Source organism: Streptomyces sp. SP17BM10 (genome assembly GCF_036322405.1).
Lineage (GTDB): Bacteria > Actinomycetota > Actinomycetes > Streptomycetales > Streptomycetaceae > Kitasatospora.
Genome location: NZ_JAQYXB010000674.1, coordinates 1 through 57,425 on the forward strand (window position 1 = coordinate 1; position 57,425 = coordinate 57,425).

Annotated in this window: 49 protein-coding genes and 1 tRNA gene (1 of these 50 running past the window's edge); 24 read left to right on the forward strand and 26 right to left on the reverse strand. The window is 73.1% G+C overall.

From position 1 onward, the window contains the following. The coding region (locus tag PUR71_RS34775) for an ice-binding family protein (RefSeq protein ID WP_329931226.1) at positions 1–1,338 on the reverse strand (1,338 nt) is incomplete at its 3' end. Positions 1,339–1,711: 373 nt separating this feature from the next. Between PUR71_RS34775 and PUR71_RS34780 the strand changes: the two genes are divergently transcribed. Then, a complete protein-coding gene (locus tag PUR71_RS34780) occupies positions 1,712–2,143 on the forward strand; it encodes a hypothetical protein (RefSeq protein ID WP_329931227.1) in 432 nt (143 codons plus the stop codon). A gap of 206 nt (positions 2,144–2,349) precedes the next feature. Here PUR71_RS34780 and PUR71_RS34785 read toward each other — a convergent pair whose 3' ends face one another. Both PUR71_RS34785 and thiC read right to left on the reverse strand, forming a co-directional pair. After that, positions 2,350–3,135, reverse strand: a complete 786-nt coding sequence (locus tag PUR71_RS34785; protein WP_329931228.1) for a hypothetical protein — start codon at positions 3,133–3,135, stop codon at positions 2,350–2,352. Positions 3,136–3,293: 158 nt separating this feature from the next. Beyond that, on the reverse strand, positions 3,294–5,108 hold the full coding sequence (thiC, locus tag PUR71_RS34790; RefSeq protein ID WP_329931229.1) for a phosphomethylpyrimidine synthase ThiC: 1,815 nt from the start codon (positions 5,106–5,108) through the stop codon (positions 3,294–3,296). 225 nt (positions 5,109–5,333) lie between these two features. Between thiC and PUR71_RS34795 the strand changes: the two genes are divergently transcribed. Further along, a complete protein-coding gene (locus tag PUR71_RS34795; protein WP_329931230.1) occupies positions 5,334–5,534 on the forward strand; it encodes a hypothetical protein in 201 nt (66 codons plus the stop codon). Between the two features lie 186 nt (positions 5,535–5,720). Continuing rightward, a complete protein-coding gene (locus tag PUR71_RS34800; protein WP_329931231.1) occupies positions 5,721–7,163 on the forward strand; it encodes an SPFH domain-containing protein in 1,443 nt (480 codons plus the stop codon). 85 nt (positions 7,164–7,248) lie between these two features. Here the strand turns inward: PUR71_RS34800 and PUR71_RS34805 are convergent, their stop codons facing one another. The 3 genes from PUR71_RS34805 to PUR71_RS34815 form a co-directional block, all read right to left on the reverse strand. Next, on the reverse strand, positions 7,249–7,449 hold the full coding sequence (locus PUR71_RS34805) for a DUF5326 family protein (RefSeq protein WP_329931232.1): 201 nt from the start codon (positions 7,447–7,449) through the stop codon (positions 7,249–7,251). 204 nt (positions 7,450–7,653) lie between these two features. Further along, on the reverse strand, positions 7,654–8,316 hold the full coding sequence (gene tenA, locus PUR71_RS34810; protein ID WP_329931233.1) for a thiaminase II: 663 nt from the start codon (positions 8,314–8,316) through the stop codon (positions 7,654–7,656). A 24-nt stretch (positions 8,317–8,340) separates the two neighbouring features. After that, positions 8,341–8,658: a cupin domain-containing protein gene (locus tag PUR71_RS34815; protein WP_329931234.1), complete on the reverse strand. Its 318-nt coding sequence runs from the start codon at positions 8,656–8,658 to the stop codon at positions 8,341–8,343. A 108-nt stretch (positions 8,659–8,766) separates the two neighbouring features. On the opposite strand from PUR71_RS34815, the gene PUR71_RS34820 reads away from it, so the two are divergent. Next, a complete protein-coding gene (locus tag PUR71_RS34820; protein ID WP_329931235.1) occupies positions 8,767–9,147 on the forward strand; it encodes a phage holin family protein in 381 nt (126 codons plus the stop codon). Between the two features lie 241 nt (positions 9,148–9,388). After that, positions 9,389–9,931, forward strand: coding sequence for an NUDIX domain-containing protein (locus PUR71_RS34825; RefSeq protein ID WP_329931236.1), 543 nt, complete (start codon positions 9,389–9,391; stop codon positions 9,929–9,931). Here the strand turns inward: PUR71_RS34825 and PUR71_RS34830 are convergent. The 4 genes from PUR71_RS34830 to PUR71_RS34845 form a co-directional block, all read right to left on the reverse strand. Further along, positions 9,928–11,577 carry a globin domain-containing protein gene (locus PUR71_RS34830; RefSeq protein WP_329931237.1) on the reverse strand — a complete coding sequence of 550 codons (1,650 nt, stop codon included), beginning with the start codon at positions 11,575–11,577 and terminating at the stop codon, positions 9,928–9,930. The two genes, PUR71_RS34825 and PUR71_RS34830, sit on opposite strands and share 4 nt — an antisense overlap. A 232-nt stretch (positions 11,578–11,809) precedes the next feature. Then, positions 11,810–13,108 carry a dihydrolipoamide acetyltransferase family protein gene (locus PUR71_RS34835; RefSeq protein ID WP_329931367.1) on the reverse strand — a complete coding sequence of 433 codons (1,299 nt, stop codon included), beginning with the start codon at positions 13,106–13,108 and terminating at the stop codon, positions 11,810–11,812. Positions 13,109–13,113: 5 nt separating this feature from the next. Next, a complete protein-coding gene (locus PUR71_RS34840) occupies positions 13,114–14,076 on the reverse strand; it encodes an alpha-ketoacid dehydrogenase subunit beta (RefSeq protein ID WP_329931368.1) in 963 nt (320 codons plus the stop codon). 77 nt (positions 14,077–14,153) lie between these two features. Then, positions 14,154–15,293 carry a thiamine pyrophosphate-dependent dehydrogenase E1 component subunit alpha gene (locus PUR71_RS34845; protein ID WP_443077678.1) on the reverse strand — a complete coding sequence of 380 codons (1,140 nt, stop codon included), beginning with the start codon at positions 15,291–15,293 and terminating at the stop codon, positions 14,154–14,156. Positions 15,294–15,457: 164 nt separating this feature from the next. Here PUR71_RS34845 and PUR71_RS34850 point away from each other — a divergent pair, with 164 nt between their 5' ends. Then, a complete protein-coding gene (locus tag PUR71_RS34850) occupies positions 15,458–15,904 on the forward strand; it encodes an Lrp/AsnC family transcriptional regulator (RefSeq protein ID WP_078859968.1) in 447 nt (148 codons plus the stop codon). Between the two features lie 15 nt (positions 15,905–15,919). Here the strand turns inward: PUR71_RS34850 and PUR71_RS34855 are convergent, their stop codons facing one another. Further along, the gene (locus PUR71_RS34855; protein ID WP_329931238.1) at positions 15,920–16,504 is read right to left on the reverse strand and encodes a TetR/AcrR family transcriptional regulator; all 585 of its coding nucleotides are present in this window, start codon (positions 16,502–16,504) and stop codon (positions 15,920–15,922) included. Between the two features lie 147 nt (positions 16,505–16,651). On the opposite strand from PUR71_RS34855, the gene PUR71_RS34860 reads away from it, so the two are divergent. The 3 genes from PUR71_RS34860 to PUR71_RS34870 all read left to right on the forward strand — a co-directional run bounded on the left by PUR71_RS34860 (position 16,652) and on the right by PUR71_RS34870 (position 21,420). Beyond that, positions 16,652–17,914, forward strand: coding sequence for a glycosyltransferase family 39 protein (locus PUR71_RS34860; RefSeq protein WP_329931239.1), 1,263 nt, complete (start codon positions 16,652–16,654; stop codon positions 17,912–17,914). Positions 17,915–18,076: 162 nt separating this feature from the next. After that, positions 18,077–19,774, forward strand: a complete 1,698-nt coding sequence (gene paaN / locus PUR71_RS34865; protein ID WP_329931240.1) for a phenylacetic acid degradation protein PaaN — start codon at positions 18,077–18,079, stop codon at positions 19,772–19,774. Between the two features lie 152 nt (positions 19,775–19,926). Continuing rightward, on the forward strand, positions 19,927–21,420 hold the full coding sequence (locus PUR71_RS34870) for an FAD-dependent monooxygenase (protein WP_329931241.1): 1,494 nt from the start codon (positions 19,927–19,929) through the stop codon (positions 21,418–21,420). A 150-nt stretch (positions 21,421–21,570) separates the two neighbouring features. On the opposite strand, the gene PUR71_RS34875 is transcribed toward PUR71_RS34870, so the two are convergent. Beyond that, positions 21,571–22,137, reverse strand: a complete 567-nt coding sequence (locus PUR71_RS34875; RefSeq protein WP_329931242.1) for a CGNR zinc finger domain-containing protein — start codon at positions 22,135–22,137, stop codon at positions 21,571–21,573. A gap of 255 nt (positions 22,138–22,392) precedes the next feature. Here PUR71_RS34875 and PUR71_RS34880 point away from each other — a divergent pair, with 255 nt between their 5' ends. From PUR71_RS34880 to PUR71_RS34900, 5 genes are all read left to right on the forward strand, one after another. Next, positions 22,393–24,558: a protease pro-enzyme activation domain-containing protein gene (locus PUR71_RS34880; RefSeq protein ID WP_329931243.1), complete on the forward strand. Its 2,166-nt coding sequence runs from the start codon at positions 22,393–22,395 to the stop codon at positions 24,556–24,558. Positions 24,559–24,833: 275 nt separating this feature from the next. Next, positions 24,834–25,871 carry a hypothetical protein gene (locus PUR71_RS34885; RefSeq protein WP_329931244.1) on the forward strand — a complete coding sequence of 346 codons (1,038 nt, stop codon included), beginning with the start codon at positions 24,834–24,836 and terminating at the stop codon, positions 25,869–25,871. A gap of 245 nt (positions 25,872–26,116) precedes the next feature. After that, positions 26,117–26,587: a VOC family protein gene (locus PUR71_RS34890; RefSeq protein ID WP_329931245.1), complete on the forward strand. Its 471-nt coding sequence runs from the start codon at positions 26,117–26,119 to the stop codon at positions 26,585–26,587. A 13-nt stretch (positions 26,588–26,600) separates the two neighbouring features. Continuing rightward, the gene (locus PUR71_RS34895; protein WP_329931246.1) at positions 26,601–27,521 is read left to right on the forward strand and encodes a pyridoxamine 5'-phosphate oxidase family protein; all 921 of its coding nucleotides are present in this window, start codon (positions 26,601–26,603) and stop codon (positions 27,519–27,521) included. 206 nt (positions 27,522–27,727) lie between these two features. Further along, positions 27,728–29,056, forward strand: coding sequence for a peptidoglycan-binding protein (locus tag PUR71_RS34900; RefSeq protein ID WP_329931247.1), 1,329 nt, complete (start codon positions 27,728–27,730; stop codon positions 29,054–29,056). 8 nt (positions 29,057–29,064) lie between these two features. Here PUR71_RS34900 and PUR71_RS34905 read toward each other — a convergent pair whose 3' ends face one another. From PUR71_RS34905 to PUR71_RS34925, 5 genes are all read right to left on the reverse strand, one after another. Continuing rightward, positions 29,065–29,841, reverse strand: a complete 777-nt coding sequence (locus PUR71_RS34905; RefSeq protein WP_329931248.1) for a TrmH family RNA methyltransferase — start codon at positions 29,839–29,841, stop codon at positions 29,065–29,067. Between the two features lie 5 nt (positions 29,842–29,846). After that, positions 29,847–32,033 (reverse strand): FUSC family protein, encoded by a 2,187-nt coding sequence (locus PUR71_RS34910; RefSeq protein ID WP_329931249.1) that lies wholly within the window; start codon positions 32,031–32,033, stop codon positions 29,847–29,849. A gap of 9 nt (positions 32,034–32,042) precedes the next feature. Next, a complete protein-coding gene (locus PUR71_RS34915; RefSeq protein ID WP_443077692.1) occupies positions 32,043–33,278 on the reverse strand; it encodes an HTTM domain-containing protein in 1,236 nt (411 codons plus the stop codon). A 101-nt stretch (positions 33,279–33,379) separates the two neighbouring features. After that, positions 33,380–34,039 (reverse strand): DUF5819 family protein, encoded by a 660-nt coding sequence (locus tag PUR71_RS34920; protein WP_329931251.1) that lies wholly within the window; start codon positions 34,037–34,039, stop codon positions 33,380–33,382. Between the two features lie 104 nt (positions 34,040–34,143). Beyond that, the gene (locus PUR71_RS34925) at positions 34,144–35,337 is read right to left on the reverse strand and encodes a rhodanese-like domain-containing protein (RefSeq protein ID WP_329931252.1); all 1,194 of its coding nucleotides are present in this window, start codon (positions 35,335–35,337) and stop codon (positions 34,144–34,146) included. 291 nt (positions 35,338–35,628) lie between these two features. Here PUR71_RS34925 and PUR71_RS34930 point away from each other — a divergent pair, with 291 nt between their 5' ends. Further along, positions 35,629–38,388: a SpoIIE family protein phosphatase gene (locus PUR71_RS34930; RefSeq protein ID WP_329931253.1), complete on the forward strand. Its 2,760-nt coding sequence runs from the start codon at positions 35,629–35,631 to the stop codon at positions 38,386–38,388. Positions 38,389–38,454: 66 nt separating this feature from the next. Here the strand turns inward: PUR71_RS34930 and PUR71_RS34935 are convergent, their stop codons facing one another. Both PUR71_RS34935 and PUR71_RS34940 read right to left on the reverse strand, forming a co-directional pair. Continuing rightward, a complete protein-coding gene (locus PUR71_RS34935) occupies positions 38,455–39,213 on the reverse strand; it encodes a hypothetical protein (protein ID WP_329931254.1) in 759 nt (252 codons plus the stop codon). 236 nt (positions 39,214–39,449) lie between these two features. After that, positions 39,450–41,279, reverse strand: coding sequence for a phosphatidylglycerol lysyltransferase domain-containing protein (locus PUR71_RS34940; RefSeq protein WP_443077679.1), 1,830 nt, complete (start codon positions 41,277–41,279; stop codon positions 39,450–39,452). Positions 41,280–41,618: 339 nt separating this feature from the next. Here PUR71_RS34940 and PUR71_RS34945 point away from each other — a divergent pair, with 339 nt between their 5' ends. Together PUR71_RS34945 and PUR71_RS34950 are read left to right on the forward strand one after the other, a co-directional pair. Beyond that, positions 41,619–42,272, forward strand: a complete 654-nt coding sequence (locus PUR71_RS34945; RefSeq protein WP_329931371.1) for a response regulator transcription factor — start codon at positions 41,619–41,621, stop codon at positions 42,270–42,272. Next, on the forward strand, positions 42,269–43,426 hold the full coding sequence (locus PUR71_RS34950) for a sensor histidine kinase (protein ID WP_329931255.1): 1,158 nt from the start codon (positions 42,269–42,271) through the stop codon (positions 43,424–43,426). The genes PUR71_RS34945 and PUR71_RS34950 overlap by 4 nt, the downstream gene beginning before the upstream one ends. 86 nt (positions 43,427–43,512) lie before the next feature. Here the strand turns inward: PUR71_RS34950 and PUR71_RS34955 are convergent. Continuing rightward, positions 43,513–43,596, reverse strand: a tRNA-Leu gene (locus PUR71_RS34955). A 438-nt stretch (positions 43,597–44,034) separates the two neighbouring features. Here PUR71_RS34955 and PUR71_RS34960 point away from each other — a divergent pair. The 6 genes from PUR71_RS34960 (at position 44,035) to pknB (ending at position 52,591) form a co-directional block, all read left to right on the forward strand. Continuing rightward, positions 44,035–44,889 carry a DUF3662 and FHA domain-containing protein gene (locus tag PUR71_RS34960; RefSeq protein WP_329931256.1) on the forward strand — a complete coding sequence of 285 codons (855 nt, stop codon included), beginning with the start codon at positions 44,035–44,037 and terminating at the stop codon, positions 44,887–44,889. 46 nt (positions 44,890–44,935) lie between these two features. Then, positions 44,936–45,493 carry an FHA domain-containing protein FhaB/FipA gene (locus PUR71_RS34965; protein WP_329931257.1) on the forward strand — a complete coding sequence of 186 codons (558 nt, stop codon included), beginning with the start codon at positions 44,936–44,938 and terminating at the stop codon, positions 45,491–45,493. 53 nt (positions 45,494–45,546) lie between these two features. Beyond that, the gene (locus PUR71_RS34970) at positions 45,547–47,229 is read left to right on the forward strand and encodes a PP2C family protein-serine/threonine phosphatase (RefSeq protein WP_329931258.1); all 1,683 of its coding nucleotides are present in this window, start codon (positions 45,547–45,549) and stop codon (positions 47,227–47,229) included. A gap of 160 nt (positions 47,230–47,389) precedes the next feature. Then, entirely contained in the window at positions 47,390–48,766 is a 1,377-nt protein-coding gene (locus tag PUR71_RS34975; RefSeq protein WP_329931372.1) for an FtsW/RodA/SpoVE family cell cycle protein, read from the forward strand. Continuing rightward, entirely contained in the window at positions 48,763–50,220 is a 1,458-nt protein-coding gene (locus PUR71_RS34980) for a peptidoglycan D,D-transpeptidase FtsI family protein (RefSeq protein WP_329931259.1), read from the forward strand. Before PUR71_RS34975 ends, PUR71_RS34980 begins: the two co-directional genes overlap by 4 nt. A 259-nt stretch (positions 50,221–50,479) precedes the next feature. After that, positions 50,480–52,591, forward strand: a complete 2,112-nt coding sequence (pknB, locus tag PUR71_RS34985; RefSeq protein ID WP_329931260.1) for a Stk1 family PASTA domain-containing Ser/Thr kinase — start codon at positions 50,480–50,482, stop codon at positions 52,589–52,591. A 108-nt stretch (positions 52,592–52,699) separates the two neighbouring features. Here the strand turns inward: pknB and PUR71_RS34990 are convergent, their stop codons facing one another. The 5 genes from PUR71_RS34990 to PUR71_RS35010 form a co-directional block, all read right to left on the reverse strand. Next, on the reverse strand, positions 52,700–53,497 hold the full coding sequence (locus tag PUR71_RS34990) for a class E sortase (RefSeq protein ID WP_443077680.1): 798 nt from the start codon (positions 53,495–53,497) through the stop codon (positions 52,700–52,702). A 34-nt stretch (positions 53,498–53,531) separates the two neighbouring features. Then, entirely contained in the window at positions 53,532–54,731 is a 1,200-nt protein-coding gene (locus PUR71_RS34995) for a class E sortase (protein WP_329931261.1), read from the reverse strand. Between the two features lie 5 nt (positions 54,732–54,736). After that, positions 54,737–55,399: an aminodeoxychorismate/anthranilate synthase component II gene (locus tag PUR71_RS35000; RefSeq protein ID WP_329931262.1), complete on the reverse strand. Its 663-nt coding sequence runs from the start codon at positions 55,397–55,399 to the stop codon at positions 54,737–54,739. Between the two features lie 57 nt (positions 55,400–55,456). Continuing rightward, positions 55,457–55,636 carry a hypothetical protein gene (locus tag PUR71_RS35005; RefSeq protein WP_329931263.1) on the reverse strand — a complete coding sequence of 60 codons (180 nt, stop codon included), beginning with the start codon at positions 55,634–55,636 and terminating at the stop codon, positions 55,457–55,459. A 68-nt stretch (positions 55,637–55,704) separates the two neighbouring features. Next, positions 55,705–56,469, reverse strand: coding sequence for a DUF881 domain-containing protein (locus tag PUR71_RS35010; RefSeq protein ID WP_443077681.1), 765 nt, complete (start codon positions 56,467–56,469; stop codon positions 55,705–55,707). Positions 56,470–56,637: 168 nt separating this feature from the next. Here PUR71_RS35010 and crgA point away from each other — a divergent pair, with 168 nt between their 5' ends. Further along, positions 56,638–56,886, forward strand: a complete 249-nt coding sequence (crgA, locus tag PUR71_RS35015) for a cell division protein CrgA (RefSeq protein ID WP_196951174.1) — start codon at positions 56,638–56,640, stop codon at positions 56,884–56,886. 368 nt (positions 56,887–57,254) lie between these two features. On the opposite strand, the gene PUR71_RS35020 is transcribed toward crgA, so the two are convergent. Further along, a protein-coding gene (locus tag PUR71_RS35020) for a rhomboid family intramembrane serine protease (RefSeq protein ID WP_329931264.1) crosses the window boundary here: on the reverse strand, positions 57,255–57,425 show its 3' end. The gene runs 735 nt beyond the window's last position; the window shows 171 of its 906 coding nt (coding positions 736–906); the start codon falls outside the window, past its right edge; it ends in the stop codon at positions 57,255–57,257.

A 57,425-nucleotide genomic window follows, 5' to 3' on the forward strand; every position in this document is an offset into this window, starting at 1 on the left:
ACCGGGCGAACCATTGGCACCCGGCGAACCGTTAGCACCGGGCGAACCATTGGCACCCGGCGAACCGTTAGCACCGGGCGAACCATTGGCACCCGGCGAACCGTTAGCACCGGGCGAACCATTGGCACCCGGCGAACCGTTGGGGCCGGGGGCGCCAGGAGCACCGTTGGGGCCAGGCGCACCCGGAGCGCCCGGGGAGCCCGCCACGCCCGGAGCGCCATTGGGGCCGGGGGCGCCGGGAGCACCGGGGGCGCCAGGAGCACCGTTGGGGCCGGGGGCACCAGGAGCACCGGGCGAACCGTTGGCACCGGGGGCGCCAGGAGCACCGTTGGGGCCAGGCGCACCCGGAGCGCCCGGGGAGCCCGCCACGCCCGGAGCACCGTTAGGTCCAGGTGCACCCGGGGAACCGGCAGCGCCGGGAGCACCGGCGGGCCCACTCGGACCGGCGGGCCCACTCGGACCGGCGGGCCCACTCGGACCGGCGGGCCCACTCGGACCGGGGGGGCCACTCGGACCGGGGGGGCCGACCGTGCAGGCCGCCCTCGTGATGGTGTTGTCGTCCAGAGTGACGGCGCCGTTGCGCGCCAGGGCGCGGCCTTCGATCACCGAGGCGTGGTTCACGCTGATGGACGTGAGGGCCAGGATGTTGCCCTTGAAGAAGGAGTCGACGTCGATGGTGGCGGAGCTACCGACCTGCCAGAACACATTGCAGGGCTGTGCTCCGTTGACCAGGCTGACGACGCTCGACGGAGCCGTGATGAGGGTGGAGCCGATCTGGAAGATGAAGACGGCGTTCGGGTCACCCATCGCGTCGAGGGTGACGGTCCCGGTGAGGTTCAGCGACGAACTCGCCTTGTAGACGCCGGGCGTCAGCGTCAGACCTCCGATGTCGCCGGGCGAGGTCAGGATGGCCGTGGGGGCCCGACCGGCGGCATCGTTGTAGGCGATGACGAGGTCGGACTGGGCCTGCGCCGCCTGCGCGTCGTTGACATGCTGCACCCCGTTCACGACTCCGGGGGGGAAGCCCGTCACGCTGGTGCCCGGGAAGAGCCCCAGGTCGCCGTTGATGACGCTGGGGCCGGTGTTGGTGACGGTTGAGCCGGCCAGGATCGCATAGCTGGTGTCAGTCCCCAGCCCCACCGGCGCCGTTGCGGCGTGCGCGGGGCTGGGGACCAGGCCGGCCGTCGCGAGCAACGTCAGTCCGGACAGCAGGACGGACGCCCCCGCGAGTCGAGCGCGTCTACGCCCTCGTCCCGGTGGAGCGGACAACATGGCATCGACTGCCATAGGACAGGACCTTTCTTGTCGCCGTTGAACTCCGTCACCCGAAGAGGGCATTCGGAGTGCTGTTGGTGGCTTCCGGTCAGGCCTGACGCCTCGCACTCGCGCCGGAGGGCCTTCGACGAGCGGAAGCCGACCAGGACAGGTGAGGGAGAGTCACCAACTAACTACACAGTGCAACAACAACATAAAAAGAACGGACCGATAAAGATGCAACGGAGTGACATGCCACCGCCGATCGGGGAACGACCCCCATCCCGCAGCACCGTTCGCGTGCGCACCAAAGGGCGGGTTCACCCTCCCCTGCCCAGCTGTCCACTGTCGGCCGCCCAGGTCGGTGCCAGCGCCACAGCAGTACCGTTTTTTCTCTTGGCCGCACCCGAGCCGGTGAATCACGTATCGCCCTGTGATCCCAATCGTTGGCCCGATCATGAACGACCTGACGAATCCGCAGGAAGAGGCGCTCACCGCCGCCGCTGGTGACGCCACCACGGTGGCCGAGCGCTGTCGCGCCGCTGGTGGCCTGCTCAGGGTCACCCTCGGCGAACTGCGCGCAGAAGTCGGCTACCGAAGACTCGGCAAGTACGTCCTGGAAGAACTCGCCGAGCGTCTCACCGACGAGGGGCTCGGCTGGTTCCCGACGTGGCGGCTCTCCCCGAGAGAGAACGGCGAGCCGCGGAAGGAACAGGACGTATGGGTGTTCATCCGGGACGGCGGCCTGCGGTGCCAAGTCATCGATGCCATCCAGGCCCCCGACGGTTCCGACGTCCCCACGGTCCTGAACGGCCTGCTCACCGGCCGTCCCCAGGATCTCTCCCCGGAGCGCAAGCTCGGCCTCATTCGCGAGATCCTCGGGCTCTGACCCACACCCGAGCATCCGCCGACCGGATTCCACCTGCGCGCCCGAACCTTCGCGGCGCTGCGCCGGACACCGCTTTCGGGATCGCAGCGCAGCGCCTCGGCACCTGCCGTCAGTCGGCGAGGGGCGGGTAGCCCCGGTTGCCGTGGGGCCGCGAGCTCGGACGCTTCCCGTCAGTCGAAGGTCAGCCGGCTTCCCCAGGCCGTGCCTCAGCCACTGCGCCAGACGGCCAGACCCGTATACGTGAAGACGCAACCGAGCCCCACTCCCCATTCATCGCCGTCGTCGTGGCGGAGGGAGCGGTCCGTGAAGGCGCTTCGGAGACCATCGAGCGGGATCACGGTGAAGGCGTCGTCGGATTCCACGGCGAAGTGGCGGACCTCGATCCAGCCCTCACCCACGAACGGGAGCAGCGGAGCGAGCTGGCGGTCGACCCACGCGGAGAGCTCGGCGCCGGTCAGCTCGGTCGGCGGATCCCCCAAGATGCCGAACGGCCCCGTGAGCATGCCGCCGGCCTCGGAAGCGCAGACCAGGACCTCCTGTTGCTCGGGGGTGAGCTCGTCCCAGCCGGGCAGGCCGTCACCGGCCACAGCCGGAAGCGCGCTCGCGTGCCACCACTCGCGCGCGGACTCGGTGGCGTGCAGGCCGAACGTCACTTCCGCCCTCGGACTCCAGAGCCAGTTGGCCGGCTCAGTCAGCACGTCCTGCAGCTGCGAGCCCGTCACGACGGGATCGGTCGGGGCAGCACCGAGACCCTGCCGTATCCGGACGGCGAGCAGACCGCGCTCGACGAGGTCCCGGGCAACCGAAGCCAACTGCGGTACCAGCGCGCGCTGTTCGTCCCGGGTGTAGCTGCGCAGCGGCGGAGCATCCGTCGCCCCGGACCACCGGAGATCAATTCCGTACTGCTGGATCGTCCCGGCCAGGAGGGACTGCCACAGACCACAGCGCATCAGTGTCTGCTCGGCCGGGCTCAAGGCGTTCCAAGGCATCACGGCACGGATCATCCCAAGCGCGGCCCTGGGTTACCGAGCGGTTTCCGCGCGGCGACGGCCGCTGTGCCGGGCCGGCGCCAGACCTGATACTCGGACCCGCCGCGCCGAAGCGCTGCTCCAGGACGTGTCCCCGGAGCAGCGCTCGCGTTGGTGCGATGTCAGTCGGCCATCGGCAGGTAGACCTTGTTGCCGTGGGCCTTGAACTCCTCGGACATGGCCTGCATGCCGGCCAGCGCCTCGGCGTCGAACTCGGTGCCGACGGCCGTGGAGCCGTCGCCGTGCTCGTCGCGGATCTTCTGCGAGATCTTCATCGAGCAGAACTTCGGGCCGCACATCGAACAGAAGTGCGCGGTCTTGGCCGGCTCGGCGGGGAGGGTCTCGTCGTGGAAGTCGCGCGCGGTCTCCGGGTCGAGGGCCAGGTTGAACTGGTCCTCCCAGCGGAACTCGAAGCGGGCGTCGGAGAGGGCGTCGTCCCAGGCCTGGGCGCCGGGGTGGCCCTTGGCCAGGTCGGCGGCGTGGGCGGCGATCTTGTAGGTGATCACGCCGGTCTTGACGTCGTCCCGGTTGGGCAGGCCCAGGTGCTCCTTGGGCGTCACGTAGCAGAGCATCGCGGTGCCCCACCAGGCGATCATCGCGGCGCCGATGCCGGAGGTGATGTGGTCGTAGCCGGGGGCGACGTCGGTGGTGAGGGGGCCGAGGGTGTAGAACGGCGCCTCGTCGCAGATCTCCTTCTGGAGATCCATGTTCTCCTTGATCTTGTGCATCGGGACGTGTCCCGGGCCCTCGATCATCACCTGGACGTCGCGCTCGCGGGCGATCCGGCCGAGCTCGCCGAGGGTCTGCAGCTCGGCGAACTGCGCCTCGTCGTTGGCGTCGGCGATGGAGCCGGGCCGCAGGCCGTCACCGAGCGAGAAGGTGACGTCGTAGGCGGCGAGGATGTCGCAGAGCTCCTCGAAGTTCGTGTAGAGGAAGTTCTCCTCGTGGTGCGCGAGGCACCACGCGGCCATGATCGAGCCGCCGCGCGAGACGATGCCGGTCTTGCGGCGGGCGGTCAGCGGGACGTACCGCAGCAGCACGCCGGCGTGGACGGTCATGTAGTCGACGCCCTGCTCGCACTGCTCGATGATGGTGTCCCGGTAGACCTCCCAGCTCAGCTCCTCGGCGCGGCCGTCGACCTTCTCCAGCGCCTGGTAGAGCGGCACGGTGCCGATCGGCACGGGGGAGTTGCGCAGGATCCACTCGCGGGTGGTGTGGATGTTGCGGCCGGTGGAGAGGTCCATGACCGTGTCGGCGCCCCAGCGGGTGGCCCAGGTCATCTTCTCCACCTCCTCCTCGATCGAGGAGGTGACGGCGGAGTTGCCGATGTTGGCGTTGATCTTCACCAGGAAGTTGGTGCCGATGATCGCCGGCTCCACCTCGGGGTGGTTCACGTTCACCGGGATGACGGCCCGTCCGCGGGCCACCTCGTCACGCACGAACTCGGGCGCCAGGCCCTCGCGCAGGGCCACGAACTCCATCTCCGGCGTGACGATCCCGCGCTTGGCGTAGGCGAGTTGGGTCACGGCGGCGCCGCCGCGGCCGCGCAGCGGGCGGCGGGGGCGGCCGGGGAAGACGGCGTCGAGGTTGCGCAGGTTCCCGCCGCGCGGCGCGGTGTGCTTGATCCCGTCGTCCTCGGGGCGGGCCTCGCGGCCGTCGTACTCCTCGACGTCCCCGCGCTGGCGGATCCACGCGTCGCGCAGGGCGGGCAGGCCGCGGCGCACGTCGGGCTCGTAGGCGGGGTCGGTGTACGGGCCGGAGGTGTCGTACAGCGGAACGGTCCTGCCGTTGGTGAGCACCACTTCGCGGTACGGGACCCGCAGGTCGGGGCGGGATCCCTCACGGTGCGCCTTGCGCCAGGCCGGCGTCGGGTAGCCGGTGCGCTCGCTGCTGGGGGCGCTCTGGGCAGACTGCGGCTGTGCGTCGAACGTGGTCATCTGACCTTCACTCCCTACGCCGGCATTACCCGGTCCAGGTTCCTGCGGTCGGCGCAGCGTCCGGCCGTCCGTCGACGGACCGTTCAGCGCCCTCTCAGCCCGGTGCTCCGAGCTCCCGCGTCCGCAGGCGGTGTTGCCTGCGCATGACGCCCAATACCGTAGCGAGCGGATCGCCGCAGGTCCAGAGGGCTTCCGGTGGGCGGGCGGCGGGCGCAGACTGGGCCCATGATCGGACTGACGGGGCGGGTCACGGGGAAGGTCGGCGCGGGGCTGGTCGGGGAGGTGCTGGTGCACGTGCCCGAGCGGCAGGGGACGGAGGCGTTCCTGGCGTACCTGGCGGTGCCGGGGGATCCGCTGCCGACGGGCACGACGGTGGTCGTGGTCGAGTACCAGGCGCCGCGCACGGTGTTCGTGTCGCCGCTCTGACGGCCGGTTCCCGCAGCTCGGAAGGGCTGTCACCGGGCCTGTGACCGGACCGGGACGAAGTCACGACGTCACCTACTGGCGCGCGCTCACGAACAGGCGCAGAATCTCCGCTGCCACCGCGTCCGCGCACTCCTGCACAACCACGCGCAGCCACGGAGCGGTGTGCCTCGAAGGGGGAATCGGCCGATGGTTATCGGCGTCGTCGCGGGGGCCGTGGTGGCCTCCGTCATCTTTGTGATCATCCTGTTCAAGCTCATGTGGCGGGTAGCCGAGCCGAACGAGGCGCTGATCATCTCCGGGTCGAAGCACGGGGACGGCCTGGGCTTCCGGATCGTCACCGGGCGCGGCACCTTCGTCGTCCCGGGCATGCAGGCGGTGCGCCGCCTGTCGCTCGATCTCAACGAGGCCGAGCTGGACGTCGAGTGCGTGACCCAGCAGGGCATCCCGGTGCACGTCAAGGGTGTCGTGATCTTCAAGGTGGGCGACGACTCGGTGTCGATCGCCAACGCCGCCCGGCGTTTCCTGGACCAGCAGAAGATGATGGGCCAGCGGGTGCACAACGTGTTCGCCGGTCACCTGCGCTCCATCGTCGGCGGGCTGACGGTCGAGGACATGATCCGCGACCGCGAGCGGTTGACCGGCGAGACCCGGGCCGCCTCGGGCGCCGAGATGGAGAAGCTCGGTCTGATCATCGACTCGCTGCAGATCCAGGAGATCCTGGACCCCACCGGGTACATCCGCAACCTCGCCGCCCCGCACGCCGCGGCCGTCCAGCGCGACGCCCGCATCGCGGCCGCCGCCGCCGACCGCGAGGCCACCGAGGCGGAGCAGGAGGCGTTCGCCCGCAAGGCCGAGGCCACCCGCAACAGCGAGATCCAGCAGGCCTCCTACCAGGCCGAGATGGACACCGCGAGCGCCCGCGCCCGGCAGGCCGGCCCGCTCGCCGAGGCGGCCGCCCGCCAGGAGGTCGTCGTCCAGGAGACGCGCGTCGCCGAGCTGGAGGCCCAGCGCAAGGAGCAGCAGCTCCAGATCGACGTCCGCAAGCCGGCCGACGCCAAGGCGTACGAGACCCGCACCAAGGCCGACGCCGACCGCGACGCCCGGATCTCCTCGGCCCAGGCGCACGCCCGGGAGACGGAGCTGCGGGCGGCGGCCGACGCCAGCCAGGTGAAGATCGCCGCGGCGGCCGAGGCCGAGGCCACCAAGCTGCGCGGCCTGGCCGCCGCCGAGGCGACCAGGGCCACCGGTCAGGCCGAGGCCGCGGCCGTCGAGGCCCGCGGTCTGGCCGACGCGGAGGCGGCCCGCGCGCTCGGGCTGGCCAACGCGGAGGGCATCCGGGCCCGCGCCGCGGCCCTCGCCGAGAACCAGGACGCCGTCGTGGCGCAGGAGTTGGCGGAGAAGTGGCCGGAGATCGTCCGGGCCGCGGCCGAGTCCTTCGGCAACGTCGAGCACATGGTGCTGCTCAACGGCGCGGAGGGCATGGGGGACGTCTTCGCGAAGGCGCTCACCATGGGCGGCACCGGTCTCGGCCTGGCCCGCCAGCTGCTGAACACCATGAAGGAGACCCCGGCCGACGCGCCCGCCGAGGCCAAGGCGCCGGTGGTGCAGCAGGTCCGCATCGAGGAGTGATCCGAACGCGGTAGCCACCGCGACGGCCGAGGCCCGGCACCCCCGCGACGGGGTGCCGGGCCTCGGCGTCGGCGCCGGAGCGCCGTCAGAGCTTGGCCGCCTTCTTCACCAGGATGACCACGGCCGCCGCGATGCCGACCACGACCAGCAGCTTGATCAGCATGCCCAGCAGCGCGCCGACCACGCCGAACACGAAGGTCACGATGTTCCAGGCCAGCACCAGGACCAGCACCGGCACGACGATGTTGCGCACCCAGGAGGGCAGCGACTTCCAGAGCTCAGCCATGTCCGTTCCTTCTCTCCCCTCGGGCCGGCCGCCCCTTCGGTGCCGCATCCCGCTTGCTTTCGGTACTTCGATCGTACGGGGGCCCCGAGGCCGGAACGAGGCCCAACGGCCCGGAGAGAACCCCGAGATCACCCCGACCCCGGCCCCCGGGGATGCCCCTGGGGACGCCCCGGGCCACCGGCCCCCGGAACGCGTCGGGCCTGCTCAGACCGGCCAGCGCTCACCGCGCCACGCGGCGTCCCAGAACATCCACTCGTAGCGCGAGGTGGTCGTGAAGTGCTCGACCACCCGGCGGCGCTCGGCGGGGGAGAGCTCCTCGCCGATCCGGTCCGCGAGCGCCAGCACCCGCCGCACCACCGACTGGAACGCCTCATCGCCGTAGGTGGCGATCCACGTGGCGTAGAGCGGGTCCGGCGAGCCCTGGGCGAGCAGCTCCCCGCCGACCCGGGCGTAGATCCAGTAGCAGGGCAGCACCGCGCCGAGCGCCTCCGCGAAGGAGCCGCCGTAGACGGTCGCGAGCAGGTAGCTGGTGTAAGCCCGGGTGGTGGGCAACACCGGTTCGCCGGCGGCCTGTTCGGCACTGGCGCCGAAGGCCGTCATGAACTCGGCGTGCATGCCCTGCTCGGCCGCGATCGCGCCGACCGCGTCGTCGGCGAACGCCCGCACGTCCTCCTCGCCGGGCGCCTTGGCGGCGCAGACGGCCAGCGCGCGGGCGTAGTCGCGCAGGTAGTGCGAGTCCTGCACGACGAAGTGGCGGAAGGCCTCGCGCGGCAGGGTGCCGTCGGTGAGGCCGCCGATGAAGGGGTGGGCCAGGATCTCGGCGTAGACCGGCTCGATGGCCGCCCAGAGCTCTTCGGTGAGACGCATACGGCCGACCCTAAGGCCTGCCGGTCAGTCCTCGGGAGGCGAGAAGACCACCAGGACGCGCAGCTCCTCCGTGACGTGGTGGAAGCGGTGCGGCGTCCCGGCCGGCACGTACACGACGGTGCCGCGCCCGACGGTCGCGGTCTCGCCGCCCACGGTCAGCTCGGCCCGGCCGCTGATCACCTGGTAGATCTCGTCCTGGTCGTGCGCGGTCTGCGGGTCGGTGGTGCCGGGGGAGAGCGCGTACAGCCCGGCGGACATCCGCGGTTCGTGCAGGAACCGCAGGTACGCGCCGTCGTTGGCCGCGCGTTCGGCGTCGAGTTCGTCCAGTCGGAACAGCTTCACCGGTGCCGTCTTCCCTTCTCCGTGCACCTCCGGGACCACGGGCATTCAACACCACCATGTCCGGCGGGAGCTTCCCTGCGGCCCCGGCGGCCTGCCAGGCTGGGCGCCATGAAGGGTTTCGTTCTCAAAACGCTGATCAACGCGGCGGCCATCTGGGTCGCCGCCTGGATCGTCACCGGCATCCAACTCACCGACGGCAACACCGACTGGCAGCACAAGACGATCACCGTGGTGGCCGTCGCGCTGGTCTTCGGCGTGGTGAACTGGCTGGTCAAGCCGGTCGTCAAGCTGTTCTCGTTCCCGCTGTTCATCCTGACCCTGGGCCTGATCACCTTCGTGATCAACGCCCTGATGCTGCTGCTGACCTCGTGGGCCTCGGGGCGGCTCAGCCTCGACTTCCACGTCACCGGCTTCGTGCCGGCGCTGCTCGGCTCGCTGATCATCAGCCTGGTCTCGTGGGGCCTGCACCTGGCCCTGGACGACGACTGAGCGACGACGGCCGGGCAGCGGCGCCCGCGCGATGACAGCCGGGCGACGACGACCGAGCGGGTCGGCCGCCGGCACCGTGGGAAGGGCCCGTACCCGGGTGGTCCACCGGGGACGGGCCCTCCCGCGTCCCCGGCCGCCCCGGGCCGCCGCGTCCCGAACGGATGCAGCCCGGCGGGTCGGCGTTTGGTCCCGGCCGGGCTGCGGCAGACTCCCGCACAACGCTCGCGCCCCGGAGGTGGCCATGGGTCCCGACAACCGCACCCCGCCACCCCGCCCGGTCGTCAAGCGCACCGCGCGGGCGATCCTGCTGGAGCTGGACCCTGCGGACCCGCACGGCCCGGCCAGCCTCGTCGTGATCCGCCGGGTCCGCCCCGGCTCCCCGCACCCGTACTGGATCACCCCCGGCGGCGGGGTGGAGCCCGGCGACCGGACGGTGGTCGAGGCCCTGCACCGCGAGGTGGACGAGGAGCTCGGCGGCAAGATCGTCGACGTCGTGCCCGCGTTCGTCGACACCATCAGCCACACGCACCACGACGACGGGACGCCGCTCCACCCGCACGGGGTCAAGGTGCAGCACTTCTTCGTGTGCCGGCTCGCCTCGATGGACCTCAGCCGCCGGCACGGCCCCGAGGTGGACGAGCCGAACGGCGAGTACGAGGTGGTCCGGCTGCCGTTCACGCGCGAGGGCGTCACCTCGGTCAACGTCGTCCCGCCCCGGCTGCGGGCCTACCTCGCGGCCAACATCGAGGGCATCCGCGCCCTGCTCGCCCCCGACCTGGGCTAACCCGCGGCCAGGTCCCCCACCAGGTCGTGCCGGATCCGCTCCACCGGGACCCCGGAGCGCACCAGCGCCCCGACACTCCGGCGGACCATCGCGGCGGGCCCGCTGAGCAGCGCCTCCCGGCCCGCCCACGGGCCGAACCGGCCGACCACCTCGGGGAGTTCACCGGCCAGCGCGCCCCCGGCGGGGCCGGCGCCGGAGACCACCGCGCGCACGGTGAGCCACGGGCACCGCCCGGCCAGTTCGCGCAGGCCGTCCAGCTCGTACAACTCGGCGGCGCGACGCGCCCCGTAGAACACGTCGACGCGCCGGCCGGGCACGCCGTGCTCGGCGACCTCCTCGACCACCGCCCGGATCGGTGCGATGCCGGTGCCGCCACCGAGGCAGAGCAGGTCGGTGCCGGAACCGTGGTCGACGGTCATCGCCCCGGCGGCCGGGCCGAGCCGCAGGACGTCCCCGGGCGCGGCGCGGTGGACGAGGGCGTTGCTCACCCAACCCGCCTGGACGGCCTTGACGTGGAAGGTCAGCAGCCCGTCCGGCCGGGGCGCCGAGGCGAACGAGTAGTGCCGCCACACCCGCGGCCACCAGGGCGTCTCCAGGCTCGTGTACTGCCCGGCGCGGAACGGGTAGGCCTGGTCGGGGCGGACGGTGATCACCGCGACGTCCCGGGTGCGGCGCTCGTGGCGCACCACCTCGCCGTGCCACCACGGCGGCGAGGTGCGGGCGGCCTCCTCGGCGGCCTCGATCATGATCGACGAGACCAGGCGGTAGACCCGGCGCCAGGCCAGCTCGGTCGCGGCGTCCCAGCGGCTGCCCGCGTACCTGGCCAGGGCCTGCACCAGGCACTCCCCGACCGGGCCGTAGTGGCCGGTCAGCGTGCCGTAGCGGCGGTGGCCGCGGCCGAGCGCGCCCAGGTGGGCGCGCAGGGCCTGCGGGTCGTCGGCGCCGCGGGCGGCGGCCAGCAGCGCGCGGAAGAGGCGGTCGCGCTGGACGTCCATGGCGGCCGGGAAGAGGGCGCGGACCTCGGGGTGGTGCAGGAAGATCAGCGCGTAGAAGTGTGCGGTGGCCCGGTCGGCGACGGGCTCGACGACCGCCAGGCTGGCCCGGATCAACTCGATGTCCCGTGCGGTGGGCGGAAGTTCGGCGGCCGAGCAGGTGCCGCTGCCGAGCGCGGCGGGCGCCGGGGCGCCGCCGGCGAGGGCCTGCACGGCCCAGGCGCGGCTCCAACTGTCGCCGGGTCCGGACCAGTTGAGGCTGGGTGCGTCGGCGAACAGCGGCCGGAACGGCGGGGCGGCGGGCGGCTCGACGGGCGGCGCGACGGGCTCGGGGAACGACGCTCCGGGGAAGTTCTGCTCCGGGAAGGCCTGTTCCGGGCCGGCCACCGCGGGAACGGCCGGCGGCCGCGCCGGTGGTTCCGGGATCGTCGGCCGCACCCGCCCGGTGACCAGGTCCGGCGCCACCGGCAGGACGGCCGTCGGCGCCGCCACGGGCGGGAGGTCGGGCGGGTCGAGCGGCATCGGGGGCGGCACGGGGGCCTCCGCCCGTCCGGCGGCCGGGTGGTCCAGGGGGAGTTCCGGCAGACCGGGGACGGAGGAGACCCCCGCCGAGCCGTGCCCGGTGCGGACCAGAAGTGTTCTGCGGGGCTTCACCGCAACGTTTCGAGTACCCAAGAGAATCGTTTCGCCTCCGGCCGGCCTACGCCACCACCTGGCTTGTCCCTGTTGACGCCTAGGCAGCGTGGCACGCCCGAAGTGCTCATCCGACAAATCACGCGAAGCCCGGACACCCGGCCCGGGGACGCGCTAGTCTCACTCGTTCCACGGTCGCCCTGAACGGCTCCCCCGTCCGCTCAGAGCGACCGTGGCTTCGAGAAGGGCCCGGTCAGAGCTGTCGCAGCAGCATCCCGGGCCGCTCCACACAGTCCGCGACGAACCGCAGGAACCCGCCCGCCGTGCCGCCGTCGCAGACCCGGTGGTCGAAGGTGAAGGACAGCTGCGTCACCTCGCGCACCGCCAACTGCCCCTCGTGCACCCACGGTTTGGCGACGATCCGGCCGACGCCGAGCATCGCCGCCTCGGGGTGGTTGAGGATCGGCGTGGAGCCGTCCACACCGAACACGCCGTAGTTGTTCAGCGTGAAGGTGCCACCGGTCAGTTCGGCCGGGGTCAGCGAACCGTTGCGGGCGGACTCGGTCAACCGGGCGAGCTCCTCGCCGAGTTGCTCGGTGGTCCGCGCGTGCGCGTCCCGCACCACCGGGACGACGAGCCCGCGCTCGCCCTGCGCGGCGAAGCCCAGGTGCACCGCCGCGTGCCGAATGATGCCCGAACCGTCCTCTGTCACACTGGAGTTGAGCTCGGGGAAGCGAGCCAGCGCGACCGTGCAGATCCGGGCGAGCAGCGCCAGCACGCTCACCTTCGGCCCCGGCGTGGCGTTCAACTGCCGCCGCAGCGACATCAGTTCGGTGGCGTCCGCGTCCACCCAGCAGGTCGCGGCGGGGATCTCCCGGTGGCTGCGGCTGAGCTTCTCCGCCACCGCCTTGCGCAGCCCTCGCAGCGGGACCACGCCCTCGGTCGCGGCGGCAGGGCCCGCGGCGGCGGGGGCCGCAGCGGCGACCGGAGCGGCGACCTTGGCCGCCACCGCCCGCTCGACGTCCGCCCGCATGATCAGCCCGTCCGGCCCACTGCCGGCGACCGCCGCGAGGTCGACCCCCTGTTCCCGGGCCAGCCGTCGCACCAGCGGCGAGATCACCGGCACCACGGCGGGCGCGGCGGGCACCGCAGCCACCGGAACGGGAGCGGGGGCGGGAGCAACAGGCGAGGGAACCCCCACCCGGCGCCGCCGTCCGCCCCGGGACTCCGCGACCCCGTACCCGACCAGCGGGCGCTCCACCTCGGCGGACGGCGCGGCGACGGGAGCATCCGTCGGCCCGTCCACGGCGGCCACCGCGACGGTGACCAGCGGCGCGCCCACGGCGACCTCCTCGCCCGGCTCGCCGTACCGCGCGGTGACCACCCCGCCGTACGGGCAGGGCACCTCCACCACGGCCTTGGCGGTCTCCACCTCCACCACCGGCTGGTCGACGGCGATCACCTCGCCGACCTCGACCATCCAGCGCACCACCTCCGCCCCGGTCAGTCCTTCACCGAGGTCGGGCAGGGTGAACTCGCGCACGACGGGCATCATCCTCAGTCCTCCCACTGCAGCCGGGCGACCGCGTCCAGGATCCGGTCCACCCCGGGGAGGTGGTGGTGCTCCAGCATCGGCGGCGGGTACGGGATGTCGAAGCCGGTCACCCGCAGCACGGGCGCGGCCAGGTGGTGGAAGCAGCGCTCGGTGACCCGGGCGGCGATCTCCGCGCCGGTGCCGCCGAAGCCGCTCGCCTCGTGCACCACGACGGCCCGGCCCACCGAACGCACCACGCGGGCCACCGTCTCGTCGTCGAACGGCACCAGGGTGCGCAGGTCCAGCACCGCGAGGTCCCAGCCCTCGGTCTTCGCCGCCTCGGCCGCCTCCAGGCAGACCGGCAGCGAGGGCCCGTAGGTGATCAGGACGGCCGAGGTGCCGGTGCGCCGCAGCACGGCCCGGCCGATCGGCTCGACCGGCGCGGTCGGGTCGAAGTCGGCCTTGCCCCAGTAGAGCCGCTTGGGCTCCAGGAAGACGACCGGGTCGTCCGAGGCGATCGAGGCGCGCAGCAGCCCGTAGGCGTCGGCCACCGTGCCGGGCGTGACGACGTGCAGGCCGGGCGTGCTGGTGTAGTACGCCTCGGAGGCGTCGCTGTGGTGCTCGACGCCACCGATGCCGCCGCCGTAGGGGATGCGGACGGTGATCGGCAGCGGGAGCCGGCCCGCCGTGCGGTTGCGCATCTTCGCGACGTGCGAGAACAACTGCTCCAGCGCCGGGTAGGCGAAGGCGTCGAACTGCATCTCGACGACCGGGCGCAGCCCGTACATCGCCATGCCGATCGCGGTGCCGAGGATGCCGGCCTCGGCCAGCGGGGTGTCCAGGCAGCGGTCCGGGCCGAACTCGGCGGTCAGGCCGTCGGTGATCCGGAAGACGCCGCCGAGCGCGCCGACGTCCTCGCCGAGCACGTGCACCGCCGGGTCGTCGCGCATGGCGTCCCGCAGCGCGGTGTTGAGCGCCTGCGCCATCGAGGCGGTGCGCGTCCCGGAGGTGTGCCGCGCATCGGCTCGACCAAGGGCGGGGGTGGGCGACGGGCGGGTGTTCATCAGTGCTGCACCTCGGCCTCGGCGGCCAGCTCGGCGGACAACTGGGCGGCCTGCTCGCGCAGTTGCGGAGTCGGCTCGGCGTAGACGTGGGCGAACAGCGCCATCGGGTCCAGTTCGGCGTCGGCGTGGAACTCGGACCGCATCCGGGCCGCCAGCGCCTCGGCCTCGTCGGCCGCCCGCCGGACCAGCTCGTCGTCCAGGACGCCGAGTTCGCGCATCGCGCGGTCCATCAGCAGGATCGGGTCGTGCTCGCGCCAGGCGGCGACCTCGTCGTCGGTGCGGTAGCGGGTGGCGTCGTCCGCGTTGGTGTGCGCGTCGATCCGGTAGGTCAGTGCCTCGACGAGGGTCGGGCCGCCGCCGGTGCGGGCCCGCTCGACGGCCTCGGCCAGCACGCCGTGCACGGCGGGCGCGTCGTTGCCGTCCACCAGGCGGCCCGGCATGCCGTAGCCGACGGCCTTGTGGGCCAGGCTGGGCGCGGCGGACTGCGCGGTGAGCGGGACGGAGATCGCGTAGCCGTTGTTCTGCACCAGGAAGACCACGGGGGCCCGCAGCACGGCGGCGAAGTTCAGCGCCTCGTGGAAGTCGCCCTCGCTGGTGCCGCCGTCGCCGAGCATGGCGAGCGCGACCACCGGCTCGCCGCGCAGCCGGGCGGCGTGCGCCAGGCCGACGGCGTGCGGGGCCTGGGTGGCGAGCGGGGTGCAGAGCGGGGCGGTGCGGGTGGCGACCGGGTCGTAGCCGGTGTGGGCGTTGCCGCGCAGGAGGGTCAGCGCCTCCAGCGGGTCGACGCCGCGGGAGACCACGGCGAGGGTGTCGCGGTAGCTGGGGAACAGCCAGTCCTGCTCGCCGAGCACCAGTGCGGCGGCGATCTGGCAGGCCTCCTGCCCGGCCGAGGCCGGGTAGACGGCGAGCCGGCCCTGCTTGGTCAGGGTGGTGGCCTGCTGGTTGTAGCGGCGGCCGATCACGAGCCGGCGGTAGAGCTCGCGCAGCAGGGCGGGGTCCTGCTTCTCGAGCGCGGGCGTGCCGAGCACGCGGACGGGGGAGGCGTCCGGCAACAGCGGGGCCGGGTCGGTGCGGGGGGCGGTGGCCCCGGGCATCCAGCCGGGTACCGCCGTGGGGTGTCTGTGGTCGAGAACGGTCATCTCGGGGCACCTCCGGGGGTGGTGGGGGCTCCCTACCGATTGTTCGGTCGTCTGTTCATCTTGACCAGAAGCGTGACAAGGTGGTGGACATTCGGCCCGAGCGGGGGTCGACTGGTGGCAGTGCGTCCAATCGGTGAGGGTGGGGGGTCATGTCGGCTGAACAGATGTCCAGACTCGACCGTGTCGACCGGTCGATCCTGCGGCTGCTGCAGCAGGACGGTCGCGCCTCGATCCGCTCGGTCGCCGAGCGGGTGCACGTCTCCCGGGCGAACGCGTACGCCCGGATCTCCAGGATGGTCGAGGACGGCGTCATCCGCGGCTTCACGGCCAGGGTCGACCACGAACGGGCCGGTCAGGGCGCGTCCGCGTACATCACACTGAAGATCGTCCAGAACTCCTGGCGCACGGTGCGGGAGCAGTTGCTGGAGCTGCCGGGCGTCGCGCACATCGCCCTCGTCGGCGGCGACTTCGACGTCCTCCTGCTGGTGCACACCGCCGACAACCACGCCCTGCGGGAGCTCGTGCTCAACCGCATCCAGTCCATCCCACAGGTGCTCGGTACACGAACGATGCTGGTGTTCGAGGAGACCGACCAAGTACCGCCGGACTAGGACGGGCCTGACGGGTCAGCGCGCACGGAGCCCGTCGAAGGCCAGGTGGACGACGGCGTCGGCCACGCCGTCGGCGGCCTTCAGGCCGGGGCGGTACCACTCGACGATCGAGTTGATCATGCCGAACAGCAGCCGGGTGGCCAGCCGCGGCTCGACGTCCGCCCGCAGCGAGCCGTCCGCGACGGCGGCCCGAAGCAGCTCCGCGACCTGGTGGTCGAACTCCCGGCGGCGCTCCAGCGCCCACTGCTCGGTGGCCGTGTTGCCGCGCACCCGCAGCAGCAGGGTGACGTACGGCAGCTCCTCCAGCAACACCTCGGCGGTGCGTCGCACCACGTGTTCCAGCCGCACCACGGCCGGGCCGGTGACCGCGGCCGGCTCGGCCAGGATCGCGAACAGCCCGTCCAGCGCCCGCCCGACCGCGAGCCGCAGCAGCTCCTCCTTGCCGCGGACGTGGTGGTAGATCGAGGACTTGGAGATCCCCGCGGCCCGCGAGAGGTCCTCCATCGAGGTGCCGTCGTACCCGCGCTCGTTGAACACGTCGACGGTCACGGCGAGCAGCGACTCGACGGTGTAGGCGGGACGCGTGGTGTGATCGGCCATCCTCCGAGTATCCCCGGCCCCGTCCGGCCGCACGCGATCGGGTCTCCGCCCCGTCACAGCCCCCGGGTTGGTCCGCACCAAGAGGATGGGCACAGGCCCTAGACTCTCCGGACGATCGTCCACGGCCAGCAGGATGGGTCCAGTCCGATGACCGCAATACCGGCAGTCGAGTCCGACGTGCCAGAGCAGCGCAACGCCGAACCGGCCGCACCCGTCGGCTGGCAGGAGCGCGCCCGCGCCCTGGCCGTCCGCTTCGGGCCCGCCGTGTGGTGCTACGCGGTGCTCAAGCTGATCGGCTTCACCGTCTTCATGAAGCTGCTGTCCTTCTCCGGGTCGTACGCCACGAAGCCCGCCCGCTTCGGCGGCGGCGCCAACCCGTGGGACGTCCTCGCCAGCTGGGACGGCTGGTGGTACCAGCAGGTGGCGCAGTTCGGATACCACCCGGCGCTGGTGCCGATCCCAGGCGGCCAGGTCGGCTTCGACATCGAGCAGAACTCGGCCGCGTTCTTCCCGCTCTACCCGGGCCTGATGCGGCTGACCTCGGACGTCACCGGCCTCGGCCTGTACGGCGCCGGGATGCTGGTGTCGGTGCTCGCCTCGCTGTTCGCCGCCGCCGGCATATTCGCCGTGGTGGACCGGCTGGCCGGGCCCCGCGCGGGCGTGATCGCGGCCGGCATCTGGGCCGTCGCCCCGGGTTCCGGCGCCGAGTGGGCGCTCTACTCCGACTCGACGTTCGTCGCGCTTGCGGCCTGGGCCTGCTACTGCGTGATGACCAGACAGTGGATCGCGGCCGGCGTGATCACCCTGGTGGCCGGCCTCAACCGCCCGACCGCGGCCGCCCTGATCGGCGCCGTCGGCCTGGCCGCGCTGGTCGAGCTGTGGCGGCGGGAAAGCGGTGTGCTGCGCCCGCTGGCGGCGATGCTGCTCGCCCCGCTGGGCCTGCTCGGCTACGTCGGCTGGGTGGGCTGGCGGACCGGCGAGTGGGGCGGCTACTTCCGCCTCCAGCACGACGCCTGGCTGCACTACTTCGACTGGGGACAGGGCACCTTCTACGCGATCCGCGGCGTGATGCTCGGCCGCAACGACTACCCCTTCGCGTTCGCCCTGCCGGACCTCTTCGCGACCCTGATCGTGCTGGCCCTGCCGGCCCTGGTCGTGCTGCTGGTCCGGCTGCGCCCGCCGCTGGTGCTCACCGCCTACACGCTCGCCACGATCGTCTCGGTGCTCGGCAGCCTGGGCATCTTCGGGAACGTCTCGCGCTACCTGCTGCCCGCGTTCCCGCTGTTCATCGCGCTCGCCGTCGGCATGCGCAAGCTGAGCTGGCCGGTGCTGGCGACGGTGCTGGGCACCGCGGCGGCGGCGTCCGGCTGGTACGCCGGGTACGTCATCTTCGAGCTCGGCGTGCCGTAGACCGCCCGTTTCCCTCCCGCCCGAAGGGGCGCGTCCGCCACGGACGCGCCCCTTCGCGCTCCTGCGGAACCGAATCCCCTCACCCCCTTGAGCCGACCGATCGTTCGGTTACTCTGTGACGTGTCCCGTCTTCCTCCCCGAGGCCCTCTGAGGAGCGAACAGATGTCCGCGGTCACCCACCCCCTCGTCAGCGAGCTGGTCGCGCGCCACCAGGCCACCCTGGACGCCGCGCTCGAAGCCGCCGCCAAGCGCGACTACTGGTCGCCCTACCCCGAGTTCCCGAAGGCGTACGGCGAGAGCGGCCCCGCGGACGGCAAGGCGGCGTTCGACGCGCTGCTCGGCGCCCCGTTCGCCCTCGACGGCCACCCCACCGACGGCGACCTGGTGGGCGGCGAGGCCTCCCCGTACGGCGTCGAGCTGGGCATCACCTACCCGCACGCCGGGCCGGACGCGCTGATCGCCGCGCTGAACGCCGCCCGCCCCGCCTGGGCCGCCGCGAGCCCGCTGGAGCGCGCCGCCGTCTGCCTGGAGATCCTGCACCGGATCAACGCCCGCTCGCACGAGTTCGCCCAGGCCGTCATGCACACCACCGGCCAGGCCTACGGCATGGCCTTCCAGGCCGGTGGCCCGCACGCCCAGGACCGCGGGTTGGAGGCCGTCGCCTACGCGTACGCCGAACAGACCCGGCTGCCCGAGCAGGCCGACTGGACCAAGCCGCAGGGCAAGCGCGAGCCACTGGTGATGAGCAAGGAGTTCACCGTCGTCCCGCGCGGCCTCGCGCTGCTGATCGGCTGCAACACCTTCCCCACCTGGAACGGCTACCCCGGCCTGTTCGCCTCGCTGGCCACCGGCAACCCGGTGCTCGTCAAGCCGCACCCGCGGGCCGTCCTGCCGCTCGCCCTGACCGTGAAGATCGCCCGCGAGGTGCTCGCCGAGGCCGGCTACGACGCCAACCTGGTCTGCCTGGCCGCCGAGCACGAGGGCGGCACCGTCGCCAAGGACCTCGCCGTCCGCCCCGAGATCCGGATCATCGACTACACCGGCTCCACCGCCTTCGGCGACTGGCTGGAGGAGAACGCCAAGCAGGCCCTGGTCTACACCGAGAAGGCCGGCGTCAACGCGGTCGTCATCGACTCCACCGACGACTACAAGGGCATGCTCGGCAACCTGGCCTTCGCGCTCTCGCTCTACAGCGGCCAGATGTGCACCACCCCGCAGAACGTGCTGATCCCGCGCGGCGGCATCGGCACCGACCAGGGCGACAAGTCCTTCGACCAGGTCGTCGCCGACCTCGCCGGCGCGATCGAGGGCCTGCTGTCCGACGACGCCCGCGCCGCCGCCATCCTCGGCGCCGTCGTCAACCCCGGTGTGCTCCAGCGCTCGGCCGCCGCGGCCGGCGGCGAGTACGGCGAACTCGCCCTCGCCCCGCGCGCGGTGGTCTGCGCCGAGTTCCCCGGCGCGACCCTGCGCTCCCCCGCCCTGGTCAAGCTCGACGCCGACAAGCCGGACGACCGCGCGGTCTTCCGCAGCGAGTGCTTCGGCCCGGTCTCCTTCGCCGTCGCCGTGGAGTCCACCACCGCCGCGGTCGAGCTGCTGCGCACCACCGTCCGCGAGAAGGGCGCGATGACGGCCACCGGCTACACCACGTCCCCCGAGGTCGAGGCCCTGCTGGTGGAGGCCGTCCTGGACGCCGGCGTCTCGCTCTCGCTCAACCTCACCGGCGGTGTCTTCCCCAACCAGACCGCCGCCTTCTCCGACCTGCACGGCACCGGCGCCAACCCGGCCGCCAACGCCGCCTACTGCGACGGCGCGTTCGTCGCCAGCCGGTTCCGCACGGTGGAGATCCGCCGGCAGGGCTGAGCCCCTCCTCCCTCCGGCACGTCACCGGGCCCCGGCGGTCACCACCGCCGGGGCCCGGCGGTTCACACCCCGCGCCCGGGCCGGGGATGATGGAGGCTGGAGGGACGCCGAACGACGCGTCCAACCGCCCTCCGACCACCGGGAGCTGACACATGACCGCGAAGCAGACCGTCACCGACGTCCTGATCGTCGGCGCCGGACCGACCGGCCTGCTGCTGGCCGGCGACCTCGCCGCCGCCGGCCTCGCCGTCACCCTCCTGGAGAAGCGCGGCGCCGAGTCCAACCTCACCCGGGCCTTCGCCGTGCACGCCCGCACGCTCGAGATGCTCGACGCCCGCGGCCTCGCCGACGACCTCATCGCCACCGGCCGGCCGCTCACCTCGCTGCGGATGTTCAACCGCTTCGGCGTCGAGCTCGGCAACCTGCCGACCCGCTTCCCGTTCGTCCTGATCACCCCGCAGTACAACGTCGAACGGCTGCTGCACGAGCGCGCGGTCGCGGCCGGCGCGACGATCGTGCGCGGCAGCGAGGTCACCGGCCTGCGGCAGGACGCCGAGGGCGTGACGCTGGAGACCGCCGACGGCACCACCCACCGCGCCCGCTACGCGGTCGGCACCGACGGCGTCCGCTCCACCGTCCGCGAACTGCTCGGCGTCCCGTTCCCCGGCGAGTCCGTGGTCGACTCCGTCGTGCTCGCCGACGTCCGGCTGGAGCGCGAGCCCGAGGACACCATCACCGTCGGCGCCGGCAGCGCGGGCTTCGCCTTCCTCGCCCCCTTCGGCGACGGCTACTACCGCGTCATCGCGTGGGACCGGGGCGAGCACCACCCCGACGGCGCCGCGCCCCCGCTGGAGCGGATCGCCGCCATCACCGAGGCCGCCATCGGCGAGGACTTCGGCATGCACGACGCCCGCTGGTCCTCCACGTTCCACAGTGACGAGCGCCAGGTGCCCAACTACCGCTCCGGCCGGGTCCTGCTGGCCGGCGACGCCGCGCACTGCCACTCGCCGGCCGGCGGCCAGGGCATGAACACCGGCCTCCAGGACGCCGCCAACCTCTCCTGGAAGCTCGCCGCCGTGCTGAACGGCCACGCCACCGACGCCCTGCTCGACAGCTACCAGACCGAGCGCCACCCGGTCGGCAAAATGGTCCTGCGCACCTCCGGCGCCCTGATCCGGCTCGCCCTCGCCGAGTCCGCGCCCACCCGCGCGCTGCGCGGCGCGCTCACGGCTCTCGGCGGCCACCTCGACCTGGTCACCGAGCGCGGCGCCCGGCTGGTCTCGGGCATCGACATCGCCTACCCCGCCCCGAAGGACGCCCACCCGCTGGTCGGCAAGCGCGTCCCGGACCTGCGGCTGACCGCGATCGAGAAGCCCCTCGACGGCGAGCCCGCCGCGCCCGAGCGGCTCTACGAGGCGCTGCGCGCCGGGCGGTTCGTCCTGGTCAGCAACGACGTCCAGAGCGCCGCCGCGCCGTGGGCCGACCGCCTCGTCACCGCCGCCCCCGCCGACCCGCACGGCAAGCTGCGCGACACCGTCCTGCTGATCCGCCCCGACGGCTACGCCGCCTGGGCGGCCGTCGACCCGGGCCACCGCGACGTCACCGAGGCCCTCACCGCCCACCTCGGCGCCCCGAGCGAAGCCTGACGGCCCGCGCTCTTCCCTCCCCCACGCAGTTCCCCGCACCCGGAAGGGCGCGGGGAACTGCGCGCGGCGGGGGGCGACCACCCGCGCCCGAGCGCCGGCAGCCCTCCGCCCCGCCCCGCACCGGTTCCCCTTCGGCCAGGAGCCCCCGCGTTAGCCCCTCGCCTTCACGTAGTGCCGGGCCGCCTTCGCCCGGTTCCCGCACACCGCCATCCGGCACCACCGCCGCCGCCCGTTCTGCGAGGCGTCGAAGAAGTGCAGGATGCAGGCGTCGTGCGCGCACTGCCGCACCCGGTGCGCTCCCTGCGCGACCAGCCCGAGGAAGTCGTCCACGGCGAGCCAGGCGGCCAGCCACCGCGGCTCGTCGACCTCGATCCGGTCCTGCGCGCCGCCCGCGCCGGCCGTCCGGCGGATCCGTCCGTGGGCGAGCACCTCGTCCAGCCCGGCCCGCGCCGCGTCGTCCAACTCCCCGCCCTCGCCGAGGGACCGCACCGCGTCCCCGAGCACCTCGCGGGCCCTGAGCACCGCGGCCAGCCCCGCCCCGTCGGCCTCGCAGCGCTCGCCGAGACCGGCGGAGGAGAGCCAGATCGCGTACCCGTCGGGCTCGCCGAGCAGGTCGTTGACGGGGGCGCCGGCCCAGCGCGTGTTGAGCAGGTCGAGCGCCAGCGGCTCGCCGATCAGCGGGCGGGGGTCCCTCGGGTCCGCCTTCACGTCAGTCATGGTTCTCCCTCGGCTCCCCGCGATTCTACGTCCGCCTCCGGAGCCCCAACTGGTGTGGACCATCGCCGGAATCACGATCATTCACTGTATGAAACACCTGGTGTCGACCCATTCCACACTTGACTGTTTTTTAGGAACGAATTGCCTGATCATGAGCCAATCCCAGGAGTTGTTCTGTCATGTTCTAGCCAGCGTTCTACCCCAGAGCGTCAAGTGCCCCTTGCCGGACCCCACATCCGGCCAGAGGAGGATCCGTTGCGCCCCCGCACCCTCGCCCTCGCGGCCGCCATAGCCGTGCTGCCGCTGACCGCCGTCTCGCTCGGCGTCACGACCGCGCAGGCCGCGTCCACCCCCCACGCCGCTCCCCGCATCGAGCTGCCGAACACCGTGAACCCCGCGGTGGCCCGCTCGGAGAAGAAGGGCGACGTGCCCGCCGAGCAGCAGATCTCGGTCGCCGTCAGCCTGAAGCTGCGCAACGCCGACGAGCTGGACCGCTTCCTCGCGGCGGTCACCACCCCGGGCACCCCGGAGTACGGCCACTACCTGACGCCGGAGCAGTTCAACCAGCGCTTCGGCCCGACCCAGGGCGCCGTCGACCAGGTCAAGGCCTACCTCGCCGGCCAGGGCCTGACGGTCACCGAGGTGAGCGCCAACCGCCAGGTCGTCAGCGCCCGCGGCACCAGTGACCAGGTCTCGCAGGCCTTCGGCACCCACGAGAGCGCCTACGTCGACCCGCAGCTGCAGCGCGCGTTCTACGCGAACGACGCCGCCGCCTCCGTCCCGGCCGACCTCGCCGACCTCGTCCAGGGCGTGCACGGCCTGGACAACCACGCGGTCCGCAAGAACCGCCTGGCGACCCCGCACGCGGTCACCCCGAACGCGGCCTCGTCCACCCCGAACGGCGTGGGCCCGGCCCAGTACGACGGCGCCTACAACCTGGACAAGACCGGCGCCGACGGCACCGGCGTCACCGTCGCCCTCTGGGAGTTCGACGGCTACACGTCCTCGGACCTGACCACCTACGACAGGCAGTACGGCCTCTCCGGCCCGGCCGTCTCCACGGTCTCGGTCGACGGCGCCAACTACGACTCCGCCCCCGGCCAGGGCCAGGGCGAGGTCGAGCTGGACAGCGAGATCGTCCGCGGCGCCGCCCCCAAGGCGACCCAGCTGATCTACGAGGCCCCGAACTCGGACCAGGGCGAGATCGACATGGCCAACAAGATCGTGGCCGACAACAGGGCCTCGGTCATCTCGATCTCGTGGGGCTCCTGCGAGCCGGACACCACGGCCGCCTCGATGACCGCCGTCGACAACGCCTTCAAGCAGGCCGCAGCGCAGGGCATCTCGATCTTCTCCGCCTCCGGCGACGACGGCTCGCGCGACTGCACCCGCTCGACCAGCGGCTCGACCGTCAAGGCCGTCGACTTCCCGGCCTCCAGCCCGCACCAGACCGGTGTCGGCGGCACCAACCTCAAGGTCTCCGGCAACGCCTACTCCTCGGAGAGCGCCTGGAGCACCGCGGGCGGCGGCGTGTCCACCGTCTTCAGCAAGCCGACCTGGCAGAGCGGCACCGGCGTCAGCGGCACCATGCGCACCGTCCCGGACGTCGCCTCCAACGCCGACCCGGCCAGCGGCTTCGCGATCTACACCGCCGGCGCCTGGCAGGTCTACGGCGGCACCAGCGCGGCCGCCCCGCTGTGGTCCGGCTACGCCGCCCAGTTCAACCAGAAGGCCAAGGCGGCCGGGCAGTCCGCCCTCGGCGAGGCCAGCCCGCGCCTGTACTCCGTCGCCAACAGCAGCACCTACGGCAGCACGTTCCACGACGTGAAGACCGGCTCGAACCAGGACTTCCCGGCCAAGACCGGCTACGACCAGGTCACCGGCTGGGGCTCCCCGGTCGCGGACGCCCTGACCACCGCCCTGCTCGGCGGCGGCGTCACCCCGACCCCGCCCCCGAGCGGCGGCTGCACCGCGGCCCAGCTGGTCGGCAACGGCGGCTTCGAGTCCGGCACCGCGGCCCCGTGGACGACGTCGAGCGGCGTGGTCGACAACAGCGGCTCGCAGCCGGCCCACAGCGGCAGCTGGAAGGCCTGGATGAACGGCTACGGCAGCACGCACACCGACACCGTGTCGCAGACCGTCTCGATCCCGGCCGGCTGCAAGTCCGCGTCGCTGACGTTCTGGCTGCACATCGACACCGCAGAGACCGGCAGCACCGCGTACGACACGCTGACCCTGCAGGCGAACTCGACCAAGCTGAAGACCTGGTCCAACGTGGACGCGGCCGCCGGCTACGTGCAGCGCACCGTCGACCTGACCTCCTTCGCCGGCCAGACCGTGACCCTCAAGTTCACCGGCACCGAGGACGGCTCGAACCAGACCAGCTTCGTGATCGACGACGTCGCCCTGAACATCGGCTGATCACCTTCTGGTAACCAAGACCCCGCCGGGGCGGCGCCGACAGGGCCCGCCCCGGCGGTGTGTTGTGGGTCACCACCTGGGACGATGCGTGTTTCCGCAATGTTTCAAGATCGCTAACCCTGTGGTTCACCTGCCGTGACCACTGTCATACGCACGACGGATGACGTAGCCTCTCGACCGTGCATAGGGTTCCCCAAAGCTCGGTGAAGCCGCTGGCGGCGCGCCCCGGCGCCGACCCGGTCCCGCCGAACTCACCTGGTGGGGAGGGTTACCGCATGGCCGCACAGCAGCCCCAGGACGCCGCGCGACTCCGGCTGGTCGAACAGCGCCCGGAGCGCACCGGTCCGCCCGCACTCGTGCCGGCACCGGCACCGGCGGCGATGCCGCCCGCCGGACCCCCGGCCACTGGCCGACCAGCCTCCACCGGCGGTTTCGCGGACACCCTGCACCTGGCGATCGAGGCCAGCGGCCTCAGCCTGGACCGGATCCGGGCCGCGCTCGCCCAACGCGGCGTCAGGGTCAGCGTCACGACGCTGAGTTACTGGCGGCGCGGCCGCAGCCAGCCCGAGCGGGCCAGCTCGCTGCGCGCCGTCCACCTGCTGGAGGAACTGCTCGGCCTGCCGCACAGCTCGCTGTCCTCGCTGCTCGGCCCGCCGCGCCCGCGCGGCCGCTGGGCCGCCGCCGCCAACACCTGCCACCTCGGGCTGGAGGACGTCTGGCCCGGCGAGCAGGAGATCGCCGACATCTTCACCGAGCTGGACGCCCCGTCGGCCGGCGAGCTGGAGCGGCTGAGCATCCACGACTCGTACTACGTCGACGCCCAGCGCCGCGGCAACCTGCTGCGGATGCGCCAGGTGGTGCGTGCCACCGTCGCCGGCGTCGGCCGCTGCCTGGTCGTGCACAAGGCCGACGAGGAGGCCACCGGCTGCCCCGAGATCACCTCCGTCCGACACGGCCGGCTGGGCCGCGTCCGCCGCCGCCCGGAGGCCGGGCTGACCGTCGGCGAGATCATGCTGGACCGCCCGCTCGGCCTGGGCGACAGCACGGTCTTCGAGTACGAGGTGGAGATCCCGCCCGGCGGCCCGACCCTGGAGTACAGCCGCCGCTTCGCGACCCAGGTGCGCGAGTACGTGCTCCAGGTGCACTTCGACCCCGCGGCCATCCCGGTGCACTGCGAGCGGTACGACCGCGACCCGGGCGAGGACGTCGACAGCCGCCGCGAGCAGCTGTGGATCGGCGCCTCCGCGAGCGCCCACGTGCTCGCCCCGGACCAGCAGCCGGGCCACATCGGCATCCGGTGGGAGTGGGAGTAGCCGCCCCGCGGCTCCCGCTCCACTCCTTCCCGTTCCCCCGCTCCACCCCGCCCGGTTCCGACCCGCTTCACGCCCGGGATCCCGCAGCGCCGTCACGGCGCCGTGCGGTCGCGCCCCCGCGCCGCCATCACCTAACCCCTTCATGACCTGATACCGGTTGACGCTCCATCACCTAACCATTAACTTCATGAGTACCGGTTAGGCAAGAGCCCTTCCGGACCACCCAGCCACGGGAGCGTCCAGGCATGTCCAGCCCCGCCCTGATCCACACCCTGAAGACCGGCCACGTCGGCCTCAACGTCACCGACCTGGAGCGCTCGATCGCGTTCTACCGCGCCGCCCTCGGCGTCCAGGTGACGCACGAAGGCACCGACACCGAGCGCCGCTACGCCCTGATGGGCCGTGACGGCCGCCTGGTGGTGACCCTCTGGCAGCAGAGCACCGGCACCTTCGCCACCGCCTCCCCCGGCCTGCACCACCTCTCCTTCGAGGTCGAAACGCTCGACGAGGTCCGCGCCACCGAACGCCAACTGAGCGAGCTAGGCGCCGAGTTCGCCTACGACGGGGTCGTCCCGCACGGCGAGGGCTCGGACTCCGGCGGCATCTTCTTCACCGACCCGGACGGCATCCGGCTGGAGATCTACGCCCGCACCGGAGTCGCCGCGACGGGCGCCGCGGCCCCCACGGCGGACGCCCCGACCTGCGGCTTCTTCTAGGCCGGAGGCCGCCGTGACCACCCCCGTCACGCCCTACCACCGCGGTGAGCTGGCCGCCCAGGCGCTGGCCGGCGTGCGGGAGCGCGCCGACCACGCCGGCCGGGCGATCCGCGACACCATCCCGCCGGTCGCCGCCCGCTTCCTCAGCGAGCGCCGCACGCTCGTGGTCGGCGCCGCCGACCCGGACGGCCGGGTCTGGGCCACCCAGCTCGCCGGTTCCCCGGGCTTCCTCCAGGCCGGCGACGAACGGACCATGACCGTCGCCGCCCGTCCCGCCGAGGACGACCCGCTGGCCGCCGCCCTGGCCGGCCCCGCCCGGGTCGGCACCATCGCCCTCGACCCGGCCGGGCGGCGCCGGATGCGGCTCAACGGCCGCTCGGTGCCGGACCGCCGGGGCGGCCTGGTGATCACCGCCGACCAGGTCGTCTCCAACTGCCCGAAGTACATCCAGCGCCGCACCCCGCTCGACCGCCCGGCCGCCGGCGCTCCGCGCGCGGTGTCCACCGGGCCGGCCCTCTCCACCGCGCAGCGACTGACCGCCACCACCGCCGACACGTTCTTCGTCGCCACCGTCGGCCCGGACGGCGGCGTGGACGCGTCCCACCGCGGCGGCTTCCCCGGCTTCCTGCGGGCCGACGGACCCGACCGGCTGGTCTGGCCCGAGTACCAGGGCAACAGCATGTTCATGACGCTCGGGAACCTGGAGCTCGATCCGCGGGCCGGCCTCCTCCTGCCCGACTGGGAGACCGGCGGCGCCCTGCTCGTCACCGGCGAGGCCCGCACCGACTGGTCCGCCGGTGCCCGCGCAGGTGTGCCGGGTGCCCAGCGGATGGTCGAACTGGCCGTCACCGGCGTCGTCGAACTCGCCGACGCCACCCCGCTGGCCTGGACCGAGCCCGAGTACTCCCCGGCCAACCCGCACCCCGCCGGCTAGCCGACCCGCCATCAGCGCCGGCGCCGGCACTACCGGCTCCCCACCGCCCCCGCCACGCCCAGGCCGCCGAACGGCCGTCACCCGCGCGGCCCAACCCGCCGCGCAGCCGCCCGTCCGCTTTGGGACCTTGGTCCCGGTACCACGCGGAACCGGCCCCGGAAGGTCAGTCCTGCCACGCCGTCAGACCGACCAGGAAGAGGTGGACCATGACCGGCGCCGACCGCCCCTCCCCGCTGCTGGAGTTCGTCGAGGTCGAACCCGGCGACGACTGCATATGCGGCGGCTGCAACGCCCGCCGCCGCGCCCGGCTGCACGCCGCCCCGGTCCACGAGGGCGGGCACGCCGCGGCCCGCAGCATCCGCCGCCGGGCGGCCGTCCTGGTCGCCGCCGTCGGCACCGCCATGGGCGGCGGCGCGGCCGCGGCCACCGCGGCCGTCGCCGCCCCCGCGCCCAACCCGGGCGGCGGCAGCAGCGCCACCCCGCAGAACCCGCAGGGCGACGTCAGCAGCCTCTACGGCGAGGACGACGGCGGCACCGACACCGCCCCGCGCACCGTCGCCCAGCCGGTGACGAGGGCCCAGATCATCCAGCGCGCCCAGAGCTGGGTCGACCAGCGGGTGCCGTACAGCATGGGCCGCTACTGGTCGGACGGTTACCGCCAGGACTGCTCCGGCTTCGTCTCGATGGCCTGGGGCCTGAACAGCAGCCAGACCACCTGGACCCTGCCGAACTTCGCCGAGCGGATCGGCAAGACCGACCTCCAGCCCGGCGACGTCCTGATCTACAACAACTCCGCCAGCCCGCAGGCAGGTTCGCACGCGACGATCTTCGGCGGCTGGACCGACTCCACCCGCACCCGCTACATCGCCTACGAGCAGACCTCCCCCGGCACGACGAAGCGCAGCACGCCGTACGCGTACTGGAACAACTCCGGCGCGTACCTCCCGTACCGCTACACCGGCCTCTCCGGCGCCGCCAGCAGCGACGGCGTGCCGGCCACGGCCTTCCCCGGCGCCGACAAGTTCGGCCCCGGCGCGAACAACGCGTACGTCACCAGGCTCGGCCAGATGCTCGTGCAGCGCGGCGGCGCGCGGTTCTACGCCGAGGGCCCGGGCCCGCAGTGGGGCGAGGCCGACCGCAGGGCCACCCAGGCCTTCCAGCTCGCCCAGGGCTGGCGCGGCGGCGAGGCCGACGGCCTCCCGGGCAAGGACACGTGGGACTACCTGGTCAACGGCAAGGGCCGGAACATCGACGCCGGCACCCCGCTGCCGCCCCCGCCCCCGCCCTCGAGCGGCGCACCCGCCTACCCGGGCGCCGACGCGTTCGGACCGGGCGCGAACAACGACTACGTCCGACAGCTCGGCGAACAGCTCGTCCGCAAGGGCTACGGCGGCGCCTACACGGTCGGCCCCGGGCCGCAGTGGGGCGAGAGCGACCGCGCCAACGTCCAGTCCTTCCAGCAGGCCCAGGGCTGGAGCGGCACCGACGCCGACGGCATCCCGGGACCGGAGACGTGGCGGCTGCTGTTCTCCTGACCCCTCGCCTACGGCCGGTCCGGCTCCGCTGCCGGCGCCGACGTGGACGACATCCAGTGGAAGAGCCCCATCGCGACGCTCGTCGCGAGGTTGAAACTGGACACCCCCGGCTGCATCGGCACCGCGACCAGGTGGTCCGCGCGCGCCTTGAGCTCCGCCGAGACGCCGTGCCGCTCGGTGCCGAACGCCAGCAGTGCGTCGTCCGGGAACGCCAGCGTGCGGATGTCCGCGCCCTCCGGGTCCAGCACATAGAGGGGCCCGGCGGGCAGCTCCGGCAGGGCCAGCCGCTCGACCGCGGTCGCGAAGTGCAGGCCGGCGCTGCCGCGCACGACGGTCGGGTGCCAGGGGTCGAGGTCGCCGGTGGTGACGACCCCGGTGGCGCCGAAGCCCGCCGCGAGCCGGATCACCGCGCCGACGTTGCCCAGGTTGCGCGGGTTCTCCAGCAGCACGACCGGCGCGCGGCGGGGCCGGTGCCCGAGCGCGGCCCGGTTCGCCGCGGCGGACGGCCGCACCGCCAGCGCGATCACCCCGGTCGGGTGCGGCCGGGGCGCCAGCATGCGCAGCGCGGCCTGCGGCACCTCCACCGCGAGCGCGGCCAGCGCCGGCCCGACGTCCTCGGCCAGCTCGGCGGCGAGCGCCAGCAGCGCGGCCCGGTCGGCGGTCAGCACCTGCCGCACCTGCCCGCCGAAGCGGAGCGCGTGCTTCAGCGGGTGAAACCCGTCCAGCAGCACCGTCCCCGGCTCCCGCTCCACCGCCCGCCAGCCACGCACCACGTCATCGTCCATGGCGCTCATGCTTCCATCCCGCCGTCCGTCGGCTCACCCCGAACGTCCTCGCGCCCCCGCAAAGCCCGCTCCAGATCCTTCAACGCCTGCGTCAGCAACCGCACCCCCGCCCACAGCACCTCCCGCTGCACCCCCTCCGGAACCTCCGCCAGCCGTTTCTCCAACTGCGCCTGCGCCCCCCGCACCGCTCCGAAGTCCACCGGCCGCCCGGTCAGCAGCGCCGCCGCCGCGATCGCCGTCCCGAGCCGCAGCTCCTCCGCGAACGCGGCCGCCCCCGGCACCGGTTCGGCGTCGGCCGCAGGCAGGTGGGCCTCCAGCACGACGGCGGCCCGCCCGAGGCGCCCGACCGCCGCCCTGGCCCGGTCGATCCGGCGCCGGCTCACCCCGGGCAGTCCGGACGCGTGCCGGCCCGGTTCGGCGTCGGCCCGTTCCATCGCCTGGAGCAGTTCGGAGCGCGCCTCCCGGGAGTCCAGCAGCGCCGTCCGCACCTCCCGTCCGCGCGGCGCCGCCGGGTCCTCGTAGCCGTCGATCACCGCCGCCGCGTACCGCCCGGCGGCGGCCAGCCACTCCGCGAGCCGCTCGCCGAGCCGGGCGGTCTGCCAGGTCGGGAAGAGCGCGTACGTGACGAGCGCGACGGATCCGCCGAGCAGGGTCAGCCCGACCCGTTCGAAGGCGGTGGTGAGCGGATCGCCCTGCTGGAGGCCCAGCAGGAAGACGACGTACGACGAGATGCCGACGGTCATCAGCGCGTACCCGGTCCGCAGCGTCAGGTAGGCCCCGCCGACGCAGAGCACCGCCAGCGCCGCGAGCACCCACTCGCCCGGGTGCGCCAGCTGGACGACGAGGGTCGAGACGGCGACGCCGACGACCGTCCCGGCGAGCCGGGCGACACCCCGGCTGTAGGTCTGGGCGAAGTCGGGCCGCATGACCATCGCGGCGGTCATCGGCGCCCAGTACCCGTGCTGGAACCCGGCGGCCCGCGCCAGCAGGTACGCGGCCGTGACGACCCCGGTGAGCCGGACGGCGTGCTGGAACACCGCCGAGCGCGGCCGGGCCTGGCGCCGCACCGCCCGCAGCGCGGCGGGCAGCGTCCGGAACAGCGGCGGTTTGTGCAGCGCGCCGCCGGCCCCGACGACGGGCATCGTCACGGTGTCCACGTCCCCGCGGTCCAGCGTGTCGGCGGCCTTGCGCAACAAACCGCCGAGCCGCCGGGCCGAGCGCTTGGCCGCGCCCTGCAACCGCCCGCCCGCCACGGACGGGTCCGCCGGGGCGGCCGACCCGGTCGGGGGCGGTACGGCCGGGGCGACCAGCGCGTAGACGGGCGCGGTGCGGGGGAGCCGGACGGGGTCGCCGGTCCTGATGGCCCGGGCGAGGGCGTCCATCGCCTCGGCGGACGCGGCGAGGACCTCCCGGGCGCGGTCGCGCTGCGGCCCCTCCCCGGGTGCGCCGACCTTCGGGTCGGCGAGCGCGGCGAGGGTGGGGCGGATGCGTTCGGCGATGCCGCGCAGGCCGCGCAGTTCGGGTGGCCGGTGGCGGTCCTGCCAGGGGGTGAGGGCGGCGGCGTGCCGGGCCGTCATGAACGGCGCCGGGTCGACGTGTGCGGTCGGGTCCTGCCGCAACCGCCGGGCGTAGTCGCCGAGTTCGGCGTAGGTGTCGGCGAGGGCCGCCCGCTGGGCGGTCCAACTGCCGATCGGCCACAGGGTGATGACGGCGGCCTGGACGACCCCGCCGAGGGCGGCGACGAGTCCGTGGCCGAGCGCGGCGAGCACGCCGACCGGGAGCTGGACGACGATCAGCATCACCGAGACGGTGTTGGCCGCGACCACCCCGGCGGTCGGCCCGATCGCCCAGGCGAGTCCGGCGCCGAAGGCCCACACCGCGAGCAGCGCCGGGAACAGCCCGAAGACGCCGACCGCCAGGTAGCCGAGGAAGGTACTGGTGCCGAGTCCGATCCCGGCCGCGACGGCGAGGCTGGCCCGGGGCCGGAAGCTGCGCTGGAAGGTGGCCGTCCCGGCGATGAACGCGCCCATCGCGGCCGAGGTCGCGAGCGAGGGCCCGCCGAGCGCGAGGGTCGGGAACAAAACGAGCCCCACGGCGACGGCCCCGCGCGCCGCCCGTTTGGGGTCGGTCAGCGTCCGGTCGAGGGTGAGTCCGGTTCGCGCGGTGTCACGTAGCGCGGCAAACCAGGACATAGCGCCATCCTAGTGGGGCCCGTCCGCTCCCACTGGCCCCCGCTCCCGCCCGGCCGCACCGCCCCGCCGGATCGGCCGCAGCCGCCGTGCCCGCCGCTCGACCCACCGGAGCGCGGCGGTCGGCAGGAACACCGCGTCCGCCGCGACCATCGCGAGCGAGAACACGGGCAGTCCGAGCACCACCGCGATCCCGAGGTGCTCGGCCATCATGATCGCCAGCAGGACGTTCTTGACCCGCCGGTCGAGCAGCGTGAACGGGAACGCGACCTGCACGATCACCGTGCCGTACGAGATCAGGAACACCGGCACCAGCGCCGAGCCGACCAGCGCCGACAGCGCCGGCCAGGGCGTGAAGTAGTCCAGGTGGAGCGGGTAGTACAGCGCGGTGCCGTCCTGCCAGCGCGTGCCCTGCACCTTGTACCAGCCGGCCGTCGCGTAGATCAGCACCACCTCGGCGGCGATGACCAGCATCGCGCAGTTGTGCACCGTGTTCGCGAGTCCGTCGAGCACCGCCCGCAGCTCGCCCCGCGGCCGCAGCCGGCCGAGCGCCCACCAGAGCCCGGCCACCGCCCAGAGCCCCCAGAACAGCGGGGCCCACCCGACGTACGGGAACGCGGCGGAGGTCCAGGTCAGGCTGTCGCCGGAGAAGTCCCCGAGCTGACAGACCGCCAGCACGGCCCCGAGGACGGCCCAGAGCACGACGCCGCCCCACCCCGGACGGCCCCGGCGGGCGTCCAGCGACCACACCTCGGCGCAGCGGGTGAAGACCAGGTAGAGGGCCATCAGGTGGACGACGTTGTCGCCGCCGTCACCGAGGAAGACGTCCCGGTTCTGCAGCGACAGCACGGTGACCATGAACAGCACCGTGCTCGCCCGGGTCCGCCAGCCGAGCACCACCGCGAGGGCGGCGAGCACCGCCAGGTGGTAGACCGCCTCGAACCAGAGCCGCCCGTCGAACCACGGCAGCACGGTGAAGGCCCCGTTGTCGGCGAGGAGCTGCCGGGCGAGGTCCATCGACCAAGGCGACCGGTCGCCGTAGAGCACCCGCCGGTTCGGCCACTCGCGCAGCAGGTAGGCGAGCCAGACCAGCCCGAAGCCGATCCGCACCACCGCCGCCTGGTGCCGGCCGAACACCCGCCCGGTGAACGCCTCCAGTGCCCGGCCGGCGAGCACGAGCGGGCCCGGCGCGGTCGGCGCGGTCGGCGCGGTCGGCGCGGTCACCGGACTGGGCCCGGGGACGGACACGACCTGGTGCCCGCCCTGGCGCGGGATCCCGTCCAACCGCGGCTGTTCGACCCCGTCCGGAGAGACCTCCCCCGGCGAGACCCCCGGCTGCGACACCTCGTTCACCCGAGCCCCCGGTAGTCCTCGTCGCCCACCGGCCACCACGGCAGCTCCCGCGCCTTCGGATCGGCCGGTGGCGCCTCCCCGCTCCAGGACGGCGGCGGGACGGTCACCGTGGTCACCCGGAACTGGATCTCCAGGATCCGCTCGCCCTCCACGCCGCGGCCGATCCGCTGGAGCGCGATGCGCTTCAGGTACTCCTCGGCGAGCTTGCCGCGGCTGTTGGTCAGCGTCTCGTCCTGCGGGTTGTGCGAGCCGTCGTAGAAGTCCCAGGCCCGGCGCAGCAGGTTCTGGTCGACGTGGCTGGGCGCCGGGTTGCCCCTTATCGCGGCGATGTCCCGGGCGGTCAGCCCGACCCAGTCGCGGGTCACGGTGGCGCCGCCGTCGGCGACGGTGCGCACCCGGGCGTCCAGGCTGACGTTCTGCTGGAGCGGGTTGGGCGCGAAGAGCTTCCAGTTCTGCTCGAACTCGGGGTAGACCACCCCGTCGAGCTGCTCCCGGTACTCCCGGGACACCGTGTTGGCGGGCGCGACGTGCAGGAACACCGCGCCGAGGAACAGTCCCGTGCCGGCGAGCAGCACCACGGCGGCCAGGCCCAGCACCAGCTGCCCGGGGCGCGACCGGGGCGGGCCGCCGGCCGGTGTGTCCGTGCTGTCGGCCATGCGCACTCCCCCTGCCGGACGGGCGCCGCCGGGCCCGTCCCGGGTCGGTCGCGCGCCCATCCTGCCCTACCGGGCCGAAGGGTGCGTACGGGTCGCAGCGGGTCTCAGAGGACGTAGGCGTCCTGGCCGGTGCTGCTGACCATGGGACGGCCCGCGCCCTCCCAGGCGTACATGCCGCCGTCCACGTTCACCGCGTCCCGGCCCTGCTGCACCAGGTACTGGACGACCTGTGCCGAGCGGCCGCCGACACGGCACAGCACGTACAGCTTGTCGTCCGGCAGCTCGCCGAGCCGGGCGATGACCTGCCCGAGCGGGATGTGCAGCGCGCCGTCCACGTGGCCCGCGTCCCACTCGTCCTGCTCGCGGACGTCCAGGAGCACGGCGTCGGCGGGCACGGAGGCGGCGTCGGCGGAGGGGATCTGCGGGAACATCGTGTGGGTCTCCTGGGGATCGATCGGGTCCGTGCCATTGTCGCCCACCGGGGGCCGGTGGTCGCCGAGCAGCCGGGCCAGCTCGGCCTGCCGGCCCGCGGCCTTGGCCAGCAGCTCCTCGGCGAGCTGCTCCAGCAACCCGTCCGGGTCCTGCGGCGCGAGCGCGAGGAGCTGCCCCATCGGGGTGCGCTCCAGCCGGACCTGCTCGGCGGCGGTCTCGGCGATCTTCGCGGTGAGCCATTCCAACCGGCGGCGCAGCCACTCCAGCCGGTCCGGCGCGTCCGGTGCGGGGGCCGCCTCGGGCGCGGTGGACCACTCGGCGGCCAGGCCCGCCAGCGCGCCGGCGTCGCCGAAGGCGTAGGCCTCGTTGACCCGGACGAGGAACGCCGCCCGGCGCTCCTGCTCGGCCGGGTCGGTGGTGAGGTCCGGGTGGGCACGGCGCACGAGGTCGCGGTAGATCCGCTGGGCCTCCCGCCCGGGGCGGACCTTGGCCGGTGCGGCGGGCGGCGGCGGGACGGCCTCCTCCTCGCCGCCGCGCTCCTCGCGGACCGCCTGGACGGAGTCGAACAGCGCGTCCAGGTCGGGGAGTTCCTCCACCTGCTGCCGGGCCTCGGCCGCCCGCCGGACGTCGTCGGGGTGCCCGGTCGTGGCCGCGACGGCCTCGGCGACCAGGGCGTCCAGCTCGTCGAGCCGGGCGTACAGCGGGCCGAGCAGCTGATGGTGGATCAGCGCGAAGTTGTCGATCTCGACCCGCAGCGTCTGCACGTCGACGTCCATGCTCAGCAAGGCCAGTTCGGCGGCGGCGACCCGCTCCTCCAGCTCCTGCTGCTCCGGGTCCGTCCAGCGGACGGGGATCTGCGCGGTCACTTCTCGCCTCTGTCTCGTCCTGCCGTGCTCTGCCGTCGGCCGGGCCGCGCCGAACGCACGGGTCCCGGCGGCCCGGCCTGCCACCCTACCCCTGCGCGGGAAGCGTCAACCGGGCGGAAGGGGGGTACGAACCGGCGCGAGGCAGGCGGCGTGCAACCGATCCTGATGAATCTCCCCGTTTCGCTATCGAGCCCGGCCCGGTCCGTGCTTCGCTGGTATCCGCACAGCGTGCCTTCCTCCACGAGACGGCCGCCTCCAGGCGCGGCGGCCAGGCGGGAGCAGACCGAATCCATGGTGGACGAGCCCAACTCCACACCGCGTCCGACGGGCGCCGAGGCCGTTCCGGGAGGCCACCCGGCGGGCGTCGCCGCCCTGGTCCGGCTCGCCCTCGTCCTGGTCGACCGGGCCGGACGGATCGCCCAGTGGAGCCGGGCCGCCGAGGAGCTCTTCGGCCACCGCGCCGAGGTCGCCCGCGACCGCCCCGCCTCCGGCCTGCTGCCCGCCGTGGAGCCCCGCGCCGCCGGCACGACCTGCGCCCGGCGCCGCTGCGACGCGCTCGACACCCTGGCCGCACTCACCGCCGACGGCAACCCCTGGGCCGGTCAGATGCCCGTCACCGACCGCGAGGACCACCTGCGCGACGTGCTGTGGTGGGCCTACCCGCTGCCCGGCCCGTCCGACGGCCTACTCGCCCTGGCCGCCGACGCCCGCCCGCTGCGCACCTCGGGCCCGCGCCTCGCGCTGGGGGAGCGGCTGCTGCCGTTCGCGCCCGCCCCCGCCGCCCGGGGCGGCTTCCACGGGCTGGTCGCCGCGCTCACCCCGCCCGGCGGAGCGGTGCCCCCGGCGCTGGCCCGGCTCCTGCCCGACGCCCACCGGGCACCGCTGCTGGCGGCCCTGGAGCTCGCCGGCCTGCCCGCCCTGCGGCTGGACGCCACCACCGTGCTCCCCCTGCTGCCCTCCGACCCGCAGTGCGGCACCGCACACGCCGCCGCCGGGATCGGCCGCCGCTACCCCACCGCCCAGCAGCGCGCCGCCCGGGTCGGCCCGCCGCCGCAGCCCGAGCAGGCCGCCGCGTCGCGGACCGTCCGCGGCCGCCCGACGGGCCCGCTGCCCGGTCCGCGCGAGTGCGCCGAACGGCCCGCCGGCAGGTCGGCCGCCCTGTCCGTCCCGTCCCCCACCGGAGGAGGCGCCGCCATCGAGCCGGCCGCCGTCGAATCGTCCGCCAACGGCCACCAGGCCCTCGCCCCGGCCACGGCCGGGCGGCGCGCCCGCGGCGACCAGTCCCCGGGCGGCACCCCGCCCGCCGTCCCGGCCCCCGGCGGCGCCGACGGTCCGCCCCACGGCGGCGGCCGCCTCGGCACGTTCCTGACCAACGGCCACGCCGGCGAGCAGCTGGCCCTGCTCAACGAGGTCGGCGGCAAGGTCGGCACCACCCTGGACCTCGGCTTCACCGCCCACGAGCTCTGCCAGGTGCTCGTCCCCCGGGTCGCCGACTTCGCCTGCGTGGACCTCGTGGACGGTCTGATCTCCGACTCCGAGCTGCCCGCCGCCCGGCCGGACGACGACACGATGCTCCGCCGGGTCGCCCTGGTCTACAACGAGACCGGCGGCGCCTGGGACCACGTCCTGTCCGAGGGCGCGCTGGTCAGCATGCCCCGCCGCACCCCGCCCGGGATGGCCCTCCAGCTGAACCAGCCCGTCCTGGTCCCGGTGGTCAGCGCGGACGTCGCGGTCGACTACGCCATAGCGCTCGGCGGCGTCCGGCTGGCCCCGGTGGTCTCCGGCCGCTCGATGCTGGTCGTCCCGCTCTCCGCCCGGGGCACCGTGCTCGGCATCCTCAAGCTGCTCCGGCTGCCCGACCGCACCCCCTTCGACGAGAGCGACGCCGCGACCCTCAAGGAGCTGGCCGTCCGCGCCGCCCTGTCCCTCGACAACGCCAGGCTGCACCGCGCCGAGGCCCGGGTCGCCACCACCCTGCAGCGCTCGATGATCCCGACCCGCCCGCCGCAGATCCCCGGCGTGCAGATCGCCCACCGCTACCTGCCCGGCGACCCGAAGGCCGAGGTCGGCGGGGACTGGTTCGACGCCATCCAACTGCCCGGCAGCCGGGTCGCCCTGGTGGTCGGCGACGTGATGGGCCACGGCCTGCACTCGGCCGCCGCGATGGGCCGCTTCCGCACCGCCATGCAGACCCTCGCCGCGCTCGACCTGCCGCCCGGCCAGCTGCTGCGCCACCTCGACAACCTGGCCCACAAGCTCGGCGACGACCACCTCGCCACCTGCCTGTACGCGGTCTACGACCCGATCAACCGGACCTGCGAGCTGGCCAGTGCCGGCCACGTCCCGCCGGTCCTGGTGCACCCGGACGGCAGCGGCGAGCTGCTGGAGATCCCGGCCGGCGCGCCGATCGGGGTCGGCGGGGTGCCGTTCGTCGCCAAGACCATCGACGTGTCGGACGGCTCGATGCTGGTGCTGTGCACCGACGGCCTGGTCGAGGTGCGGGGCGGCGACATAGGAGCGGGCCTGGCCGCGCTCTGCGGCAACCTGATCGACCCGCGGCAGAGCCCCGAGCAGGCCTGCGACGTGGTGCTGGAGCGCCTGCACTCGGACGACCGCAAGGACGACGTCGCCCTCCTGGTGGCCCGCTTCGACGGGGTCGCCCCGTCCGAAGTGGCCACCTGGGACCTCACCGTCGACCACCGCGAGGTGCGCCGGGCCCGCGCCCTGGTCCGCGAGCAGCTGGCCGCCTGGCACCTGGAGGCGCTCAGCGACACCACCGAACTGCTGGTCAGCGAGCTGGTCACGAACGCCGTCCGGGTGGCCCGGGACCGGGTCCGGCTGCAGCTGATCCGGGTGGACAAGCTCCTGGTCGAGGTCAGCGACGACAACCACAACCTGCCCTCGCTGGAACCCGCCGAGCAACTCGGCGAGACCGGCCGCGGCCTCACCCTGGTGACCAAGCTCGCCGAGCGCTGGGGCACCGCCCGCAAGGCGGTCGGCAAGGTCGTCTGGTTCGAGCTCCCGCTGCCCCACGGCCCCCGGAAAGCCTGAGCGGCCGGGTACCGGGCGCGCTGCCCGGTACCCGGCCGCTCGGGCCGCAAGCCCGGTCCTACGGAACTACGGAATGACGGCACCCGCCGAGGTCCGCCGCCGGGCCTCCACCGCGACCTCGCGGGAGGCCGCCGTGGCCACCGAGGTGGCGGCCCCGACCCCGGCCAGCACCCGCGGCCAGAAGTCGCCGAACACCTCGACCGAGACGGCGATCAGCAGCGCGGTGATCACCGCGACGACGTGCTCCAGACCGGCCAGGTTCGGCAGGACGACCGCCTCGCCGACCATCAGGACCACCACCAGTGCGGCGGTCAACCAGGCCCGGCAGCGGAAGGCGATGCAGATCGCCAGCGCCACCACCGCGGCCGACGGCCCGGTGTCCCGCACGTAGGCGACCCACTTCGGGAAGCCGAACAGGTGCTCCGGCCCGATCGCCACCCCGAACCGGGCGAACAGCGTGCCCGCCAGGGTGCAGGCGTAGGCCACCACGAGCGTCATCCGCCGGCCGAGCACGATCTCGGCGATGCCGAAGACCAGGAACACCTGGGCCAGCGCACCCCAGACCGGCAGGTCCAGCGCCGGGACGTACAGCGACAGCGGGGTGCGCAGCAACGAGACGTCCAGCGGCAGCGCGGCCTTCACCACCCCGATGTGGTTGACGAAGCGCTCGCCGCCGGGCAGGTGCTGCACGATGCTGAACAGCAGGATCAGAAACGTCGCCGTGGTGGCCAGCGGAACGGCGGCGAACTTCTTGCGCACCACCTGGTCCCGGACCGTCACGAACAACGTCCCCCACTCGGCGACAGCGGCCGCTCTGGCTGTCACCAGCGGCCCCTTTCGCACGCCCCCCGCGTGGGTCCTGTGAATCACAGCCGTCCTCTCCCGAATCCCCGAACCGTTGAGTCTTTTCTCAGCTACCTCAACATTAGAAGCCTCTTAACAAATCCACATCGGCATGGATGGGGATAAGGGTCATCCTCAGGGGGGAGGGGATCTCCCCTAGGGCACCCCCATCCGGCCGTGCGCCGCCCCCCGCCCCCCGGCGGAGAGCGGGCGGAGGACTACTCCTTGCCCTGCTGCGCGCCCACGGGCAGCCGGGGCGCCACCACGGCGGAGCCGGAGTGCCGGCGCCGGAACAGGGCGGGCATGCTCGGCGCGACGATGAAGCCCTCGGCGCGGGCGCTCGCGATGCCGATCCGCGGAATCTCACTGCTCTTCTCGAAGAGCAGGTAACGCGGTTCCCAGATCGGCCGGTACTTGGCGTTGGCGCGGTACAGCGACTCGATCTGCCACCAGCGCGAGAAGAAACCGAGCACCGAGCGCCACAGCCGCAGCACCGGGCCGGCGCCCAGCCGCGAACCGCGCTCGAAAACGGAACGGAACATCGCGAAGTTCAGGGAAACGCGCTTGAGCCCCACCTCGTCCGCGCGCTGGAGGAGTTCGATCACCATGAACTCGACCAGGCCGTTCTCGGTGTCCCGGGCCCGGCGCATCAGGTCCAGCGACAGCCCGTCCGGGCCCCACGGCACGAAGCTCAGCAGCGCCTTGAGCTCGCCGTCCCCGTCGTGGCACTCCAGCATCACGCAGCGGCCGTCGCCCGGGTCGCCGAGGCGGCCCAGCGCCATCGAGAAGCCGCGCTCCGTCGCTCCGTCGCGCCACTCGTCGGCCTTGGCCACCAGCCGTTCCATCTCCGCCTCGGAGATGTCCTCGTGGCGGCGGATCCGCACGGTGTACCCGGCCCGCTTGACCCGGTTGTACGCCTGCCGGACGACCCGCATGGCCCGGCCCTCCAGCGAGAACTCGTCCAGCTCGACGATCGCCTCGTCACCCAGCTCCAGCGCGTCCAGCCCGTGCCGGGCGTAGATCACGCCGGCCTCCTCGGAGGCGCCCATGACGGCCGGCGCCCAGGCGTGCTCGCGGGCCTCGGCCAGCCACGCGTCGATCGCGCCCGGCCAGGCCTCCGGGTCCCCGATCGGGTCGCCCGAGGCGAGCGACACCCCGCCGATCACCCGGTAGGTGACGGCCGCCTTGCCGCTGGGGGAGAAGATCACGGCCTTGTCCCGGCGCAGCGCGAAGTAGCCCAGCGAGTCCCGCTCGCCCTGCTTGTCCAGCAGCCCCCGCAGCCTGGCCTCGTCCTCGGGATTCAGCAGTTCCTTGCCGCGCGGGCTGCGGAAGGCGACGTACAGCACGAGCAGGAACAGCACCGCACCCATCGCGTTGATCACGGCGTTCACCCAGGTCGGCGCGTTGATCACGGAGCGCAGGTGCTCGGACGGGGTGATGGTGATCATCCGGCCGACGGAGTAGCGGAAGAGGTCCCAGAAGCCGGCGCCGGACAGGTCGTTGGTCAGCCACACCAGCAACGCGCCCACCCCGCCGCCGAACAGCAGCCCGCCGACGAAGGTCGCCGCGGCGGTCTTCGGGTTGGACTGGTCGCCCTTTGAGGTGAACTCCTTGCGCCCGATCAGCAGCGCCAGCACGAACAGGCAGGTCAGCACCGTGGAGACGTAGTTCAGCGGATGCCGGTTGAAGCCCTCGTCCGGCAGCACCATGGCCGCCAGGTAGAGCAGCGCGAACATCCCGGCCAGCGCCGCGTTGAAGATCCACGCGGCCCGCTTGCGCCGCCGCATCGCCACCGCCAGGAACACCGACAGCACCGCGCTGGCCAGGCCCGAGGTCATCAGGTACGGGGTGAAGTACTCACCCTCGTTGTGCTCGCTGACCTGGTCGCGGAACGGCACCAGGAGCACCGTCGCCACGTTCAGCAGCGCGATCAGCCGCAGGTACCAGACGGAGGCCGCGGCGGCCCTCGGGCGCCAGCGGTCGAGCAGGCCGACGGGCCGGGGCCCGGTGGACGTGGCGGACGGCTCCGACTTCACAGTGGACGACACAGCTCAATTCCAAACGATCAGATGGTGGGGCGCATCCGCACACGGCCCGGCGCCGGGCGCCCGCACGGGCCCGACGGACTGACCGGCGGCCCCGGGCTCACCGGCCCCCGCACCAGGGAGCGGGCCGACGAAAAGGGCAGCCACCAACATGGTTCCCCACCCCGCGTGAGAATCGCGTGAACCGGGTAGCGGATTCCAACCCCCGCCGAACGGCGGGGGTGGCGACCCGCCATGCGTTCGGCGGCCCGACCCGGCTACCCCTACCCTCGACATCGACCCGCGCGGACCGCCCCACCCGGCCGCCCCAACCGAGGAGGCACCATCACCACCACCCGCGTGCTGATCGTGGACGACGAGATCCTGGTCCGCTCCGGCCTCGGCCTCATCGTCGGTTCCGCCCACGACCTGGAGGTGGTCGGCGACTGCTCCGGCGGCCAGGCCGAGGAGCACGTCCAGCGGCTGCGCCCGCACGTCGTGCTGCTCGACATCCGGATGCCCGACCTCGACGGCATCTCGGTGCTGCGCCGGGTCCGCGCCCTGCCCGACCCGCCGGCCGTCGCGATGCTGACCACCTTCGACACCGACGAGTACATCGGCACCGCGCTGCGGGCCGGCGCCTCCGGCTTCCTCCTCAAGGACACCGCCCCCGAGCAGCTGGTGCACGCCGTCCGGGTGCTCGCGGCCGGCGGCAACATCCTCTCCCCGACCGTCACCCGCACCGTGATCGGCGGCTACGTGGACGGCGGTGGCCCGGACGCCGAGGCCTCCGCGCTCACCCGCACCCTCACCGGCCGGGAGCTGGACGTCCTGGCGCTGCTCGGCGAGGGCCTGTCCAACGCCGAGATCGCCGACCGGCTGTTCCTCGGCACCGGCACCGTCAAGGACCACATCAGCGCGATCCTCGGCAAGCTCGGCGCCGCCAACCGTGTCCAGGCCGCCGTGGTCGCCCACCGGGCCGGGCTGGTCCGGCCGAAACCCGGCGACGGGGCATGACCGCCGCCGACCAGCTGCCGTCGAGACGGCTCCCGGCCTGGTGCACCGCGCCCTGGCTGATGCTGCTGCTGCCCACGCTCTACTCCCTGATGGACGCGGCCCTGGTCGCCCGGGACGCCCCGTGGTGGCAGGTGGCGCTGTCGGTGCTGGCCGCCGTCACGCTGCTCTGGCGCCGCCGCTTCCCGGTCCTCGTCCTGCTGCTCACCATGCCCGGCAGCTACGTCGCCGACATCTGGCTGGCCCCGATCACGGCCGTCTACACGCTGGCGGCCGAACGCCCCAACCCCCGCCTGGTCGTCCCCCTCGGCACCCTCTTCACCCTCGTCGAGTTCTTCCACTGGCCGATCTCCGACCAGACCGTCTGGCTGAGCCGCGACACCGCGCTCTACGCCATCCAGTCGATCATGCTCGCCGCCGGGCCCGCCGCCACCGGCCTGCTCGCCCGCACCCGCCGGGAACTGGCCACCCGGGTCGAGGAGCTGACCCGCGGCCAGGAGCGGGAGAGCCGGCTGCTCGCCGAGCGGGTGCTGATCAGCGAGCGCGGCCGGCTCGCCCGCGAGATGCACGACGTCGTCTCGCACCAGGTCAGCCTGATCAGCATCCAGGCGGGCGCGCTCCAGGTGAGCACCGCCGACCCGGCCGCGGCGGCCACCGCCCGCACCATCCGCGAGCTCTCCGTGCGCACCCTCGACGAGCTGCGCCAGATGGTCGGCGTGCTGCGCACCGGCGACCCGCGCCCCAACACCCCGCTCGCCCCGCAGCCGCGGCTGGCCGACCTGCCCCGGCTGATCGAGGAGAGCGGCCTGGCCGCCGACGCCGAGCTGGCGCCGGGCGAGCGCCCGTGGCCGGAGGCGGTCGAGCGGGCCGCCTACCGGACCGTCCAGGAAGCGCTCACCAACATCACCAAGTACGCCCCGGCCGCGGCCGTGCACGTGAAGGTGCGGGCGAAGGGGCGGCGGCTGCGGGTCGAGGTGCGCAACGACCCCCCGCCGGTGCGGCCGGCCGGGGCGCAGGCCCTGGCCCTGCCGGGCGGCGGTCACGGGCTGGTGGGCCTGCGCGAGCGCGCCCAGCTGCTCGGCGGCACCCTGACCGCGGGCCCCACCCAGGAGGGCGGCTTCGAGGTCCGCGCCGAACTCCCCGCCTCCCGCGCCTGATCCGGTGCGCGCGCCCGGGGCGTTCACGACCCCCGCCCGGAGAACGAGAAAGCCCCGCAGATCCGAAGATCTGCGGGGCTTCGCTGTGCGCGAGGGGGGAGTTGAACCCCCACGCCCTTTCGGGCACTGGAACCTGAATCCAGCGCGTCTGCCTATTCCGCCACCCGCGCATGGGTGCGTCTTCCGTGCCGACCGGATCCCCGACCCACCAGCGCCTCGCGGCCCTCGCGGTTCTTCGTCCCGGCCTCCCTCTCGGGCGGCCCTTCCGACGTGGAAAACAGTAGCACGACCTGGGGGAGTCCTCCGAATCCGTTCCGGCGGGACGCTTCCACCCCCGGTCCGCCACCCGAGCGCGTCCGAACGGATGCCCTCCGAACGTCCGCGCGAAGCGTGGAACCCCCTTCCGACGGGCACACCTGGCGTGCCGTGCCCGACATGCGTCACCCTGTGTGTCCGAGCCCACCCCCGCGCACGACGCGGTCCGGGAACCGTACGGATGGGCCCGGCGTGGATACGATCAGTACGGAAGTACCGCAAGTAGGCAGGACCGGCCCTCCGGGCCCGGTCGGCAGGCAGGCAGGCGAACGAACCCTGGAAGGGGGTGCCCCATGGGAGTGCTGAAGAAGTTCGAGCAGCGACTTGAGGGTCTCGTCAACGGCACCTTCGCCAAGGTGTTCAAGTCCGAGGTCCAGCCCGTGGAGATCGCCGGGGCGCTGCAGCGCGAGTGCGACAACAACGCGAGCATCTGGAACCGCGACCGCACCGTCGTGCCGAACGACTTCATCGTCGAGCTGAGCCCGCACGACCACGAGCGCCTGAGCCCCTACTCCGGGCAGCTCGGCAACGAACTCGCCGGCATGGTCCGCGAGTACGCCGAGGCCCAGCGGTACAGCTTCATGGGCCCCCTCCAGGTGAACCTGGAGAAGGCCGACGACCTCGACACCGGCCTGTACCGGGTGCGCAGCCGCACCCTGGCGGCCGAGGAGCCCCAGCAGTACGCGCCGCCGCAGCCCGGCTACGACCGCCCGCCGGCCGCCCCGGCCCCCGGCGCGCCGTGGCAGCAGCCGGGCGCCGACCAGTACGGCGCGCCCCCGCCGCCGGCCGCGCCCCCCGCCATGCCCCCGGCCCCGCCGACCGCGGGCGGCAACGTCCGCGCGTTCCCCGGCTCCGGCCACGGCGCCTCGACCCGCACCTGGATCGAGGTGAACGGCGCCCGCCACCAGATCTCCGGCGGCGCGTGCGTGCTCGGCCGCTCGACCGAGGCGGACGTCCGGATCGACGACCCGGGCGTCTCCCGCAAGCACGCCGAGATCCGCCCCGGCAACCCTTCGATGGTCCTCGACCTGGGCTCCACCAACGGCATCGTGGTGGACGGACAGCACACCCAGCGCGCTACGCTCCGCGACGGCTCGCGAATCGTCGTGGGCTCCACCACCATCGTCTACCGACAGGTCGAAGGGTAGTGTCCGATTTGTTCGCTCGCTTCGCTCACCCACACGCGGGGCGGCCATGTCCGAACTGACCCTGACAGTGATGCGGCTGGGCTTCCTCGCCGTGCTGTGGCTGTTCGTCATCGTCGCGATCCAGGTGATCCGCAGCGACCTCTTCGGGACCAAGGTGAACCCCCGCTCCTCGCGCCGCGGCGGAGCCGCGCCCGCGTCCGGAGCCGGTGCGGTCACCGCGGCCACCGCGCCCGCGGCCGGACGCTCCGCGCCCGGCCCGGGCGGCAACACCGCCGCCCCGGCCACGAGCGGCGGCGGCCGGCGTCGGGGCGCCCCGACGCAGCTCGTCGTGGTCCAGGGCTCCCTGGCCGGGACCACCGTCGCGCTGCAGGGCCAGACCATCACCCTGGGCCGGGCGCACGACTCCACCATCGTGCTGGACGACGACTACGCGTCCTCCCGGCATGCCAGGATCTATCCCGACCAGACTGGGCAGTGGACGGTCGAGGATCTAGGCTCCACCAACGGCACCTATCTGGACCGGCAGCGCCTGACCGCGCCGACCCCGCTCCAGCCGGGCATGCCCATCCGTATCGGCAGGACCGTCATCGAACTGCGGAAGTAGTAGCGCATGAGGGACAGCATCCCGTCCATGACCCAGAGGGGGGCACAGGTCGCATGACCCTGGTGCTGCGCTTCGCCGCCGGCTCCCACAAGGGACTGATCCGGGAGGGGAACGAGGACTCCGGCTACGCCGGGCCGCGGCTGCTGGCCGTGGCCGACGGCATGGGCGGCGCCGCGGCCGGCGAGGTCGCGTCCTCCGAGGTGCTCGGCTCCATCGTCCGCCTGGACGAGGACGTGCCGGGCGCCGATCTGCTGACCCTGCTCGGTGACGCCGTCCAGGGCGCCAACGACCGGCTCCGGCAGATGGTCGAGGACGACCCCCAGCTGGAGGGCATGGGCTGCACGCTCACCGCCATGCTCTGGACGGGCCAGCGGATGGGCCTCGTGCACGTCGGCGACTCCCGCGCCTACCTGCTGCGCGACGGTTCGCTCGTCCAGATCACCCAGGACCACACCTGGGTGCAGCGCCTGGTCGACGAGGGCCGGATCACGCCCGAGGAGGCCGAGACCCACCCGCAGCGCTCGCTGCTGATGCGCGCCCTCGACGGCCGCGGCCAGGTCGAGCCCGACCTGTCGATCCGCGAGGTCAGGGCCGGCGACCGCTACCTGATCTGCTCCGACGGCCTCTCCGGCCCGGTCAGCCACCAGACGCTCGAAGCCACCCTCGGCAGCTACTACGCACCCGAGCAGACCGTGCAGGAGCTCATCCAGCTCGCGCTGCGCGGCGGCGGCCCGGACAACATCACCTGCATCGTGGCGGACGTCATCGACGTCGGCGCCACGGACACCATGAGCGGCCAGTTCAACGACGTCCCCGTGGTGGTCGGCGCGGTCGCCGACGCCCCGCCGTCCTCGGCCGCCACCGACCGTTCCATCGCCGACACCCCGGCCGGCCGCGCCGCCGGTCTCGGCCGCTCCCCCCAGGGCGCCTTCGGCCCCGCCGAGGGCTACGGCGCGCCGGGCGGCTTCGGCCCCGCCGAGGGCTACGAGGGCGAGTACGGCGGCTACGACGGCACCGCCGATCCCTCGGTGTACGGCACCGAGGACTTCGACGAGGAGGCGCCGCCCAAGCGCAAGCGCAAGGGGCTCAAGGTCTCGCTGGCCGTCCTGGTCGCCCTCGGCGTGCTCGGCGGCGGCGGGTACTTCGGCTACCAGTGGACGCAGGGCCAGTACTACGTCGGCGCGGAGGACGGGCACGTCGCCGTCTACCAGGGCATCAACCAGAGCCTGGCCGGTCTGAGCCTCTCCTCGGTGCACACCGAGTACAAGGACATCGCGCTCAAGTACCTGCCGACGGACCAGCAGGCGCACGTCACCAAGACCATCTCGGTGAACAGCCTGAACGACGCCGACGCGACCATCAAGGAGCTCGACGGCTGGGCCAAGCTCTGCAAGAAGGTCAGCGACGCGAAGGCCGGTGCCACCGGGCAGCCCACGGGCACCCCGGCCACCCAGACCACCCCGGCCACCCCGGCCACCCAGACGACGTACGCCGAGCCCGCGGGGTTCGTGGCCGCGCCCCTGCCCACGCCGAGCGAGAAGCCGAGCGAGAAGAACCGCGCCCCCGTGGCCGCGGTGCCCACCGCGACGGCGGCCCCCTCGGCCACCCCGAGCGCCCCCGCGGCCACCCAGCCGCCGACCGCCGCCCCCGCGCCGACGCCCGGCACGGCGGCGGGCGACGTCCCCGGCCTGAGCGACGAGGACCGGCAGCGCGCCGAGTCCTGCCCGAAGCAGTGACCCCAGTGACCCGACATAGGCCCGCCCCCGGCCGGCCCGCCGGCCGGCAGGGAGCGGCCAACCAGTGAGCACCTACGACCTGAGCAGCGGCGCGGGCCGGCCCGGCCGCCGCCGGACACCGGCCGCCCGGCCCGACACCCGGCGCCGGGGCAACACCACCATCACCCCGCAGGAAGCGCCCAACCGGCGCAACACCGAGCTGGCCCTGCTGGTCTTCGCCGTCCTGCTCCCGGTCCTCGCCTACGCCAACGTGGGCCTCGCCATGGACTCCGAGCTGCCCCGCGGCATGCTCGGCTACGGCCTCGGGATGGGCTCGCTCGCCCTCGTCGCGCACCTCCTGGTCCGCCGCTTCGCGCCGTACGCGGACCCGCTGATGCTGCCGCTCGCCACCCTGCTGAACGGGCTCGGCGTGGTCATGATCTGGCGGCTCGACAAGGCCGGGAAGCTGCTCAGCGGCAACTTCAAGGCCGCCGAGAACCAGCTGATGTGGTCCGGCCTCGGCGTCGCGCTGTTCATCGGCGTCATGGTGTTCCTCAAGGACCACCGCGTCCTCCAGCGCTACACCTACATCTCGATGGTCACCGCCCTCGTCCTGCTCGCCGCGCCGGCGTTCTTCCCGGCCCGCGCCGAGGACTTCGGCGCCAAGATCTGGATCCGGATGGGCGGCTTCTCCATCCAGCCCGGCGAGTTCGCCAAGATCATCCTCACGGTCTTCTTCGCCGGCTACCTGATGGTCAAGCGGGACGCCCTGGCCCTGGCCAGCCGCCGCTTCGCGGGCCTCTACCTGCCGCGCGGGCGCGACCTCGGGCCGATCGTGGTGATCTGGCTGCTCAGCCTGCTGATCCTGGTCTTCGAGAACGACCTCGGCACGTCCTTCCTGTTCTTCGGCCTCTTCGTGGTGATGCTCTACGTCGCCACCGAGCGCACCAGCTGGATCCTGTTCGGCCTGCTGATGTCGGTCGGCGGCGCCACCGCCGTCGCGATGACCACCAGCCACGTGAAGACCCGGATCGACGCCTGGCTCGACCCGATGGCCGCCTTCGCCCCGCACCCGCCCAAGGGCTCCACCGAGCAGATCGGCCAGTCGCTGATGGCGCTCGGCTCCGGCGGGGTGACCGGCTCCGGCCTCGGCCAGGGACGGTCCTGGCTGATCAACTTCGCCGCCAAGAGCGACTTCATCCTGGGCTCCTTCGGCGAGGAGCTCGGCCTCGCCGGCCTGATGGCGATCTTCCTGCTCTACGCGCTGCTGGTGCAGCGCGGCCTGCGCACCGCGCTCGCCGCCCGCGACCCGTTCGGCAAGCTGTTCGCCGTCGGCCTCGCCTCCGCCATGGCGCTGCAGGTCTTCGTCGTCGCCGGCGGGGTCACCGGGCTGATCCCGCTGACCGGTATGACCATGCCGTTCCTCGCCCAGGGCGGTTCGTCAGTGGTCGCCAACTGGGCGCTGATCGCGATCCTGCTGAAGATCAGCGACAGCGCCCGCCGACCCGGGGTCGAACCCGCCCCCGCCACCGAGGGCCAGGGAGGACCCGCCAGATGAACAAGCCGATCCGCCGGGTCTCGATCTTCTGCCTCGTGCTGATCCTGGCCCTGATGCTGCGCACCAACTGGGTGCAGGGCGTCCAGGCCGACGCCTGGGCCAGCAACGCCAACAACAAGCGCCAGCAGTTCGACCGCTACGCCCACCCGCGCGGCAACATCGTCGTCGGCGGCCAGCCGGTCACGAAGTCCGACTTCGTCAACGGCCTGCGCTACAAGTACAAGCGCTCCTGGGTCGACGGCCCGATGTACGCCCCGGTCACCGGCTACTCCTCCCAGGTCTACGGCTCCAACGGGCTGGAGAACCTGGAGGACGGCATCCTCTCCGGCACCGACGACCGGCTGTTCTTCCGCAACACCCTGGACATGCTGACCGGTGAGCAGAAGAAGGGCGGCGACGTCGTCACGACGATCAACGCCAAGGCCCAGAAGGCCGCCTGGGACGGGCTCGGCAACAAGAAGGGCGCGGTCGTCGCGCTCGACCCGAAGACCGGCGCGATCCTCGCCCTGGTCTCCACGCCGTCCTACGACCCGGGCACCATCTCCGGCAGCGAGGACTCCGACTCCAAGGCCTGGACGGACCTCAACGCCGACCCGAACAAGCCGATGCTCAACCGGGCGCTGAAGGAGACCTATCCGCCCGGCTCGACCTTCAAGCTGGTCACCGCGACCGCCGCGTTCGAGAACGGCCTCTACCAGAACGTCGACGACGCGACGACCACGCCGGACCCGTACACCCTGCCGGGCACCAGCACCGTTCTGAAGAACGAGAGCCCCAACGAGAAGTGCGAGAACGCCACGGTCAAGGCCGGCATGGACCAGTCCTGCAACACGGTCTTCGCCAAGATCGGCGCCGACCTCGGCAAGGACAAGATGCGGGCGCAGGCCGAGAAGTTCGGCTTCAACAGCACCATCGACACCCCGGTCCGCTCCGAGAAGAGCGTCTTCCCGAACAGCGCCAGTCTGGACGGCACCGCCCAGGACTCGATCGGCCAGCACGACACCCGCGCCACCCCGCTGCAGATGGCCATGGTCTCCGCGGCGATCGCCAACAACGGCAGCCTGATGACGCCCTACCTGGTCGACCAGGAGCGTTCGGCCTCGCTGACCACCATCTCCAAGCACACCGAGAAGCAGTTCTCCCAGGCCATGAGCCCGGCCACCGCGCAGAAGATGCAGGACCTGATGGTCTCGGTGGTCGAGAACGGCACCGGCACCAACGCCAAGATCCCCGGCATCCAGGTCGGCGGCAAGACCGGCACCGCCCAGCACGGCGAGGACAACGCGGGCCTGCCGTTCGCCTGGTTCACGTCCTGGGCCAAGACCTCGGACGGCCAGTCGGTCGCGGTCGCGGTCGTCGTCGAGGACGGCTCCCAGAACCGCGACGGCATCAGCGGCGGCCGCCTCGCGGCCCCGATCGCCAAGGCGGTGATGCAGGCCGTGCTCAGCAAGTGACGGGCACCGCCGCGGTGAGTGGAATGTCACGATCGGCACCCCCGTTCGGATACCGGTCTGGTATCGGCCCACGGGTGGCTCGGGTCCGACGTGGTACGACCGGTAGCGTATCCGCCAGCAGCGGGTGTGCCCGTTGCCGCCCGCGGGGCGGCGCACGACCCGGCCGGAGAACCGGTCGCGGGCCGCGCGGCGTCACCCAGAGCGTGCGGGGACACCTACGTCACAACCTCACCGGCGGGTGAGGGAGAGGGTCGGAACTATGGAAGAGCCTCGTCGCCTCGGCGGCAGGTACGAGCTCGGCGGCGTCCTCGGACGCGGCGGCATGGCCGAGGTGTACCTCGGCCATGACACCCGGCTCGGCCGTTCCGTCGCAGTGAAGACGCTCCGGGCCGACATGGCCCGGGATCCGTCGTTCCAGGCCCGCTTCCGCCGCGAGGCGCAGTCGGCGGCGTCCCTGAACCACCCCGCGATCGTCGCCGTGTACGACACCGGCGAGGACTACATCGACGGCATCTCCATCCCGTACATCGTGATGGAGTACGTCGAGGGGTCCACGCTGCGCGAGCTGCTGCACTCCGGGCGCCGGCTGCTGCCGGAGCGCGCGCTGGAGATGACCATCGGCATCCTGCAGGCGCTGGAGTACTCGCACCGGGCGGGCATCGTCCACCGCGACATCAAGCCCGCCAACGTGATGCTGACCCGGCAGGGCAACGTCAAGGTCATGGACTTCGGCATCGCCCGCGCGATGGGCGACGCCGGGATGACCATGACGCAGACCTCGGCCGTCATCGGCACCGCCCAGTACCTCTCGCCCGAGCAGGCCAAGGGCGAGCAGGTCGACGCCCGGTCCGACCTGTACTCCACCGGCTGCCTGCTCTACGAGCTGCTGACCGTCCGCCCGCCGTTCGTCGGCGACTCCCCGGTGGCCGTGGCCTACCAGCACGTGCGGGAGGAGCCGCAGCCGCCGTCGGTCTTCGACCCCGAGGTGCGCCCCGAGGTCGACGCGATCGTGCTGAAGGCCCTCGCCAAGGAGCGCGACTACCGCTACCAGAGCGCCGACGAGATGCGCGACGACATCGAGCGCTTCCTCGACGGCCTCCCGGTCGCCGCCGCCCAGCAGGCCGCCGCCTACGGCATGGGCGCCGCCGGGTACGGCTACGACCAGAACGGCTACCCGCAGCACGACCCGTACGGCCAGACCAACGTGCTGCCGCAGCAGCCCGGCGGTCCGACCACCGTCCTGCCGCAGGTCGGCCAGCCCGGCTACGGCCAGCAGGGCGGCTACCAGGACGACGCTTACGGCCAGACCTACGCCGGCGCCCCGGCGGGCGGCGGCCACGACGACGGCTACGGCTCCGAGGGCGGCCGGCGCGGGGACCGGCCGAAGAAGAGCAACACCTCCTGGATCGTGCTGGCGGTCGCCGCCGTGCTGGTCCTGGTCGGCACCTTCTTCGTCGCCCAGGCGATGTTCAACGGCGGCGGCACCAAGGAGCCCGCGAAGCTCGCCGCGCCGAACCTGGTCGGCAAGAGCCTGGCCGACGCGAAGACCGTGGCCGCCCAGGCCGGTCCCAAGCTCGTGGTGGCCGAGGGCGACAAGATCGCCTGCCCGGACGCCAACGTGAAGAAGGACCAGGTCTGCACCCAGAACCCGACGGCCGGCACCCAGGTCGCGGAGAACGGCACGATCACCGTGCAGGTCTCCTCCGGCCCGGCCAAGGCGAACGTCCCCCCGGTGACCGGCAAGACCAAGGACCAGGCGACGCAGGCGCTCAACGCGGCCGGCTTCTCCAACGTCACCACCGAGTACAAGGACGACGACACGGCCCCGCAGGACACCGTCACCGCCCAGGACCCGGCCGCCAACAGCCCGGCCGACCCGAGCGCGCCGGTCAAGCTGACGGTCTCGCAGGGCAAGACCAAGGTCGCCGTCCCGCCCGTGGTCGGCATGCAGAAGGACGCCGCCGCGGCCCAGCTGCAGGGCCTGGGCTTCCAGGTCGACATGTCGAAGACGGTCCCGGCCACCGACCCGACCAAGGTCGACACGGTCGCGGCGCAGAACCCGGCGGCCAACACCAAGGCCCCGGCCAACACGAAGATCCAGCTGACGGTCTACAAGGCGGTGGAGAAGCCCACCGTCCCGCCGCTGCAGAACGTCAAGCTGTCGGACGCCATCGGCCAGCTGCAGAAGCTCGGCCTCGGCTACGCCGTCACCGGGCCGTCCGACCCGAACGCGGTGGTCATCATGACCAACCCGCCGGCCGGCACCCAGGTCGACCCGAACACCCAGGTGAACCTGGTCACGAAGCCGGCCGATCCGCCCAAAGGGGGCGACCCCTTCCCCTCACCCTCCAACCCCAAAGGGAACAACTAAGCCCTTCTTCCCCTGGTTCTGAGGACCGCCGAGGGCCCGTCGCAGCCACTGCGACGGGCCCTCGGGCGCTCTCCGGCAGGAACCCGGCGTGGAGGCGGGAGGAGCGGCTCAGGAGTGCCGCAGCTCGGGCGGCGGGGTCCGCTTGGCGTCCATGGGATCCACCCGGACCAGGCTCCCCCACACCGCCATCCGGTAGCGCGAGGTGTAGACCGGCGTGCAGGTGGTCAGCGTGATGTACCGGCCCGGGGCGGTGTAGCCGGAGCCGATCGGCACGGGCGCGACGATGCCGGTGTCGTACTTGGACGTCTCCGGCAGGGTGCTGTCGACCTTGTAGACGTACCACTCGTCCTTGGTCTCGACGACCACCGCGTCGCCCTTGCGGACGGCGTCCAGGTCGTGGAACTTCGCGCCGTGGCCGTCCCGGTGGGCGGCCAGCGCGAAGTTGCCGGTCGCGTCCCAGGGCATCGCGGCGCGGTACGGCTGCTCGTACACCCCGGCGACGCCCTCGGCCAGGGTGTCGGTGTCGGTGCCCATCCGGATCAGCACCTGGTAGTCCTTGCCCATCGCCGGCACGTGGAGGAAACCGACGCCGTCCCCCGCCGCGTAGGCGGGCGCGGCGGCCGTCGCACCGGGCACCGCCGAGGGGGTGCCGGTGGGGCCCGCCGCCCAGGCGCCGCGCAGCTTGTCGGAGGCCGCGGACGCCGAGCGGTCGGCCTCGACGTTGGTCCACCAGAGCGAGTAGGCGACGAACAGGCCGAGCACCAGGCCCAGGGTGATCAGGAGCTCGCCGAAGACCCCGAGGACGGCCAGTGCCCGGCCCCTCCCGCGCCGCGCGGGCCCCGGTCCGGGCGCACCGCCCGGACCGGGCCGCGGGATGGCCTCCGCGGCCGTCTCGTCCTGCGTCACCGGTGCTCCCCCTCCGTCGCCTGCGGCCGGGCGGCTACCCGCCCGCGATCGCGGCCGGCTTGCCCTGGCTGCGCGGCCGTTCCTCGGTCATCTTGCCAAACAGGATGAGGCGGAACTTCGAGGTGAACTCCGGGGTGCAGGTGGTGAGGGTGATGTAGCGGCCGGGGCCGGCGTAGCCGGAGCCGTTCGGGACGGGCTTGATCACGCTCACGTTGGTGGGGGAGGTCTCCGGGATGCCGCCGGTGATCTCGTACGTGTAGTACGCGGTGGCGGTCTCCACCACGACCTGGTCGCCCTTGCCGAGCTTGTTGATGTACCGGAACGGCTCGCCGTGGGTGTTGCGGTGCGCGGCCAGCGCGAAGTTGCCCGCCTTGTCGGCCGGCATGCCGGTGCCCGTGTAGTGGCCGACCAGGCCGTTGTCGAGCACCGCCGACTTGGAGGTGCCCTCGGCGATCGGGAACTTCAGCCCGAGCTTGGGCAGGTAGATGATCGCGAACCCCTTGCCGGGCTCGAACGTCTCGGGTTTCGCCGGATCCGGCGCCGGCTGTCCCGGCTGGCCGGGCTGCGCGGCGTCGAACTGCTTCTCCAGCTGGCTGCGGGCGCCGTCGGCGGCCGCGTCCGCCTGCACGTTGGTCCACCACAGCTGGTACGAGACGAAGAGCAGCATCACCACGCCGAGCGTGATGCACAGCTCGCCGACCAGGCGCGCCGCGATCACGGCCGGGGACTCCTTGGGCCGCACCCGCGGCCCCGCGCCCTTCCCGGACGCCCTGCGCCGTCCGTTGCCCGGGCGCACCGAGGTGCGCCCCTGGGCGGCCCGCCGGCGCTCGGCCCGGCCGCCGGTGGGCGCAGCCTCGGCGGCCGTCGCCGCCTGGCCGGCGGGCACCCGGAGCTGCACGGTCTGGTCGGGGAGCCAGGGGTACTCGGGCTCGTCCGCGGCCTGCTCGGCCTGCTCGTAGACCCCCCAGCCGTCCTCCGCGCCGGCCGACCCGGGCGGGGCGGGGTGGACCTGCTGGGCGCCCTGGTACTGGATCCCGTACTGGCCGCCGGTCTGCTGACCACCGCCGTACTGCCCGTAGCCGTACTGGGCACCGGCCTGCTGCCCGGCAGTCTGCTGGCCACCGGTCTGCTGGCCGCCGTACTCGGCCTGGCCGTACTGGCCCGCGGGCTGCGGCCCGTCGCCGTACGGTCCCGCCTCCGGCTGGTAACGCCCCTCGGGACGCAGCGCGGTCACGCCGTTCAGCCCCGGCCGATCACCGGGGCGAGCCCGGCCGACCGGTCCACGGCCTGCGGGTGGCCGCACTCCGCCAGCCAGTTCGCGAGCATCCGGTGCCCGCCCTCGGTGAGCACCGACTCGGGGTGGAACTGCACGCCCTCGACCGGCAGTTCGCGGTGCCGCAGGCCCATGATCACGCCGCTCTCGGTGCGGGCGGTGACCACCAGGTCGTCCGGCACGGTCGCCGGGTCGACCGCCAGCGAGTGGTACCGGGTGGCGGTGAGCGGCGAGGGCAGGCCCTCGAACACCCCGCCGTCCTCGTGCTCGACCAGCGAGGTCTTGCCGTGCAGCAGCTCCGGGGCCCGGCCGACCACCGCGCCGTACGCGGCGGCGATCGACTGGAGGCCCAGGCAGACGCCGAAGACCGGCAGCCCGATCCGCGCGCAGTGGTGGACCATCTCGATGCAGACCCCGGCCTCCTCAGGCGCACCGGGGCCGGGGGAGAGGAGCACCCCGTCGAAGCCCTCGTCGCCGCTGCGGCGGACGGCGTGCTCGACGGTCACCTCGTCGTTGCGCACCACCTCGCAGGTGGCGCCGAGCTGGTACAGGTACTGGACCAGGTTGAAGACGAAGCTGTCGTAGTTGTCGACGACCAGGATCCGGGGCTGGGTCGGCTGGGTGGTCATTCGCGCGCTATCTCCGTGGATCGCGGGGACTGGAGGGGAGGAGCGGGTCCGACCGGCTCAGCCGGCCGCGGCACCGTCGCCGCCGTCCACTGTGACGTCGCCGAAGGGGAGGAGCGGTTCCGCCCACGGGAAGACGTATGTGAACAGGAGGTAGACCACCCCGAGGACGAGCAGCAGCGAGATGACGGCCTTGACCAGGGTGTTCCCCGGGAGGTGACGCCAGATCCAGCCGTACATGGTGCTCCCTCGACGTAGCAGACTGGGTCAAGAGTAGACCCGCATTCCACGGCGTCCAGGCAGGTCCGCTACTGCTGGCCGCCCGCCGAACGGAGGTCGGTGGTGCCCGAGTAGCCGGGCAGGCTGAGGTCACCGCTCTCCTGGACCTTCCAGCCGAGTCCGTACGCCTGGACGTAGCGCAGGTAGTTGCGGATCGTCGGGTCCCCGTCGACGGCCGCGCGCAGGTCGTCGGTCTTCCCCACGGCCTTGACGACGTACGGCGGCGAGTAGACCCGGCCCTGGAGCAGCAGGGTGTTGCCGACGCAGCGGACGGCGCTGGTGGAGATCAGCCGCTGGTCCATGACCTGCACGCCCTCGGCGCCGCCCCGCCACAGCGCGTTGACCACGGCCTGGATGTCCTGCTGGTGGATGACCAGGTCGTTGACGCCCGGCTCGGGGACGCCGGGGATGCGGGCGGTGGCGTTCGGCGGGGCGTCGTTGAGGGTGACGGTCAGGCCGCCGCCCTGGAGCGGCTCCAGCGCGGCGCCGAGCCGCAGGCCGTCCAGCCGTGCGGTGTCGGCCGGGTTCTGGCTCCGCTGCTCGGTGAGCGCCTGGGCGCGGGCCTGGAGGTCGGCGAGTTGGGCCTGCGCCTGCTGGTTCTGGGCGCTGCGCTGGCGTATCACGTCGCCGAGGCTGAGGAGCGAGTTGTCGGTCCGCAGGTCGGTGCCGCGGGCGGTCTGTGCGCTGATGTAGAAGAGCAGACCGGCGAGCGCGAAGACGGCGCAGGTCAGGGCACGGCCGACAATTCGGATGCCGGATCGACGGGTACGGGTCGGCCGAGGGGGAATCGACAAATTAGGCACCGTACCCTTATCTCCTTAAGACCCGCCGAGCCACTACGCTAACGGACGCCGGTGGCACGTGCGGGAGTCGTCCCCAGCGTTCTCCACGTGCGACGCCGGCCGACTCGCCCCCGCTGCACCTCTGCGCGGTCTCACAGCGCATCGACAGGAGAGCTCCTCGTGCCGAAGTCTCGACTCCGCAAGAAGTCCGACTACACCCCGCCGACGACGGCCGCGGTGAAGATCAGTTCGGGCCGCGGTTGGGTCGCGCCCCTGATGCTGGCACTGTTCCTGATCGGCCTGGTGTGGATCGTCACCTACTACGTGACGAGCGGGAACTACCCGGTCGAGAGCTGGCGGAACTGGAACATCCTGGTCGGCTTCGGCTTCATCGCGGCGGGCTTCGGCGTCTCCACCCAGTGGAAGTGACGGCCGGGCCCCACGCCCTGGCCGGATCACGCCGCTGATCCGCCCCTCCGACCCCTGAAACGGTCCCCTCCGCCGTCCCGGACAGCTCGCCCCGGGACGGCATCGAGGTGTGCCCGGAGCCGGTCGACCGGCCGGGCGACTGGTCCCACAATCGGACTGTCGCCTTTATCCACATGGTTATCCACACTGGGGAAAAGTGTCCCCAGCCTGTGGATAACTTGCGGGCGAAGCGCTGTCCACGGCTGTGGACAGCACTTCGCGCGAGCTTGAACCGCACAGGAGGACACGCGTAGAACAGCTGTCCACAGCCGCCGCTCCCCACGGGCTGTGCACAACCCCGCACACGTTGTGGACAACGCCCCCCGGTGTCAGGCGCCGTAGCGGGCCATCCCGATCAGCACCATGGCCACGACGACGGCCAGCGCGCCCGCCATCGTCAGCGCCTGGACCGGCCCGCGGCGCTCGCGCGGGGCGAACATCAGGCCGACCGCGGTCAGGGCCCCCACCACCAGGCCGCCCACGTGCGCGCGCCAGTCGAT

Excerpts from the sequence above, each read along its gene's own strand:
- PUR71_RS34780 (WP_329931227.1), top strand. The coding sequence starts at position 1,712 with ATGAACGACCTGACGAATCCGCAGGAAGAGGCGCTCACCGCCGCCGCT.
- thiC (WP_329931229.1), bottom strand. The coding sequence starts at position 5,108 with ATGACCACGTTCGACGCACAGCCGCAGTCTGCCCAGAGCGCCCCCAGC.
- PUR71_RS34795 (WP_329931230.1), top strand. The coding sequence starts at position 5,334 with ATGATCGGACTGACGGGGCGGGTCACGGGGAAGGTCGGCGCGGGGCTG.
- PUR71_RS34800 (WP_329931231.1), top strand. The coding sequence starts at position 5,721 with ATGGTTATCGGCGTCGTCGCGGGGGCCGTGGTGGCCTCCGTCATCTTT.
- PUR71_RS34805 (WP_329931232.1), bottom strand. The coding sequence starts at position 7,449 with ATGGCTGAGCTCTGGAAGTCGCTGCCCTCCTGGGTGCGCAACATCGTC.
- tenA (WP_329931233.1), bottom strand. The coding sequence starts at position 8,316 with ATGCGTCTCACCGAAGAGCTCTGGGCGGCCATCGAGCCGGTCTACGCC.
- PUR71_RS34820 (WP_329931235.1), top strand. The coding sequence starts at position 8,767 with ATGAAGGGTTTCGTTCTCAAAACGCTGATCAACGCGGCGGCCATCTGG.
- PUR71_RS34825 (WP_329931236.1), top strand. The coding sequence starts at position 9,389 with ATGGGTCCCGACAACCGCACCCCGCCACCCCGCCCGGTCGTCAAGCGC.
- PUR71_RS34835 (WP_329931367.1), bottom strand. The coding sequence starts at position 13,108 with ATGCCCGTCGTGCGCGAGTTCACCCTGCCCGACCTCGGTGAAGGACTG.
- PUR71_RS34840 (WP_329931368.1), bottom strand. The coding sequence starts at position 14,076 with ATGGCGCAGGCGCTCAACACCGCGCTGCGGGACGCCATGCGCGACGAC.
- PUR71_RS34845 (WP_443077678.1), bottom strand. The coding sequence starts at position 15,293 with ATGACCGTTCTCGACCACAGACACCCCACGGCGGTACCCGGCTGGATG.
- PUR71_RS34850 (WP_078859968.1), top strand. The coding sequence starts at position 15,458 with ATGTCCAGACTCGACCGTGTCGACCGGTCGATCCTGCGGCTGCTGCAG.
- PUR71_RS34855 (WP_329931238.1), bottom strand. The coding sequence starts at position 16,504 with ATGGCCGATCACACCACGCGTCCCGCCTACACCGTCGAGTCGCTGCTC.
- PUR71_RS34860 (WP_329931239.1), top strand. The coding sequence starts at position 16,652 with ATGACCGCAATACCGGCAGTCGAGTCCGACGTGCCAGAGCAGCGCAAC.
- paaN (WP_329931240.1), top strand. The coding sequence starts at position 18,077 with ATGTCCGCGGTCACCCACCCCCTCGTCAGCGAGCTGGTCGCGCGCCAC.
- PUR71_RS34870 (WP_329931241.1), top strand. The coding sequence starts at position 19,927 with ATGACCGCGAAGCAGACCGTCACCGACGTCCTGATCGTCGGCGCCGGA.
- PUR71_RS34875 (WP_329931242.1), bottom strand. The coding sequence starts at position 22,137 with ATGACTGACGTGAAGGCGGACCCGAGGGACCCCCGCCCGCTGATCGGC.
- PUR71_RS34885 (WP_329931244.1), top strand. The coding sequence starts at position 24,834 with ATGGCCGCACAGCAGCCCCAGGACGCCGCGCGACTCCGGCTGGTCGAA.
- PUR71_RS34890 (WP_329931245.1), top strand. The coding sequence starts at position 26,117 with ATGTCCAGCCCCGCCCTGATCCACACCCTGAAGACCGGCCACGTCGGC.
- PUR71_RS34900 (WP_329931247.1), top strand. The coding sequence starts at position 27,728 with ATGACCGGCGCCGACCGCCCCTCCCCGCTGCTGGAGTTCGTCGAGGTC.
- PUR71_RS34905 (WP_329931248.1), bottom strand. The coding sequence starts at position 29,841 with ATGGACGATGACGTGGTGCGTGGCTGGCGGGCGGTGGAGCGGGAGCCG.
- PUR71_RS34910 (WP_329931249.1), bottom strand. The coding sequence starts at position 32,033 with ATGTCCTGGTTTGCCGCGCTACGTGACACCGCGCGAACCGGACTCACC.
- PUR71_RS34920 (WP_329931251.1), bottom strand. The coding sequence starts at position 34,039 with ATGGCCGACAGCACGGACACACCGGCCGGCGGCCCGCCCCGGTCGCGC.
- PUR71_RS34930 (WP_329931253.1), top strand. The coding sequence starts at position 35,629 with ATGGTGGACGAGCCCAACTCCACACCGCGTCCGACGGGCGCCGAGGCC.
- PUR71_RS34950 (WP_329931255.1), top strand. The coding sequence starts at position 42,269 with ATGACCGCCGCCGACCAGCTGCCGTCGAGACGGCTCCCGGCCTGGTGC.
- PUR71_RS34960 (WP_329931256.1), top strand. The coding sequence starts at position 44,035 with ATGGGAGTGCTGAAGAAGTTCGAGCAGCGACTTGAGGGTCTCGTCAAC.
- PUR71_RS34965 (WP_329931257.1), top strand. The coding sequence starts at position 44,936 with ATGTCCGAACTGACCCTGACAGTGATGCGGCTGGGCTTCCTCGCCGTG.
- PUR71_RS34970 (WP_329931258.1), top strand. The coding sequence starts at position 45,547 with ATGACCCTGGTGCTGCGCTTCGCCGCCGGCTCCCACAAGGGACTGATC.
- PUR71_RS34980 (WP_329931259.1), top strand. The coding sequence starts at position 48,763 with ATGAACAAGCCGATCCGCCGGGTCTCGATCTTCTGCCTCGTGCTGATC.
- pknB (WP_329931260.1), top strand. The coding sequence starts at position 50,480 with ATGGAAGAGCCTCGTCGCCTCGGCGGCAGGTACGAGCTCGGCGGCGTC.
- PUR71_RS35000 (WP_329931262.1), bottom strand. The coding sequence starts at position 55,399 with ATGACCACCCAGCCGACCCAGCCCCGGATCCTGGTCGTCGACAACTAC.
- PUR71_RS35005 (WP_329931263.1), bottom strand. The coding sequence starts at position 55,636 with ATGTACGGCTGGATCTGGCGTCACCTCCCGGGGAACACCCTGGTCAAG.